Here is a 56,137-nt window from a genome sequence, read left to right on the forward strand (position 1 = left end):
GGCGACCGCCTGGTGGAACGGGATCTCTGCGACAAACTGGGGGTCAGCCGAACCTCGGTGCGTGAAGCTCTGCGCCACCTTGAGGCCGAGGGTCTGGTCGAAAGCGAAAGCAGCCGCGGGCCCCGAGTTGCCGTCATTACCCTGGAAGACGCACGCGATATCTACGAATTGCGTTGCGTACTGGAAAGCATGGTGGTCCAGCTCTTCACCCAGAAAGCCTCCCGGCAACAGATGGCAGAGTTCGATCACGCCTGGGAGATCCTCAAGGCAGCCCTGCGCAGCGGCGACACGGTCGCCATTGTCAATGCCGTGAGTGACTTCTACGGCGTTTTGTACGAAGGTGCGGGCAACCGCATCGCCGGACAGTTTCTGAGCCAACTGCAGGCCCGCGTCAACTACCTGCGCGCCACGTCGGTGTCGCAGAAGGAGCGCTACGTCGACAGCTTCAAGGAAATGACGAAAATCGTCGACGCCATTCAGGCACGGAATCCCGAAGCCGCCCATGAAGCCTGCGTTGAGCACATCAAGGCGGCCTCCAAGGTTGCCCTGGCAGCGCTCGCGGAAAAGCAGGGCAAAGCAGTCGATCCGATCACACCACCCCTTAACACGGCCCAAAGCCTGCGGTGAGGCATGCTATGCCCAGGTACTGCACACAATGCGGCAGCGGCCCCCTTTCCCGGGGAGTTCCTGCCGGAGACACCCACGAGCGGGACTATTGCTCCGCCTGTGGCGGCATTGTCTACGATAATCCCCGGGTTATAGCCGGCGCCATCATTGAACAGGACGGTCGCCTGCTCCTTTGCCAGCGGGGTATCCCGCCTCGCGTCGGTACCTGGACGCTACCAGCAGGCTTCATGGAGCGCGGGGAATGCGTTGAGGAAGCGGCGCGGCGCGAAGTCTGGGAAGAAACCGGCATTGACGCCGAAGTGACCACCCCCTACTCCATCTTCAGTGTGCCGCCCACCAATGAGCTGTACATCATCTACCGGGCCAACGTGCTCGCCTGGGATGATCCCCCCGGTCACGAGACCCAGGCCGTTGACTGGTTTGCCCCCGAACAGATTCCCTGGGAGCTGATCTTCTATCCAGCCATTCGCCAGATCCTGGAACGCTATATCGCCGAGCGTGCCGGCGGCACCTACGGCATCTACACCGGCAGCATGGAAACCGGCAACATTCACTTCATGCGCTGACCGGCCCGGCAGGCCTCCTGCCTGCCAGGCCACTTCACCATTACGGTTCGACGATCTCAACCACTTCCAGATCGAACCCGGACAGCCCCTTGTAGTTCAGCGGCGCACCCATTAATCGCAGTTTGCGAATACCCAGATCGGACAGAATCTGGGAGCCCGTGCCCACACTCGAATAGCGGATCGACGACGCATCCGGTGGTGGCGTGTTCTGCCGTGTCGCGCGCGACAGCAGGCTCTGGGAGGATTCATGGCTGGCCAGAATCACCACCGCGCCGTGCCCTGCCCGCGCCACGTTTTCCAATGCCGACCACAGGGACCAGGCCCTCGGCCCCTGGTAATCCGCCCCCACCAGGTCACGCAGCGGGTCCACCGAGTGCACCCGGACCAGTGTAGGCTCCGGCCCGTTGACATCGCCCATGGTCAAGGCCAGGTGCGCATCGCCGGTGATCAGATCCTCATAAGTGTGCAGGACGAAATCCCCGTGCGCGGTGGACAACGGTTGCTGACCGGTATGTTCGACGGTTTTCTCTCTCGCCAGCCGATACTGGATCAGGTCCGCAATGGTGCCGATCCTGATGCCGTGGCGTTGGGCAAAGGCCTCCAGATCCGGACGTCGCGCCATACTGCCGTCGTCGTTCATAACCTCGACAATCACCGCCGCCGGTTCCAGACCCGCCAGACGCGTAAGATCGCAGCCCGCCTCGGTGTGGCCGGCGCGGCTCAGCACGCCGCCGTCGCGGGCCCGCAGCGGGAAAATGTGGCCCGGCTGGACCAGATCCCGGGGGTGAGCATCCGGGGCTACGGCGGCCTTCACCGTCGTCGCCCGGTCCGCTGCCGAGATGCCAGTTGTCACCCCTTCACGGGCTTCTATGGACACGGTAAACGCCGTCGCGAAGCTGGCCCCGTTATTGGCCACCATCGGCCACAGGTCCAGTTGTTCACAGCGTTCCCCGCTCAGCGTCAGACAGATCAGCCCCCGGGCATGGGTGGCCATAAAATTAATGGCATCCGGCGTGACGAACTCCGCGGCCATCACCAGGTCGCCTTCGTTCTCACGGTCTTCATCGTCCAGCAGGACCACCATGCGTCCGTTGCGGATGTCTTCAATCAGGCTCTCGGTCGGGTCGAAATTCATCATGTTCATCACTCTATGGAATCGATTGACACCGTCTTTGGTTCCCTGCAATCTTGGCATACCATAATACCAAATACCATGGAAAATAAGGAAACCGAGGATGGCAAAAGCCTATTGGATCGCGAACGTCACCGTGACCGACCCCGACAACTACGCCGCCTACCAGTCACTGGCCCCGGAAGCCTTTCGGGTGTACGGGGCCCGATTCATCGCCCGGGGCGGCCGTAACGACGCCCTTGAAGGTCGAAAAACGCCGCAGCGCACGGTGGTTATCGAGTTCCCCAGCTACCAGCATGCCTACGACTGCTACCATTCGGAAGCCTACAGCCAGGCAAGAAATGCGCGCCGGGAGGCGGCGGAAGTGGACATCGTTATCGTTGAAGGGCTGTAACTCGTGCCATATCTGTCTGGACTCCGCCTGAATGAAGGCGCTATTGTCCACATGGGGATGGTGCCCGCCATGGGGTGCAGGGCCGATGACACTCCTGATAGGAAATTGAGGCACAATGGAATTCACCTTTCTCGGCACATCCGCCGGAACACCGACGCGGGCACGCAATGTGACCGGACTGGCCCTGTGCCACTCCGGCCCCAAACCCTGGTACCTGGTGGACTGCGGTGAGGGCACCCAGCATCAGCTGCTGCGCACCCGCTATTCGGTCATGCAGTTGCGGGCCATATTCATCACCCACATCCACGGCGACCATACCTTCGGCCTTCCGGGACTACTCACCAGCGCCTCCATGCTTGGTCGTACCGAATCGCTGGATATCATCGCTCCCGTCCAGGTACAACGTTTCATCAACGCGGTGATCGAAAACAGCGACTCCAGCCTCAGTTATCCCCTGAACTTCATCGATTCCGAAGCACCGGACTTTCACTGGCAGGATGAACACTTCGGGGTTACCAACGTGGAGCTGTCCCATCGGGTGCCCTGCCGCGCCTATGTGTTCACTGAGCGAAACCTGGAGCGACAGCTGCTGCAGGACAAGCTCCGGGCGGATGGCGTGGAACCCGGGCCCGGCTGGGGCGAATTGCAGAAAGGACATGACATAACACTGGAGGACGGCCGCCTGCTCAGGAGTGAAGAGTACACCCACATTCCCCGCACGGCCCGCCGCCTGATCGTCGCCGGCGACAACGACACCCCGGAGCTGCTGAACGATGCCTGCAACGGCAGCCATGTGCTGATCCACGAGGCCACCTACACCCAGGACGTGGCCGACCGGGTCGGCCCCTGGCCACAACACAGTTCCGCCGAACAGGTGGCCCGGTTTGCGCAACAGGCCCACCTGCCCAACCTGGTGTTGACCCACTTCAGCTCCCGTTACCAGTCCGGACCGGGCGGCGCGCCCCATATCAACCAACTGGCGGCCGAAGCCATGCAGCACTATCAGGGCCAACTGTTTCTGGCTCGGGACTTCGACAGCTATCGGTTGGAAAAGGATTTGTCGCTGAGCTGCCTGACCACCAACACCACTAACCCATAACCAGTTGATCCGTTGCTATTTCGCCATATGCCCCACATAGGCGGCGATCAAGCGAGATGACCCGGTCACAGCTTTTCTCGATGAGCTCCGGATGATGGCTCACAAGCATTACCGCACACTGGGTTTCCCGGGCTATATTGACCAGCCAATGGGTGACATCCCGTGCCGTCATGGGGTCCAGCCTGGAGGTCGGCTCATCAGCGAACAGGAACACCGGATCCAGAATCATCGCGCGGAGTATACAGAAGCGTTGCAACTCGCCTCCGGACACGCCGTCAGCCTTTCGATCCAGCAGTTCGTCCGTAAGCGCAAGCCGCGTCATCCAGCTTTTAACGACGCCTGAACTCACGCGATATTTTGCGACCACATCCTGCAACAGCACCCGCAACGTGACGGCCTGTGAGACCGCCGCCGTCGGATCCTGATAAAGCTTCTGCCAACGGTGGGCGGGAGTCTGCTTCAGCCGCGTCACCTGTCCTGCCAACGGCGCGCGCAACCCCAGCAAGGTGTCGCCCAGGGTGCTCTTGCCGCAGCCACTATCGCCCACCACGCCAATTACCTCTCCGGCGTGCACGGTCAGTGACAGATCCTGCAGCAGGGCCCGTTTTCCGTGCCCTACTGAGAGACCTCTGGCTTCAATCACCGGTGACTGGTCGATCTGTTGTGCGGGCCGATCCGGCCACTGGCTCGGGTCGGCTGCCATCAATTCACGGGTGAAAGTATGCTGAGGCGAAGACAGGACCGTCTCGCACCGCCCCTGTTCCACAATCTGCCCCTCTTTCACGACCATCAGTTGGCCGCCAATCTGTTTCGCCACTTCCACATCATGAGTGATGGTCAGCAACGCCCCCTTCGCCGATTGCACAAGCAGCTGCCGCACCACCTGATCACGACGGGAGACATCCAGGCCTTTGGTAGGCTCATCCGCCAGCAACAGCGGGGCACCGCCGGCCATGGCACAGGCAATCGCCACCCGCTGGGCCATACCTCCCGAGAGCTGATCCACCCGCTTTTCTGCACTGGCTTCAAGGCCGATCTCCGCCAGCGTTTGCTGAGCCTGTTGCCGGGCTTCGGGTGCTCCCCGCCCGCACACAAATCGATAGGTTTCCGCCAGTTGGTTCACGCTCGTCATCAGGGGGTTCAGGGCATTCCAGGGCTCTTGGGGGAGCATGCTGAGCTGTCGCCCCCACCACTGCCGACGGGACCTGGCCGGCGTTTCCGAACCGAACAACCAGGCATGCCCCCGGCTTGCGAGGGAATCTGGAAGATTCCCCATGATGGCCTGGGCCAGCAGACTCTTACCAGAGCCCGTCTGCCCCAGAATCGTAAGCCGCTCGCCCTCCCCCAGTGCAAAGCTCACCGGAGCAACCAGAGTGCGGGAGCCGACATGAACCGACAGGTTCTCAACACGAATGATGGTCATGATTGGCCCCTCCCTCCGATCAGGTGAAAACTGAGAATCAACAGCGCCAGGGCGACCAACGGCTGAACCAACAGCCAAGGGGCATCACTGTAGTAGGGAAAATGCTCCACAATCATCAAGCCAAGCTCGGCAGTGGGCGGCTGGATACCTACGTAGACAAACCCGAGCGCAGCCATCATGAGAATGGCGTTGGCAGCGCCGAACGCGGCGAGTGTCATTAACTGTGGTGCGATGGCCGGCCAGAAATGACGCTTGAAACGATACCATTGGCCAAAGCCAAGCAACCTGGACGCCTCAACCTCCGGCGAGTGGGCCAATCGTTGAGTGATCACCCGGGTTACCCGGAAATACTCGATCCACTGAATCAGTGAGATGGCCAGGTAGAGCATCCAGAAAGACCCTGGCGAAATCGCCGCGAACAACAGCACTAACACCAGTCCGGGCAGGGCCAGGATCAGCGTTGTCAGCCCATCAAGCAGCCGGTCCAGCCACTTCGGACCGATGGCGGCCGCAACCCCGAGGCTCACGCCCAGAAACGCGGCTGTCGCGACGCACAGCAGGGCCATAGTCATTGAGCGCTGCAGGGCATCGGCCAACCGGACCCACATATCCCGACCAAAGTGATCCGTACCAAGCCAGTGCTCGGCCATCGGTGCCGCCAGGATATGGGACAGGTTTTGCGCACTGGCGTCCACGCCACTCAGGGTCGGGGCCATGACGGCATAGAGCACCAGTGATGACAGCAGGCCAATACCCAGGGCCTGGCTTACGGACGGCTTTAACTCACGAAGCATCAACTGATTGCCCTCCCGCGCGGATCAAGGAAATGGCAGGCAATGTCCACCAGCGTATTGATGATCACAAACAGAGCACCCATGGCCAGAGCCGCCCCCTGAATCACCGGAATATCGCGGCCAAAGACTGCATGGGCAAGGCCGTGACCAATCCCCGGCCAGGAAAAGAGCGATTCAATCATCACCATGCTTTCCACCACCGTGATCATCTGCACCCCGAAAAATGCCACAACCGGAGCCGACAGGTTACGCACGCCATGGCGAAGAAAGGTACGACGGGCTGATAGCCCCTTGGTCTGGGCGAACTCATAGTAGGGAGCGTTGATCACTCTGATGGTTTCATTGCGGATTACACGACTGGAGATAGCAGCGAGGCTCACCGCCAGCGTCATCGCGGGAAGAATCAGGTGCTTCGATTCACCAAAGCCTGCGACCGGCAGCCAGTTCAGATTCAACGCAAAAATCATCACGGCAATCAGACCAATCACAAATACCGGTACTGCCCGAATACCGGTTGAGAGCGCCAGGGTCAGCTGATCCAGCCAGCCCCTCCGGAAGGCACTGGCCGTACCGAAGGGAATCGCAATCAGCGCAGACAAGACGACACCGGCCACCGCCAGCACCAGTGAGTGGCCAAGCATGTGCCAGATTTCCCCGGCCACGGGCAGGCCACTGACCAATGACGTGCCCAGATCCAGAGAGGCCAGGTCCACCAGCCACTGCCAATAGGCATCCCAGGCACTGGTATCCAGGCCCAGCTCCTCCCGAACCAGTTCAGCGGCTCGGGTATCCACCGCATCCATGCCATACCGGCTGGCAGCAATCCGATACGCCACATCGCCGGGCAGGGCCCGCATCATTACAAACGTCAGTGTTCCAACACCCCAGCATACCGCCAGTAACTGCAGGAATCGTTTCACGAGTAATCGGCGCATGGTCACTTCCAGGCCAATTCGTTAAGGAAGAAGCTGCGCTCATAGGGATCAAACCGGAAGCCTGTCAGACGCCGGCTTACCGATGTCTGCTGCACATAACTGGCAACAGGAATCAGTGGTTTCTCGTCGTAGATAGACTGCGCCACAGCCTGAGCCTGCTGACGGTAAATCGCATCGTCGGATTCCCGAATCATGGAGTTCAGCGTGGCCTGGATGGTAGGGTTCGACCAGTTCATACTGCCCCAATCACCGCCCTTCTCAGACCCGAAATCCCGGATCATGATCGCCAGGGGGTCGGCGATGGTGCCATAGTTGCGGGCGATAAGGGCCACTTCCAGAGAACCGTCCTGGTGGCCGGCGGGGATGCTGCTGGAGTTGGTTATATTGACGTTCAGCTTGACTCCCAGCCGTCGCCATTGATCCTGAACAGCGGTTGCCACGGTCGTCAGTTCCGGGCGATCGGCGTAAGTGATCAGGTCCAATTCGAACCGGTCGCCATTCTTTTCCAGCCACCCCTCTGCATTTTTCTCCCAACCCAGGCCGGCCATCAGCGCTTCGGCCCGGGCCAGGTTGAAGCCGGCTTCGTCGGTGTCCAGGTGCCAGGCCCCCATATACGCAGGAAACAGTTGAGTCGTGCCGGCTCCCGGCGTGCGGAGTATCGCCGTTGCTATGCCGCTGCGGTTAATGGCGAGGCTCAATGCCTGACGCGCGTCCCCATCCGACAAGTAAGGGTGCGCCAGGTTCAGTTTCAGAGCCAGGGTGCGCGGCAACTCGGAGCGGACAACCTGAAGATTCGGCAGGCGCTCCAGCATGGGCACGGCGGCCGGATCGAGCCCGAACACCAAATCACCCTGACCACTGCGGGCCTGCAATACCCGGGCCTCCGCGCGATGCCCCGTCAGATAGCGGGCGTATTCAACCTCTGCGACCTTATCCCAGTAGTCCTGGAAACGCTGAACAACCAGGCGATGTGGTACCGCCACCTCGTGCACCTTGAACGGCCCGGTGCCGATCAAGGCTTTCACGCTGCCCTCATCATCGTAGGCTCCGGGCGCAAGAATAGCGGTGGAATAGTTTGCGAGCACCCCACCCAATGGACGATAAGGTTCAGTCAGCGTAATCCGGAGATCTCGCTCCCCCACCGCCTCAATCCGCTCTACCGGCACGCCTTGCAACGCACCCGGCCTGGTTCGGGCCAGATTGAGGTTTTCCGCAACCACCCCGGCCGTCATAGGGGTGCCGTCGTGGAAGATAACGCCCTCCTGCAACTGGATATCCCAGATCCGATTGCTCTCGCGCTGCGACCACTCCGCTGCCAGCCCCGGTATCAGCCTGCCAGTTTCATCAACATTGAACAGGGTTTCCAGAACCTGCATCCGGGTAAAGATATAGCCGCTGCGCGTGGGGTCCAGGCTGGAGAACTCAAAAGCGGCCTGAATATTCACAGTGTTTGCGGGGGTTGACTGGGCTTGGGCTACAGAACCGGACAGAATCCAGAAAAAGCCCGGAATAAGCAGAATGCGGCAGAACCAGGACATGTTGACGAGCGCCTCTTGAAACGGGAACGAGGCGACGAATGATATGTTATAACATTATCAATTTAAACCACCGAAAGTCGAATGCCATAGCAGCCTTCGACATCTACGTATAACGAGGCCGCTCCGCCGACTCCAACGCGCTATGTCGCCATGTGCCCCACATAGGCGGCGATAAAGGCGGTTTCCTGAAAGACCTTCAAGCCGGTCTCGGCAAAAGGAATCGGCAGCGGGTTTGCTGCCAATGTGGACTTGATCAGCGCTGGCGGGAGCAACCTTACCTCCAGCTCGCTACCGTCAATCAGTTGAATGGCCGCTTCCAGCTTGAAGCTGATGGCGCCACCGGCAAACTTGCCTTTCGGCATCCGCTCCTTGATCACGACGCGGGTCACCCCGTGCTCTGCCATCAAGTCAGCAAACGCCGCCTGGAACTGTTTCAGGTCTTCCCTGGTGTGGTTTTTGTTCAGCGACAGCTTTCGCACCTTGCACTCCGGCAAGCTGAACTGCCCCCGATCCAGGTTCAGCAAACACACCACCGCATCGCTGCCGGTGAGTTCGACTCCGCAAATAATCATGGTTTCATCTCAATTAACGGGAATTGACGGGGTTGGAATAACCATCGCCTTTTACGCCCAGGCGGTCGAGGTGGATATGCAGCTCGGCTTCGCTCATGTCAACGTATTCAAGCACCCGGCCATAGAGCATGGCGGTGGGTACGTTTCGTCCGTTCAGCTCACGCTGGGTCTCATTCAGTACATAGAGTACCACTCGTTCCGTACGGGTCAGGCCGTCACGAACGTCGGGGATAGTCTCAAGAATGGTCTGCCATTGCTCCGGTGTCATGACTGGCACCCTGGCGAAAAGTCGTTCATCGGTTCGATACGCCTGTTCCGATATTCTTCGAACATACTACAAAAGAGACACCAGGAAAAATCGGTACAAGGCCATCGTTGCGGTTTCCGGATTTATCAGGCAAACCGCGAATTGAGTAAGGGGGTGACCAGTTTAAGGATGTGTTCTTTTTTATTTTGTTTTGTAACGCCACCCAGAAAAGATTCTCCCTGCCAGCTAGGCTAACCACTGCTAGCTGGATGAGCGGCCTTAAGGGCGCCCAGCATCCCAACTGACTTTCAACTGCCATTTGAGCAAGGAGGCACCCGTTATGCACGGAACTTATAATTACGGCCTGGTATTCGTTTCCTACATTGTCTCGGTTCTCGGGGCTCTTACGGCGCTGCAGCTGGCAGGGGCTGTCGCATCGGCACGCACCCAGGCGCAATCTTTCATCCGCATCCTGTCCGCCGCTATCGCTATGGGGGGCGGAGCCATCTGGTCAATGCATTTTATCGCCATGGTGGCCCACCAGACTCCCGTGTTCGTGACCTACGACACCGGCATCACGTTGTTTTCCGCAGTTGTCGCCATTGGAGCCAGCGCCGCCGGCCTGGCTATTGCTGGCCTGGGGCACTTCAACATGGCTCGCCTGGTTGGCGGCGGTCTCGTCATGGGCATTGGCGTTGCCAGCATGCACTACGTCGGCATGGAAGCAATGCTGATGTCCGCGACGATCCAGTACAACATGCCGATTGTCGCCCTATCAGTTGTCATTGCCGTTGTCGCGGCAACAGCCGCCCTCTGGCTGGCCTTCAATCTTAAAGGCCTATTGCAGATGCTGGCCAGCGCTCCGATCATGGGAGTGGCTGTGTGCGGCATGCACTACACCGGGATGGCCGCTACAAACTACATCCCCGCCGAGGTTATACCGGAAGCCGGGCTGCTGGGCGCAATGAGCGGCCACTACCTGGGGATCAGCATCTTCCTGGTTGTCGGCATACTGCTTGGAGTGGCCTTGCCGTTCTGCTACCTCTGGAACCGTGAGCAGCAGATGCAGGGTAACCACTAGCACAGGCTGCAGAACGGCAGCGCCTTGTAGACAGGAGCACGGTGCTACATTGCCTGCAGGCGGAACAAGGCAATCTTATTGATTTCGCTCAGTGCGCGCTGGAATTCCTGCTCGGGAGAGTTGTCCATGCGTTCTTCGAACGAGGCCAGTATCTGGTGTCTGTTACTACCTTTTACTGCCATGATAAAAATGAAGCCAAACTTGTTTTTATAGGCCTCATTAAGCCTGACGAACCGCGTAAACTCTTCCGGCGTGCACTCCTGAATACCTGCACCCGCCTGCTCGGAAGTACTCGAGGCCGTAAGCTCTCCACGCATAGCGGCTTTGCCTGCCAGATCCGGGTGAGCATTGATTAAGGCCAACTGGGCGTCCCGATCCGCGTTGAGAAGGATGTTTGACATCCGCTCGTGCATGACTTCGATTTCGTCAACTTTTTCATCCATGCCCATGTCATAGGCCCGCTCTGCTATCCACGGCGAATGCTCATAGATGTCAGCAAAAGCTGCAACGAAGGCCTCTCGCCCGAGGCTGGATGGAGTCAGGGTTCGAAAACGGCTCATTCTTTGCTCCTGATATCTGAATGAATAACGCCCGGCCGCCCTGCATCGAAAGCTGGCACCCGCACATCGTATACAATATTTATAGACTATATGATGTTTTAACCGCCGGCAATTCTTTTGTGGGTCCGGAGAAATCCTGGCCTCAACACAGGCTATGCCACTTAACCCAAGTCTAGCCCTCACCTAAGGTCACGAAAACCAAGCCGACAAACTGAATACAAAACAAACACCAACTGTATCCATAAAGCAGTGACATGTGCTATGCTTTCATCAGGTCTTCGCGGCCAGGAGGGCAGGTTTCTCACTACCAGTCATGCCAGGCCCTCTGTTTCACACGCCTGACTTACACACTCGATTTGCCTCAGTGTGTTTTTACCCGCCTTCAGGCGGGTTTTTTTTAGGTGATTACCTGGCTCGATCAGGCTCGGCTAAATGGCGTCGTTTCTCGTATACTATTCAGAATCAGATTCTGTACTTCCACTACCTCATTCGCGAGACATTATGAACAAACAAGCGCAACCCACCAAAAGCCCGAACCGAACCGGAAAAAAACGGACCGGGACAACAAGCGAGACGATATACGCCCACATGTTCGACGCTATTCTTGAGCATCGCCTGGCACCCGGCACCAAATTGAGCGAGGAGGCGTTAGGGGAAATTTTTGGCGTCAGCCGCACGATTATCCGGCGAGAGTTGTCGCAGTTGGCACATGAAGGTGTCGTTTCCATTCGCCCTAACCGGGGCGCGATGATAGCCAGCCCGAGCGTGGAAGAGGCCCGTCAGATTCTGTACGCACGGCGCCTGGTCGAACGTGCTATTACAGAGTTAGCGGTCCAGAACGCGACTGAAAAGCAGCTCGATGAGCTGCGGGACATGGTGGTGGAAGAGCAAAATTGCTTTGCTCGCGGGGATCGAGGTGCGGGTATCCGCCTGTCAGGCGAATTCCATCTGAAATTAGCGGAGGCGGCGAACAATACGCCCTTTATCGGTTTCCAGCGCAGCCTGGTTTCTCAGACCTCGCTGATCATCGCCCAATACGAAAAGGGAACCCGTTCCCATTGTTCCTATGATGAGCACAATCAGTTGCTTGATGCCATATCCGCACGTGATACCGACAAAGCCGTGTCATTGATGATGCATCATATGGATCATATCGATGCAAAACTGAACTTTGATGACGATAGTGCAACCCATGACTTGCATGCGGTGTTCTCGCACATAGGCCTTGCCAAGGGAAAGGCCCGTTCCAAGCAATAGGCGCGGATAGCCAGTGCCTTGCTCATACGGACCTTGGGAGCACCAGTATGGCGCGGAAATCATTGACATTGGTACGAGTGGGACCAGTGACGATCAAGCCATCGAGGGCCTCAAAAAAACTGTAGGCGTCATTACCGGCGAGATAAGTCGCAGGGTCCAGCTTCAGGGCTTGAACCCGTGACCAGTCGTTAGGTCCGAAAATAGCGCCGGCGTTATCCTCGGAGCCGTCGATACCATCCGTGTCGATGGCCAGAGCGTAAATATTCGGCGCCCCCTGAAGGACCGTGATCGCTCCCAGGAGGTATTCAACGTTGCGGCCTCCGCGCCCTTCGCCGAGCACGGTGACGCTGGTCTCGCCACCTGACAGTATCAGGAGCGGTTCTTTGACTTCTTTTTGCAGCTTCAAAGCTAATGCCGCATGATCACGCCCCAGCTCTCTCGCCTCGCCTTCAAGATCGTCACCCAACACACGAACGTCTACACCGGCTAACTCTGCAGCGGCCCCAGCTGCGCGAAGCGCATCACACGCCCTGGCCTGAACCACGGCGCGGTCCCGCTCAAATTCAGGCGAGTTCGGCTTGGGCGCGGTATCGTCGCTGACCAGATGACGACGCACAGCATCTGGAATTTCGATCGAATACCGTTCCAGTATTTCCAACGCATCGAGTGGCGTTGTCTCGTCTGGCAGAGTCGGTCCTGAGGCGATCAGCGTAGGATCGTCGCCGGGCACATCGGAGATCAGATAAGTAACCACCTCCGCCGGATGAGCTGCGGCAGCCAATCGCCCGCCCTTGATGCGCGAGAGATGGCGCCGCACCGTGTTGATCTCACGAATTGGCGCCCCGCAACGCAACAGCACTTTGTTGATCGCTTGCTTCTGGTGCAGCGTCAGTCCTGGAGCGGCCAGCGTCATGAGCGCGGAACCACCCCCGGAAATCAAGGCAATGACAAGATCGTTCGCGGTAAGCCCGGTCACTGCATCGAGCATACGCTGGGCCGCCTTCTCGCCCAACTCGTCAGGCATTGGGTGGGATGCTTCCAATACCTCAATGTGCCGACAATCAGCGCCATGGCCGTAACGAGTGACGACGAGGCCGGAGATTTCGGCATCGGGATAGGTATCAGCCCACGTGCGCTCAAAGGCTGCCGCCATGGCAGCGGCAGCTTTGCCGGCCCCAATCACTACAGTGCGTCCAGATGGGCGCGACGGCAGCTGATCAGGCGAAAACAGGGTGTCAGGATGTACGGCGGATACGGCAGTTGCGGCCAGCTGTTTGAGCCAGGCATTCACTTCTGTCGGATCGTCAAAGGACAGCGAATTGGACGGGGCGTTCATTAGCGGCTCCTCGCAACGGATAGAAAATAAAGAAACAGGCCGGCCCGGCAGCGCGCAGCCATGGCAGACGCCGATACGACGTCTGCCATGGCCATCAGGATGCGCCGGCTGCTGCCGGGATGACTGATTAGCTGCCGATTTCGTGGTCAGCCAGTTTTTCCAGAGCCCTGACAATGCCTGCGTGATCCCAATCCGCACCATTGTTGGCTGCGCAAGCCTGGAACAGCTGCTGGGCATTGGCCGTGCCAGGCAGAGACAGGTCAAGGGTGCGTGCGCTTTCCAGGGCCAGGTTGAGATCCTTCTGGTGCAAGCGAATCCGAAAGCCGGGCTCAAAGGTGCGCTTGATCATGCGCTCGCCGTGCACGTCAAGTATCTTCGACTGGGCCAGGCCACCCAGCAGGGCCTCACGGACTTTCGTCACGTCTGCCCCGGCTTTTGAAGCAAAAAGCAGGCCTTCAGCGACCGCCTGGATCGTCAAAGCTACAACAATCTGATTGGCAACTTTGCAGATCTGACCGGCGCCGTGCTCGCCAATATGGGTGATCGTCTTGCCCATTACCTCAAGAACTGGCAGGGCCCGGTTATAGCCTTCGGTGGAGCCGCCGACCATGATGGTCAGCGTCGCGTTAACAGCACCACCCTCGCCGCCAGACACTGGCGCATCGACGTATTCACCGCCGGCCTCGGTGATGCGCTTCGCGAACGCCTGGGTGGGGATCGGCGCTACAGAGCTCATATCAATGACCAGCGTGCCTGGCTTGATACCTTCCACGATCCCCGCTTCGCCAAGCAGCACTTCCTCGACATCGGGGGTGTCCGGAACCATGGTGATGATGATCTCCGCTTGTTCGGCTACCGCCTTGGGGCTATCAACCTCTTTCATGCCCTTGGCGGCCAAACCTTCGTCCAGAGTGCCGTACTTAACGTAGGTCACCAGTTCGTGGCCTGCATCCAACAGGTGTCCGGCCATGGGCCGTCCCATAATCCCGAGACCAATAAATCCAATCTTGCTCATAATCCTCTCCTTACTCACTTTTGTTGTGGTTTGGCTCTATTGTGCGCTGTCCAGCCAGCCGAGCCCCTCGAGCGTCGTCGCTGCGGGCTTGTATTCGCAGCCGATCCACCCCTGGTAGCCCAGGCGGTCAAGATGGGCGAACAGGAACGGGTAATTGATCTCTCCCGTGCCGGGCTCGTGGCGACCCGGATTGTCGGCCAACTGCACATGGCCGATTCTTGCAAGGTGCGTCTCCATGGTCCGGGCCAGGTCGCCCTCCATGATCTGCATGTGATAGATGTCGTATTGCAGCTGTAAATTGTCGCTGCCCACTTCGTCGAACAACGCCAGCGCCTGCTCAGTCCGGTTGAGGAAGAAGCCGGGTATGTCGAGGGTATTGATTGGCTCGGCGAGCAACAGGATGCCTGCCGCTTTCAGCTTTTCGGCGGCATATCGCAGATTGCCGACCAGGGTCTGACGGGCCTGTTCTTCGCTAACCCCTTGCGGCTTGATACCCGAGAGGCAATTCAGCTGCTTGCAACCGAGAACGGTGGCGTAATCAATCGCTTTCTCTACGCCTTCCCGAAACTCTTCAACTCGATCCGGATGACAGGCAATACCTCGCTCGCCGGCGGCCCAGTCCCCTGCCGGAAGATTGTGCAGCACCTGCGTGAGGCCGTGAGCGTCCAGCCGCTTTTTGATGTCTACGGCAGCGTAATCGTAGGGGAAGAGGTACTCTACGCCGCTAAAGCCTGCCGCCGCGGCGGCCTGGAAGCGATCGAGAAAATCCTCCTCGGTGAACAGCATGCTTAAATTAGCTGCAAACTTAGGCATTTTGGGTCTCCTACTCGTCCATTTTAATTCTTCGCCCCCTGACCCTGATGCTTTCCCACAGGCCGGGGGCGGGTGATTGCGATGCTTAGGTCAGACTGGCAATTGAGGTCGGCGCATCGGTTACGTTCTCGACCAGGGCTTCGAACTCGTTAACACCGTCAAGATCGGTGCCCATAGCGATGTTCGTGACCCGCTCAAGAATGATCTCGACCACCACCGGCACGCGGTGTTCGCGCATCAATTCGCGCGCCTGTTCGAACGCGGGGCCAATGTCATCGGGCTTGGTGACCCGCAACGCCTTACAGCCAAGGCCTTCGACAACCGAGACGTGGTCGACGCCATAGCCGTTTATCTCGGGGCAGTTGACGTTCTCGAATGCCAACTGCACGCAGTAGTCCATGTCGAAGCCGCGCTGCGCCTGACGGATCAGCCCCAGATAGGAATTGTTCACCAGAACATGAATGTAGGGCAGGTTGAACTGTGCCCCGGCAGCCAGCTCCTCGACCATGAATTGAAAGTCATAGTCCCCGGAGAGCGCGACGACCTCGGCCTCGGGATCGGCCCGGCATACGCCGAGGGCGGCGGGAATGGTCCAGCCCAGTGGCCCGGCCTGGCCACAGTTGATCCAGTGCCGCGGCTTGTACACGTGCAGGAACTGCGCCCCGGCAATCTGGGACAGGCCTATGGCGGTGACATACCGGACGTTCTTACCGAACACCTTGTTCATCTCTTCATAGACGCGCTGCGGCTTCACTGGCACGTTGTCGAAGTGAGTCTTGCGCAGCAGTGTCCGCTTGCGGCCCTGGCACTCCTCGGCCCAGGCGCTGCGGTCCTTCAGCTTGCCGGCAGCGATCCACTCCCTGGCGACGGTAATGAAGAGTTCCAATGCCGCCTTGGCATCAGAGACAATCCCGTAGTCTGGCCCGAAGATACGGCCAATCTGGGTCGGTTCGATGTCGACATGGACGAACTTCCGGTCCTTGGTATAGGCGTCGACGTTACCCGTGTGGCGGTTCGCCCAGCGGTTACCGATACCCATCACGAAGTCAGAAGCCAGCATCGTTGCGTTGCCATAACGATGGGAGGTCTGGAGACCCACCATGCCAGCCATTAACGGATGGTCGTCGGGAATCGTACCCCACCCCATCAAGGTCGGAACGACGGGGACGCCGGTAAGCTCGGCAAACTCAACCAGAAGGTCGCTGGCATCCGCATTAATGACGCCTCCGCCGGCAACAAGCAGGGGCCTGTCAGCCTCGTTCAGCAGGGTCAGTGCTTTCTCGATCTGCGCTCGCGAAGCGGCCGGCTTGTAGGCTGGCAATGGTTCATAGGTCTCTGGATCGAATTCAATCTCACTCATCTGCACGTCAATAGGCAGGTCAATCAGGACCGGTCCAGGACGGGAGCTGCGCATCAATTGGAATGCATGCTGGAAAGCGCGAGGCACCTGAGCCGGCTCAAGAACGGTAATGGCCCATTTGGTCACCGGTCCCGCAATGGCCTGGATATTCACGGCCTGGAAGTCTTCCTTATGCAGCTTGCTTCGCGGCGCCTGCCCAGTGATGCAAAGAATGGGAATGGAGTCGCCGGTGGCCGAGTACAATCCGGTAATCATATCCGTGCCAGCAGGTCCGGAAGTACCGATACAGACGCCAATGTTGCCGGCTTTTGTGCGGGTGTAGCCCTCAGCCATGTGGGAAGCCCCTTCAACGTGGCGGGCCAGGACGTGGTCAACCCCTCCTACCTTGCGCATGGCGGCATAGAACGGGTTGATAGCCGCTCCAGGGACGCCAAACGCAATATCTATCCCCTCTTTCTTCAAAACGTGAACGGCAGCTTCCGCTGCGGTCATGATAGTCATGATGTTTCCTCCGAAATAATGTTGTTCTTGTAGTTGAGACAGTCCTCGTCCCCAGCCGCTGGATCAGTTCGTTTGGCTGAGGAGTACTCGCACCTCCAACGGATACTCGTCGCAGTTGTTCCCCGAACCGCCGCGATCGACAACCAAAAACTCTCCCTCCCGATCCAACACCGACTGAACTGCGTGCCAGGTGCCGGCTCGGTAATTCACCCCCTGGAAACCGTCTGTAACAAAGGCGCGAACCTCATCAGGGCTTATCGTTTCGCCTGGCGGCGCCACAACAATCAGAAAGCGTTCCCCGTGTAAGGGCATAAATGCCTGACTGCCTTGCGGGTGGCGTTCAAGGAAAGAGATTTCCAGGGGTAACGTCACCGGTTGGCTGACGAAGATACTCACCAGAACCCTTGCCTCGTCGCCGAAGACCTCGACTTTCGCCAAGTCATGGTGGCGCTGGGTACGCCCTCCATTGATGGGAAAAGAGCTGGCCGTGCGCCTGTCAATCACATCGCCGAAATCGGCAAAGGCTTCGGGGCTCAGCGGTTGTGCCTGGAGTTCCAACATAAAAAGTGTCCTCGTCTCAGCTCAGCGGGAACCGAATCCACCAAGCTTCATGTGCCGATTGACGTCCTTGTAAAGCAAGTAGCGGAAAGGGCCCGGACCGCCGGCGTAGCACGCTTGCGGGCAGAAGGCGCGAAGCCACATATAGTCACCCGCTTCAACTTCGACCCAATCCTGGTTGAGGTGGTATACAGCCTTTCCTTCCAGAACGTAGAGGCCATGTTCCATCACATGAGTCTCGGCAAAGGGAATGACCCCACCGGGTTGGAAGTTGACAATATTGACGTGCATGTCGTGGCGGATGTCCTGGGGATCGACAAAGCGTGTCGTGGTCCAGCGACCCTCGGTTCCCGGCATCTCAGTGGGCGTTACGTCATTTTCATTGGTTACAAAGGCCTCCGGCACCTCGATGCCATCCACCTCTTCATAGGCTTTTCGCACCCAGTGAAAACGCAGCGGAGTATCCTTTTCGTTGTATACCTGCCAGGAGGTCCCCGGCGGGATGAAGGCGTAGCCGCCCTCTTGCATCCGGTGCTGATGGCCGGCAATCGTCAAGGCCATCTCACCCTCAACCACAAACAAAACCCCTTCCGCGCCAGGGTCCAGTTCTGGCCGCGCGCTGCCGCCCCCGGGGGAGACTTCCATGATGTACTGGGAAAAGGTCTCGGCAAATCCGGACAGCGGCCGTGAAAGCACCCATAGCCGGGTTTTATCCCAATGTGGCAATGCGCTGGCGACGATATCCCGCATCACGCCCCTGGGAATGATCGCGTAGGCATCGGTAAAAACGGCGCGGTCAGACAGCAACTGAGTCTGAGGTGGATGCCCGCCAGCGGGAGCGTAATAGGTATGTTTGTTCACAGATCGATTGCTCATTACTGCTCCTTGGATGAAAACGGGGAGTGGTGTTCGGCCCAGTGGCGTGCAATATCCACACGTCTCGTAACCCAGACACGATCATGGGCTTCGATGTGATCGAGGAATCGTTGCAGGCCACGGAAGCGCCCTGGCCTGCCTATTAGCCGGCAGTGGAGGCCGATGGACAGCATCTTCGGCGTATCCTCTCCCTCGGCATAGAGCACGTCGAAGGCGTCTCTCAAATAGCTGTAAAAGTCCTCACCCGTGCTGAAGCCGTGGGCAGAAGCGAAGCGCATGTCGTTAGTATCCAGGGCATAGGGCACAACCAGGTGAGTGCGCATTTCGCCCTGGCTATCGCGCTGGGAGGTCCAGAATGGCAGGTCGTCTCCGTAATAGTCGCTGTCGTAGAGAAAGCTCCCTTCGTCCAGCACCAGGCGCCGAGTGTTCTGGCTGTCGCGACCGGTATACCATCCAGCCGGCTTCTCACCGTACAGAGCCTGGAAAATTTCGATCGCTCGACGCATGTGCGCGCGCTCTACACTTTCCGGCACGTTCTGGTAGTGAATCCAGCGCCAGCCATGGCAGGCGATTTCGTGGCCCAGCTCTTTAAAGGCATGGGCAAGTTCGGGGTGACGCTCAAGCGCCATTGCCACCCCGAATACCGTCAGCGGCATCCCACGGCGCTGAAACTCGTTCAGCACCCGCCATACCCCGACCCGAGAGCCGTATTCATACATGGACTCCATGCTCATATGCCGACTGGAATAGGCTTCGGCCCCGGCGATTTCAGACAGAAACTGCTCCGAATGTGTATCGCCATGCAAAACACAGTTTTCTGCGCCTTCTTCATAATTGAGAACGAACTGCACAGCGATACGGGCCCGGCCTGGCCAATTAGCGTGAGCCGGCGAGGAACCGTATCCAATCAGGTCCCGGGGGTAGTCATCAGGGTTAGCCGGATTCATCAAGCAACTTCCTTCTTGCGCTCTGGTTGGCAGGCTGCTCATGTCAGCATGCCTGCCATTAAATGTTGTATACGATTATTATAGTACATTGTATCCATAACTGGCGCAACACTCACTCAGCCCAGTTTTTGATGACTTCGCGCTCCTCTTTGGTCATGTTCGTCGTGTTGCCCAAGGGCATGTAACCATTGGCCACGACTTCCTTGATCTTGGCTTGATGGCTGAGAATCTGGCTAACCGCATCAAACGCAAATCCTGCCGGCGGCGCTGAAAAACCGGGATGCTCAGGCTGCTTGGAGTGACAGCCCAGGCAGTGCTGTTCGATAGCCGCGCCCACGTCTTCTGCCAACAATGGTTCGCTCACTTCAGGCTCCACCTCAGGCTCCGTACTGGCGCCAGTGTTTGCCTGCGATTCAGCTACCTGTGACTCCTCTTTCTGCGCCCCGACCGTAGGCGCCGCTGCCCAGACGGTCAGCAGGACCAGCACCCCGCCTGTAACCAGGTAACCGGGCTCGGTTCTGCCTGTGTGCTTCAGTACAAAAAACTGGCGGATGACAGCTCCGGCAAAGATGAGCAGCGACATAACCAGCCATGCCTGAGCCGATGTATACGCAAAGGCATAGTGGTTGCTGATCATTAACAGGACGACCGGAAGCGTGAAGTAGGTATTGTGAACGGAACGTTGTTTGCCGCGCTTGCCATCAAGCGGGTTGGGCTCCTCCCCCGCCTTCATGGCATTGACCATTCGGCGCTGGCCCGGAATGATCCAGAAAAAGACATTCGCGGACATGGCTGTCGCCATCACGGCCCCGGTCAAAAGGAAAGCGGCACGACCGGAAAAAAGCTGGGTACTCAGATACGCGACAACCACGACCATTACCCCGACCGCAATACTCAGCATGCCGTCCCGCTCCATGTTGGGACTGATGCGCTTGCACAACTCATTGTATACAACCCAGCCAAAGACCAGGAAAAGCAGTGCAACGACGTTGGCCTGCCATCCGCTTAACTCGGCAGCCCATTTCCAACTACTGTCCGGATTAACCAGATAGAATTCCGGATTGACCATGTAGAGGATGACGAATAGCGCGAAGCCCGACAGCCAGGTGGTGTACGATTTCCAGAAAGACCAGTGCAGGTCCGCCGGCAAGGTACCCGGGCTAGTGGCGTACTTTTGGTTGTGATAAAAGCCGCCCCCGTGCACGGCCCACATCTCGCCAAAGACCCCCTTCCTCTTGCAGTTTTCGTCCTGGGGCGGCTTGAGGCTGTTATCCAGCATCACGAAGTAGATTGACTCACCAATCCACGCAATGGCCGCAATCACATGAAGCCACCTCAGCATTAAATTCCCGAAGTCCAGAATAAAAGCTTCCATAAGCCTGTTCTCTTACTGTGCTGTTGTATTGATTGAATATGAAAATACTCAGCTACCGCGGTAGGTGGAGTAGCTGTAGGGTGAAAGCAAAAGGGGCACATGGTAGTGCTGGGAAGCGTCAGCCACGCCGAAACGCAATGGGATTACATCAAGGAAACGCGGCTCGGCGGCTTCAACGCCCTGGTGCCTGAAATAGTCACCGACGTGAAAGACCAGCTCAAACTGGCCTGCTGCAAAGGACTCTCCCTCAAGAATGGGAGCGTCGCAGCGGCCATCATCATTGGTGGTCACTTCTTTCAGCAAGGTGCGTGATTGGCCCTCCAGTCGGTAGACCTCAATACGAATACCTTGCCCGGGGCGACCAAGTGATGTGTCCAGAACGTGTGTGGTAAGGCGTCCCATAAAGCTCTCCTGTAATAGTGTCAGAAGTGGAATTTGACCAGTGCGCTGATAGCGTTCTCTGTATCTATATTCGGGCTACCGAATTTATTGCGCCAATAGGAGTACTCTATCCCGGCATACAACACACCGGCGTCTCCCGTGAAATGGCCAAGATCCAGTTTGAACTGAGGATTAATGTGTAAGTCAGCACTCTGACCGCCGCTTACGCCAGACGAATAGTCGACGAAGCCATCGAAGAGAAACGCAGCGCTGCCCAATGTGAACGGCGCGCCCCATGTCACGGTTAATTGCCAATCATCTGGCGTATCGAAATCCGTGTTGTTTTCGACGTAGTAAGCGTTCGTGTTGAAGTACTGGAAGCCAGGGATATCCCAGCTCAGCCCTACCCCGTACATGTAATTATTTGCCCCTACCCCACCATCAAACTCATATTGGGTTGCAACGAAAACGTCTGTTACCGGCCCGAAGCCCAGGTCCTGGCCGCTAAGCCAGCTCAAGCTCAAGCGTGGCGCAAACTCCCCATAAGTGTTGTCACCGTTACTTGAATCCCCTTGAACCTGATAGCGATCAATGAAGAAGAACGTATCCCCCCAGTTATGGGCCGTTACGTTTTCGAAGGTAAAGACGGTCGCAGACTCTTTCTGGGAGCCAAAAATTTCATAGTCGTCACTGTAAAGGAGCGAGACACTGGAGCTGCCGAAAAACTTTTCAGCATGGACAGCCGGGGTGAAAGCGACGAAAACACAAGTCATCAGTAAGACTTTTTGCAACAACTTCATTTTGCTACCTCTCATTGTTGTTTTTTAGGTGGTATGGATATCGTATACAACTGAACAAGCATCACTCTGCGGTTGCACCAGGCCGCTGATTCGGGTCATCAGTGCACCTTTCGCTCACAGGAAGGCAAACTTGGCGATAAACACCACGCACAACACATAGAGGCTAACGGAGACTTTTTCCCGCTGTCCGGTGAGTAGCTTCAACGTGGCATAGGTGAGAAAGCCCAGTGCAATACCATTGGCGATCGAGAAGGTCAGAGGCATCATCACCACGGTAATGATTGCCGGGATAGTGTCGGTTATGTCTTTCCAGTCAATGTGAGCCATACCGCTCATCATCAACATGGCGACGTATATCAGCGCGCCCGCAGTGGCATAGGCCGGGATCATTCCTGCCAGGGGTGCAAAGAATGTCGCGAGAAGAAACAGCACGCCGACGGTCACAGCCGTCAGGCCAGTACGGCCGCCAGCGGCCACGCCTGAAGCGCTTTCAACATAGCTGGTCACGGGCGGGCAACCAATAAAGGCTCCAGCGACACTTGATGTGCTGTCCGCTTTAAGCGCTTTGGAAAGGTTCTCTATCTTGCCGTTCTCACCGACCAGATGCGCTCGGTGCGCTACGCCCATCAGCGTTCCCGCTGTGTCGAACATGTTCACGAAGAGAAACGCGAGGACAACGCTGATCATGCCCACGTTGAGCGCGCCAGCAACGTCCATCGCCAGCCATGTTGGCGCGAGGCTCGGCGGGGCGGACATAAGACCGTTGTACTCCACCAGCCCCATGCTCCATCCGATCGCCGTTACGCTCAGCATGCTCAGCAGGATTGCGCCGAAGACGTTGCGATGGCTGAGCACGGCAATCAATAGAAAGCAAATTGCGGCAAGCAGTGCCGGAGGTTCACCAAAAGACCCCATCGTAACCAGAGTTGCGGGACTGTCGACCACGATCCCGGCTGTCTTCAGGCCAATGAGCCCGAGAAACATTCCGACCCCTGCCCCCATGGCAAAACGCAGGCTCATCGGAATACTGTTGAGCAACCATTCACGAATACGCGACAGACTCATAATCATAAAGAGAATGCCGGAAAGGAATACGGCGCCCAGGGCAACCTCCCAGCTATGGCCCATCTCGCCGACCACGGTATAGGTGAAGAACGCGTTGAGCCCCATGCCGGGAGCCAGGCCCACCGGCCAGTTGGCATAAAACCCCATGAGCAGACAGCCAAGAGCCGCCCCGAGACAGGTGGCAACAAACGCAGCACCATGATCAAGGCCGGCCGCTGCCATAACGTTAGGGTTGACGAAAATGACGTAGGCCATGGTCACGAACGTGGTCAGGCCTGCCATCAGCTCGATCTTGACTGAGCTGCCATGCTGGCTGAGCTTGAAGATGCGTTCGAGCCAGTCCGTTCTCGCTGACGCTCTGAGCGAGCGTTTCTGCTGATCGATGTTTTCCACAAGGTATTCCTCATCATTGTTGTTTTCTATCACCCAGAGCAGAACTCTTGAGGCAGGTGATGGCTGATCTATCCCCATCTGGTTTTCCTGTCCCGCAGGTCAGGAAATGACATCTTCGATTATGCGTTTGTATACAATAATTGCAACAACATTCTTATAACGATTGTACACAAGAGAAAAGAATAAGCGACAGATGTACGGCAGGCATGCAAACTCAACGGGAACAGTTCCGCATTCAGTCGTTGATCCGACTTGGTGCCGGACTTCTATTGCACCGGGCCCCTATCGCCGATGAACAGATACACCGGCGCTAAAGGTCTCCTTCACCACACGGTCATCTCCAAGGATCATAAGGGCGAAGAGCTTTTCCTCCAGGCTCCTGGCGCGGCTCAGGCGGCGGCTGATCAGGGGCGTGGCATCGTAATCCAGCACGACAAAGTCCGCCTCTTTCCCGGGGCGCAAGTTGCCAATCCTGTCGTCGAGGTAGAGGGACCGGGCTCCGCCCAGGGTAGCGAGGTACAGGGCTTTAAAGGGATCCAGTTTCTGCCCCTGCAGTTGCAGCACCTTGTACGCTTCGTTAAGGCTTTGAAGCTGGGAAAAACTGGTACCCGCTCCCACGTCGGTGCCCAGGCCAACGCGCACGCCATGTTCCTCCAGGCGTGCCAGGTCGAGTAAGCCGCTACCAAGAAAAAGATTGGACGTCGGGCAAAAAGCGACCGCCGAACCAGTGTCACCCAGACGCTTACACTCTTCATCGTGCAGGTGGACACCGTGGGCAAACATCGATCGCTCGCCGATCAGGCCATGGTGGTCGTATACATCAAGATAGCCATCCCGCTCTGGAAACAGCTCCTTAACCCACTCAATCTCCTTCCGGTTTTCAGAAATGTGGGTATGCATATACAAGCCCGGGAATTCTTTAAAAAGCTTGCCAGCGAGCTCAAGCTGCTCATTGGTGCTCGTCGGGGCGAAGCGGGGCGTCACCGCATAGGATAAACGTCCTTTTCCGTGCCAACGCTCGATCAGATCCTTGCTATCCGCATAGCCTGATTCCGCCGTATCGACCAGATAGTCCGGGGCGCAGCGGTCCATTAACACCTTGCCCGCAATCATCCGCAGGTTCAGTTTGGAGGCCTGTTCGAAAAAGGCATCCACCGATTGCTTGTGGACGGTTCCGAAAACCAGGGCAGTCGTGGTTCCGTTCCGCAGCAGTTCGCTGAGGAACAGGTCGGCCTGGGCACGGGCATGCTGGGGATCATCGAACTGCCCTTCGCAAGGGAAGGTGTAAGTCTCCAGCCAGTCCAGCAACTGGGCGCCGTAGGAACCTATTATTTCCACCTGCGGATAATGTATATGAGTGTCGATAAAGCCCGGGGTTATCAGAGCATCGGCATAGTGAACGACGTCGACGTCAGGAGACAGTGAAGGTAACAGGCTTTCCGCCCTGCCAATGTCGACAACAATACCGTCCTCGACCACTAGCAGGCCGTCTTCGAAATACTCGTAGGACTCTTCCGCGCCCACCAGGCGCGGGTCGGCAATGCTGTGGAGGACAGAGGCACGGTAGGCTTTGCGATGGGACATGGTCACTCTCGTCAGTTTTGTTGTTGCATTGTTTATTGCTGTCGCATTGTTTTTGTTGTCGGCGACTGGATTGAGTGTACTGAAGAGAATTTAAACAGGATGGGCGTTTCGGTCAACAAAAACTGACCAATAAGTCAGGAATTTTCAGTGCGTCAAGATTGGGAAGGCATGCAACAGCAGCAGGCCGAGCCTGATAGAAATACGTTCGGGACCGAGCGAGTGCGCTATTCAGAACCTGTCGGTTCGGCAGGTTGTCCTTGTGGGACCTCCAGGCCGCAACCGCGCAGAATGACCGACGTCAAAAAATCCGCCGCATGCTTATAGTCACTCTCTGTGTATTCGCACTTGTCCTCAATAGCGAGGATTTGGACTTCAAAGTCGGCGTAGTGTTGTGTTGACGACCAGACCAAGAGGATGAGTTGTACCGGATCCACCGGCGCCATTCGACCAGCGTCTATCCACTGTTGAATGACGTCTGCTCGCGCCCTCACCCATTCCCGCATGGTCGTGGACAGGTGATCTTTAAGGACCGGCGCCCCCTGAATGATTTCCAGAGCGAACAAGCGCGACGCCAGTGGATGAGTCCTGGATAGCTCGACTTTGGCGTGAATGAAGCTGGCCAGGGTCGTGGCAGGATCGTCTTCTGGTTTTATCTTCGAGAACATCTCATTCCAACGCCCCATGATGTCATCCATCAACGCATAGTAGATGCGCTTTTTATTGCTGAAATAGTAAAGCACGTTGGATTTCGGCAGACCTGCCCTGTCGGCAATGTTCTGAACAGTCGTGGCGCCGAAACCGTTCAGGGCAAACTCGTTTTCAGCTGCAGCCAAAATACGCTCACGGTTGCGCTCGCGGATACGGCCAGGGCGCACTTTCTTGCTTCTGCCACCTGAGGAAGGCGCACGCTTTGTTTGGGGAGCTTCTAATTCAGTTTGATTGGTCATGGTGTCGCGTAGGTTCGGATTAGGGCATCGAGGTCCCGACGATAGCTGATCTCTGCATGGCAATCAAAGAAAGAGCAGCCAAACAAAAAACTGGACTATTTGGTCAGGAAAATGTAAAAAGAATAACGGTCCCAAGTGACGCTTGGCATCCGTTAGGCGGAACTGCCTGCGCAATTATTAAAACAAATCAAGGGCTTGTGTCGATCTCTCGTAGGCTTGCTCTCAGCAAGAGAAAAGCAGAGCGAGACCGGCGCAAGTGCAGAAGAGCGGGAAAATTTGTGATCAAATTCTACTTGAACGGCCAACTACAAAAACTTAACCAAGTCGACCCGAATCTAAGCATCCTCGACTGGCTGCGCACCAACATGCGCCTGACAGGCACCAAAGAAGGCTGCGCCTCCGGTGACTGCGGGGCTTGCACCGTTGCGATCGGCTCGCCCGACCCGGTGCAGTCCGGGCAGCTCCGCTACGACAGCGTGAACAGTTGTATCGCGCTCGTCGGAAGCCTCCATGGCAAGCATCTGGTAACCGTCGACGCGCTTACGCAGGAGCCGGCCCATCCGGTACAGAAGGAGATGGTGGAGTGTCACGGCGCCCAGTGCGGCTTCTGCACGCCAGGCATTATCATGTCGCTGTTTGCCTTGCATACAGAAAGTGCGGCAAGCGGCTCCGCGCCCGGCGACGAAGCCTTATTGGAGGCGCTGTCCGGTAATCTTTGCCGCTGCACGGGGTACCGACCAATCATCGAGGCCGGGCGCCGGGCCTGTGTTCAAACATGGGAACCCGGCACGGGCAACGCCGTCCTGAACCGCGGCAGTGCGCTCAGTGGTCCCGTTAACGCGGACTCGGGCGTTCCCGGACCCGGTCCTGGTGGCCCAACCTGGCTGCAGAATCCTGAAATAATCGCCGACCTGTCAAGCCTACAGGGAAGTGCCGGCGAACTCGCTGACGAACAGGGCTATCGATACGACGCGCCGGCATCCCTGGACGCCCTGCGCGGGTTGCGTCAGCAATTTCCCGAGGCAAGGATGATTGCGGGCGGCACCGATCTGGCTCTCGAAATCACCCAACAGCTGAAAGACCTCAAGCACCTGATCGGTCTGGGTGGCATAGAAGAACTCCAGGAAATCCATGAGGACGAGGACGGGATTTATCTGGGAGCCGGAGCCACCTACCGCGCCATGTTCCATAAACTCGAAGGGCGCTGGCCCCATTTCGGGCCGATGCTGGAGCGCCTGGGATCACGGCAGATCCGCAACCGCGGGACTGTCGGGGGCAATATCGGGAACGCTTCACCTATCGGCGATATGCCTCCCGCACTGATTGCACTGGGGGCGGAGCTGGATCTGGACAGCGTCGATGGCACCCGGCGACTTCTCCTGGAGGACTTCTTTCACGGTTATAAGCAGACCGATCTCCAACCTCACGAATTCATTCGCGGCGTCTGGATTCCGAACCCGGCGCCCGACGAGAAGTTATTCATCTACAAAGTCTCCAAACGCATCGACGACGACATTTCCGCGGTACTTGGAGCGTTTTGGCTCAAGCGTGACGGGGAGCTGATCAAAGACTGTCGGCTGGCCTTCGGCGGAATGGCGGCGACACCCAAACGGGCTAACGGCGCTGAAGCGACGCTTCGCGGACAGCCCTGGAACGACGCCACGGTTGCGGCCGCGATTGCGGCGCTGGAACTCGAATTCGAGCCCATGACCGACGTGCGGGGGTCCGCTGCCTACCGCCTGCAGGTGGCAGGCAATCTACTGCGCCGCGCGTTTCTGGAAAGCACTCAAGACAATACCCATACACACCAGCCGCTCATGGTGACTGATTATGCGTAAACTACCCCATACTTCGAAGCCCACCACAACGGCGGAAGGGCTGACCGGCACCCAGGCTTTTCACGACAGCGCCTGGAAACATGTTCGAGGCCAGGCACGCTATATAGACGACCTCCCGGAGCCCGCGGGGCTTCTGCATGCGGCCGTTGGTCAAAGTGCGCAAGCCCATGCCCGTATCACGGCAATGGATCTCAGCGAGGTTTGGGCCTACCCCGGCGTTGTCTCAGTCATGACCGTCAAGGACGTGCCCGGCCATACCGATATCGGGCCAGTCTTTCCCGGCGATCCTGTCCTGGCTGGCGATTTGGTCGAACACGTGGGCCAACCGTTGTTTGCCGTTGCGGCAACGAGTCACCGTGCGGCCCGGCAGGCGGCTCGACTTGCGAAAGTCAGTTATGAGCCCCTTCCCGCAGTGTTGACGGCTGAGGCCGCGCTTGAGGAGCAGTTGTTCGTCCGCCCAGGGCATACCCAGCAGTGTGGTGACCCGGACAAAGCGCTTACCGAAGCGCCGAATCGCTTGCAGGCTCAGATGCACGTCGGCGGGCAGGAACATTTCTACCTCGAAGGACAGGCGTGTTTGGTAGAGCCGACCGAAGACGCGGGCGTGTTTGTCCATACCTCCAGCCAGCACCCTTCCGAGGTGCAAAAGCTGGTGGCCGAGGTCCTTGATCTCCCGATTCATGAAATCCAGGTGGAAGTAAGGCGCATGGGTGGCGGCTTCGGCGGCAAGGAAACCCAGGCCGCGCCTTTAGCCTGTATCGCAGCCCTGCTTGCCCGACGCACGGGGCGGCCAGTCAAATACCGGATGGCGCGCTTCGACGACATGGTACAAACGGGCAAGCGACACGATTTCTTCAATACCTATGACATCGGCTTCGATGACGAGGGCGTGTTGCAGGGTGCGGACATCATGGTCGCCGGCCGCTGCGGCTTCTCACCCGACCTGTCCGATGCCATCGTCGACCGTGCCATGTTTCATGCTGACAACGCCTATAGCCTGGGGCAGGCGCGGGTCGTTGGTCACCGCTGTAAAACCCATACCGTTTCCAATACCGCCTTTCGAGGCTTCGGTGGCCCCCAGGGCATGATGATCATTGAACGGGCGATGGACGACATCGCCCGTCATCTCGGCATGGATCCGCTGGACGTCCGCAAGCGCAACCTGTACGGCCCTGGCCGTGACGTGACCCACTACGGCCAGACCATCGAACAGCACGTTCTACCCGAGCTGATTGACACACTCGAGACCAGCTCGGACTACCGTCAGCGTCGTACTGAAATTTCCAGGTTCAACAAGGAGAATTCGGTACTAAAACGTGGTTTGGCGCTGACGCCGGTGAAATTTGGCATTTCCTTCACGGCAAAGCACCTCAACCAGGCCGGCGCATTGGTGCACGTCTATACCGACGGTAGCATTCATCTCAATCACGGCGGCACCGAAATGGGTCAGGGGCTTTACATCAAGGTGGCTCAAGTCGTGGCCGCGGCATTCCAGGTAGACCTGGACCGGGTGAAAGTGTCCGCTACCCGTACTGACAAAGTACCCAACACGTCACCGACGGCCGCATCCTCAGGCACCGACCTGAACGGTATGGCCGCCCTGGATGCCTGCGAGAAGATAAAACAGCGCCTGGTCGACTATGCCGCCGAAACCTACGGTGTCAGCGCTGATTCCGTATGGTTCGAAAATAACCAGGTCCATGTCGGCGAGCAGCAATTTGGCTGGGCGGAATTCGTGCAGCAGGCTTACATGGCACGGGTATCGCTGTCATCCAACGGATTCTATAGCACGCCCAAGATTCATTATGATCGTGCAACCGGTCAAGGTCGGCCCTTTCTTTATTTCGCCAATGGCGCAGCCTGCGCGGAGGTGGTCGTTGATACCCTCACCGGAGAGTACAAGGTCATGCGGGTGGATATCCTCCACGATGTGGGCCAGTCGCTCAATCCGGCCGTGGACATCGGCCAGATTGAAGGGGGCTTTGTGCAGGGCATGGGCTGGTTGACCACCGAGGAGCTGGTTTATAGCGACGAAGGTCGGCTCTTGTCCAACGGCCCGGCGACCTACAAAATCCCGGCCGTCTCTGACGCCCCACCGGATTTTCGGGTAGCACTGCTGCCCCACAGTCCAAACCGGGAAGCCACCGTCTTCCGCTCAAAGGCCGTGGGCGAACCGCCACTCATGCTGGGCATGGCGGTGTGGTCTGCCCTGCGCGACGCCGTCTCGAGCCTGGGGGACTACCGCTACAGCCCGCCCCTGGATACGCCTGCGACGCCAGAGCGGGTTCTCCAGGCTATCACTGCAACTGAGCGTTGGGCAGCCACACAACCCACGCCAGCTCAAAGACAAGCGGCGCAAGGGGAATCGACATGCAAGAACGCCTGACCTGGATCCAAGCCGTTGCTGACTGCGAGCGTCGTGGCCAGCCCTATGTATTGGTTACGGTGCTGGGGGTAACCGGCTCTGTTCCGCGGGAGCCGGCCAGTAAAATGGTCGTCACCCGGGAACACAGCTACGACACCATCGGCGGCGGTCACCTGGAATACCGGGTGATCGCCCGTGCCCGCGAGCGCCTGGCAAACCACGAATACAGCTACGAGCTGGCGCATTTCCCCCTGGGCGCCAGTCTCGGGCAGTGCTGTGGCGGCAGTGTGGCAGTGCTGCTGGAAGCCCAGACGGGAGGCGATGCCCGCCTTGTGGTCTTTGGCGCGGGTCATGTCAGCCACGCCCTGATGAACATCGTGGGTGAGTTGCCCTGGCAGATAACCTGGGTAGACTCCCGGCAAGAGTGTTTTCCGGCTGAGGTTCCCGAAAACACCACCGTCCATTGTACCGACGATCCGGTTGGGGATGTCCCGGACCTGTGCAGCAACGCCCATGTGTTGATTCTTACCCACAACCACGCGCTGGACTACGACCTCTGCCGGGCGCTGCTAGAACAGGATGATGTGCTTACCATCGGCCTGATCGGTTCGCAGACCAAAGCAGAGCGTTTCCGCCAGCGCCTTGGTCATCGTGGGTATGCTCAAACGGATATCGACCGTATTCGGTGCCCCGTCGGGCGTAGTGACATCCCGGGTAAGCGGCCAATGGAAGTTGCAGTGTCCATTTCCGCCGAACTCCTTAGCCTGGTCGCCTCCGATTCCGCGGCGAAGCCATCGCGACGGGGGCTTTCCTGGGGCGCGCTCAAAGCTCTGACGAAGGAAGCTAACCCCGGCGAGGCTGAGGTAACGGGGCACCAACCGTGACTCATGGGGTAACCTGAGACTGCTGTCACCTCTATCTTGATCACAATTTTTCTTGACAATTAATACAAAACTGTACGACATTGTCATGAAATAATGTATACAAAAATAGAGATGACAGCATGACCGAGATAGTCCACAGATTATGGATTCGCAATCCGCTTGCCTGCAATGACCCAAGCGCTGCCGGGGGCATTGTCGTCGCAGGGGCAAGAATTGTGGAAAAGGTGGCCAGGGGGCAACAACCTCGCCAGCCCGTAGATGAGACCTTTGACGCATCAGAGCATGTCCTGTTACCCGGCTTGGTAAATACCCACCATCACTTCTACCAGACACTGACCCGTGCCTATTCCCCGGCGCTTAATAAAGAGTTATTTCCCTGGCTGACCACGCTTTATGACGTCTGGGCCAATCTCGATGATAGTCAGATGGCCCTGGCCAGCGAATTAGCCATGGTCGAGTTGCTGATGTCGGGATGCACCACCGTAGCCGACCATCACTATGTCTTTTCCGGAGCGCTGGTAAACGCTATCGACTGCCAGGTCGAAACCGCGCAGCGTCTCGGCGTACGTGCGGCCCTGACTCGCGGGTCAATGAGCGTAGGACGCGACGATGGCGGCCTGCCGCCGCAGACAGTGGTGCAGGACGAGCAAACCATTGTCGATGACAGCCAGCGCCTTATCGACCGTTACCACCAGCGTGTTGACGGGGCAATGACCACCATTGCCCTTGCCCCTTGCTCACCGTTTTCAGTAAGCCGGGATTTGATGCGTGAGAGTGCGCAACTCGCAGAGGGAAACGACGTTCGCCTACACACGCACCTTGCCGAGACTGAAGACGAGACCGCTTACTGCCAGGAGCTGTTCGGCATGCGCCCCCTGGATTACCTCGAGGATTGCGGCTGGCTAACCAATCGCACGTGGCTGGCTCATGGCATTCATTTCAACGACGGGGAGATCCAGCGCCTCGGTCGTGCAGGCACTGGTATAGCCCACTGCCCCTCCTCAAACATGGTTCTGGGCTCGGGGCTGTGCCGCACCCTGGAGCTCGAAGCCGCAGGCGCACCGGTTGGATTGGCGGTCGATGGTTCAGCCTCGAACGACCACTCAAACCTTGCTTCGGAAATGCGTCAGGCACTGCTTCTGGGGCGCCTGCGTTACTCCCCGAGTGACGTGACCCACGAGGCCGTAATCCGCTGGGCAACCGAAGGCTCGGCCCGATGCCTGGGACGAACGGACATCGGCGGACTGGAGCCAGGCCAGCAGGCTGACCTGGCACTGTTCAAACTTGATGAGCTGCGCTTCTCAGGCGCAGAGAATCCTTTGGCTGCGTTGCTGCTGTGTGGCGCTGACCGCGCTGACCGGGTCATGGTCGCCGGACGCTGGAGAGTTACCGGCGGCCAGCCCTGCGATATCGATCTTGACGCGCTGATGGCACGCCATGACGAGGCTGCCCGCCAGCTTAGGAGGGCTATGTAGAACCATTGGTAGCCGACCGTCAGGAATTCCTACAAAAACAACATCAGGAGAGACCCATGACCATAAGCACATCCGAAGAGTTAGACACCCGGCCGAGCGAGAATTACAGCGCCAGCACCAGCGCCCGCGACGTCAACTCCATGCCACCATTGAGCCGCGCGATCCCCTTGGGTATCCAGCACGTTTTGGCGATGTTTGTTGGCAACGTGACAGTGCCCATCATAATCGCCAGGGCAGCGGACCTGCCTCCCGATCAGACCGCTTTTATGGTTCAGGCAGCAATGTTTGTTGCAGGCGTCGCCACTTTATTGCAATCGTTGGGCGTCGGGCGAATCGGTGCTCGCCTTCCTATCGTCATGGGGACCAGCTTCGGATTCGTACCGGTCCTCATTCCCATCGCGGTTGGCATGGGGCTGCCTGCCGCCCTGGGGGCGGCGTTGTGCGGAGGCGTTGCGATGGCGCTGGTGGGCTTGTTTCTTCCCTGGTTTCGATTTCTGTTCCCGCCAGTGGTGACCGGAACCTTTGTCGTTATGCTGGGCATTTTGTTGATGCCCGTTGGCCTTGCCTACGCTGGCGGTGGTTTCGGCGCGTCGGATTTCGGCGCTCCCCACCATCTGGGGCTGGCATTTCTTGTTCTCGTCGTAACAGTCGGTCTTCACCAGTTCGGCCGAGGTATCTGGAGTGAAATTGCCCCACTGGCCGGCTTGCTGGCTGGCTTCGCCGTTGCCACGGCTTTTGGCTATGTGGATTTCTCCAAAGTGGGCAATGCAGACTGGGTGACGCTCCCCTCCCCGCTTAGCATTGGGCTCGAGTTCCATATGGCGGCCATCATCCCCGTGGTGCTGCTGTCACTGGTGACCGTTGCCGAATCCATTGGCGACATAGTGGGCACCACTGCGGGTGGACTGAATCGTGAGCCCACCAAAAAGGAGCTCTCCGGGGGCGTAATGGCCGACGGCATCGCCAGCGTGTTTGCCGCCATTTTTAATGCTTTTCCCCAGGTCAGCTTCAGCCAAAACGTCGGCATGGTCGCGCTGACAGGCGTCGTTAGCCGCTATGTCGTCGCGATCGGCGGCGGATTCCTGATGTTGGCCGGCCTCCTGCCCAAACTCGGCGGCCTCGTTTCCAGTATTCCGAACGCCGTACTTGGCGGCGCGGTGCTCATCATGTTCGGCATGATCGCCAGTGCAGGCATCAAAATGCTCAGCGGCGTCCCGTTCGACAAGCGCAACATGCTGATCATCGGCACCTCTCTCACAATCGCGGTGGGTTTGCCGGCGCAAGAAGGGCTCTATGCCAACCTGTCTGAGAACCTGCAAGCCATGATCGAATCCGGTTTGATCCCTGGGGCCATTACCGCCATCGCGCTGAACCTGATCCTTCCGAAATGCCCTGAATCAAGGAGAACACAATGAAGACAAAACCGGTACTGGACCTGACAGACGTAAATCTGATTCTTGATGCGGCTCAAAAAGAAGCCGAAGCCAACAGCTGGCCGGTGACCATAGCGGTGGCCGACGACGGCGGCTATTTGCTGGGCCTGCGCCGGCTGAATGCAACTGCACCATTCACCGCGCTTGTCGCTACGGAAAAAGCCCGTAGCGCCGCCATCGGCCGGAAAGAAACCCAGGTCTTCGAAGACATGATCAACAACGGGCGAAATGCGTTTCTTTCCGCACCGCTTCAGGGTCTTCTCGCCGGCGGCGTGCCGGTGATCCTGGACGGTCAGGTAGCCGGGAGTGTGGGCGTCTCCGGCGTCAAGCCCGACCAGGATGTGCAGATAGCCAAGGCCGGCATTGGCGCGATCACCTGATCCTCGAAGCGCCCTGAAGAACCGGCTTTCATGCTGGGTATCGACGCAACCGCCCTGGAGTATCAATGAGCATTCGTCTAAAACTAATAACAGGAATGGGGGCAGCACTGTTTGCCAGCACTTTAGTGTTGGTTGCCCTCAATATCTTCCAGATGCGGGAGCTTCTGGATCGGTACCTTCTCAATTCAGCACTTCCGGCCAGCCTGGAGGCCATAGCAAGCTCTGTTGAGCGAGACCTCCAGGCTCCTATTACGGCCTCGCGCTTGGTTGCTGAGAATAGCTACCTCAAAGAGTGGATCAGCGACCGCGAGCCAGAGCACGATCTCGCTCCTGCAACCCGTTACCTGGAAGGCGTACGGCACAGTCAGGAAGCCGCCTCCGCCCATTTCGTGTCAGTGGAAACGGGTAAGTACTACACCCACAAAGGCATCGACAGGGTAGTGACCCGCCAGGCGGACCCCTGGTTCTACGATTTTCTGAAAAGCGGCGAGAAGATGGAGCTTTCGCTGGACGTGGACAAAGCGACGGGCAGGCCCACCCTGTTTATCAATGCGCGCATGGAGGATCGCGGCGAAGCGGTAGGGGTAACCGGGATCGGGATCGGACTTGATCAGATGGCTGAACGGATCAGGGCGTTCCGCTTTGCCGAAACCGGCATCGTGTACCTGGTGTCAGCAAAGGGCCAGGTCAACATTCATCCAGACCTGCAGCAAACGGACCAGTCCCTATCGAAGGTTATTTCTCCGACTTCCGCCGAAGAGCTGCTGGAAGGCTCGACATTCCAACTGACCGAGTTTGATCGTGATGGCAGTCGCTACATCGCCGCCAGCTTGCCTCTGTCGATAACGGACTGGCGCATCGTAGTAGAGGTTCCGTCTGCCGAGATCTATGGCGAGGCTAACCGTGCCAACCAGATCTCGTTACTCGTTGGCGTCCTCGTCGCCCTCTTTTTCCTGGGCATCATAGCCCTGGTCGCCACCCGTATGACGCAACCACTCACAAAAATTACTCGAGCACTGACCGAAATTGCCAAAGGTGGCGGTGATCTCACTCAGGAACTGACGGTCGAAAGCAAAGACGAGCTGGGCCAACTGGCGAACGGGTTTAACCGCTTTGTCGGGGCCCAACGAGAGATGGTTCGGGGTCTTTTAGAGACGGCGGTCCGGCTTAAGTCATTTGTCGAGCAAACCTCCACCGTCATGACCGCCAACACCAGTCGAGCCAAGGAGCAAAGTAGTCTGACCGACTCCGTTGCCACGGCGGTATGCGAAATGGAAGCCACGGTTCAGGAAATTGCCAAAAGCGCTACGGATACTGCAAACCAGTTGGAGCAGGTCGGCAAGAGCGCAAATGACATTCGTGAAGGCATGTCTCGTTCTATTGTTCAGGTCGGGGGAATGGCGGACAATATTCGTGAGTCGGCCTCGGCGATCCAGCAGTTGGCGGTGGAAGCGCAGGATATCGGGCAGGTGATTGAGGTGATCAATGCCATATCCGAACAGACCAACTTGCTGGCCTTGAATGCCGCAATAGAAGCGGCCCGGGCCGGCGAGCATGGCCGTGGGTTCTCCGTGGTCGCTGACGAGGTTCGCAGCCTGGCACAGAAGACGCAATCATCGACCCAGGAAATTCGAACCATCATCGAGCGTTTGCAGGAGGGTTCCGAGCAAGCCGTCAAGGCGATGACCGCAAGCGAGAAAGCGACCGAGGAGACCGTCAGCACCTCTGCAAGCATGGGCGAAGCTCTGGACAGCATAGGCGAGAACGTAGACCGGATTGTCGAGATGAGTCATCAGGTGGCTGCGGCAACCGAGGAACAAAGCTCAGTCACCGAGGAGATTAGCTCCAACGTTCAGAACATCTCTCATCTCAGCGCAGGTTCGAGCGAGGACATGGTTGCAGCCAGCCGTGAGATTGAAGAGTTACGTGCAATGGCAGAAAAGCTTGAAGCGCAAATGAAAGCTTTCCGGCTCGACCGCCAGGGCTAGTGAGGTCGGAATGCAGCTCATCCAACAATTATAAGGAGCAATCATGAAACACATACTCGCCTGCTTACTGTTTGTCTTATCGGCCCATGTGGCCGCGCAGACGTACGTAGTTGGGGTGGAGAAGGGAAACTTCATGCCCCATTACGGGGTTAACGACCAAGGCCAATATAACGGCTTCGCCCGTGAGTTACTGGACTTGTTCGCCCAATACGCCGGAGTGACATTCACCTATAAACCATTACCTGTCGATCAGTTAGTGCCAGCCCTGGCCGAAGGTAAGGTGGATTTCAAATATCCGGATCATCCCGACTGGGCCCATTCTGCTCAAACCGCTGATCGGATGAGCTATAGCCAACCCATTGTAGAGTATGTTGACGGCGCTCTGGTGACCCCGCGGCGCGTTGGCCAGGATCTGGATCATCTGAAACGGCTTGGCCTCGTCGAAGGCTGGACGGCCAGGGGGTACCAGGAAAAGATTGAAGCCTCACAGATACTCGTGGTGCCCAGCGACAACCTACCCGATATGATTCGCCAGGCGCTGCTGAAGAATAGCGATGGTGTTTACTATAACGTGGTGGTAGCCCTGCATTATATCAATAATATTCGGGCCAGACCGGGCGTCCTCGTATTCGATCCAACCCTCCCGCATACCCGAAGCGCCTATCGGCTTTCAACGATAAGGCATGCCGAGTTGCTGCAGCGTTTCGACAGTTTTCTCACGGAGCGCCAAGAGGAAATAGCCGCTCTTAAGGACAAGTATCAGGTAGAAGCCAATATTGGATCCGAATACTTCGGCATGGAGCAATGGAAAGTGGACTTTCTCAAGCGGCAAAAAGCGAAAGACGCTAGTACATCTTCAAAGTGATTTGGGGGGCAACAGGAAAAAAAGCGGATTCAACGCTAAGAAATCAACTCAGCAGGCACTCTTTGGCTTCATTGATCCGAGCAGCCAGATAGTTACTTCCGCCATGGTCCGGGTGCATTTTCTGCATCATCCGGCGGTGAGCCTGGATGATCTCTTCCCGGCTGGCACCGGGCTCCAGCCCAAGGATGTCCAGGGCTTCGCTTTCGGTCAGAGGACCGCCGGCGTTGCCACTATCGCCGGATTCCCCGCCGTCAGCGCTGGCCTCGTCGTCAGCACGCCAGGAGTCCCCGAACCGGCGGTCGAGGTAGGTTTCCAGCAGCCTGGCAGAGTCCTCGTCATGCGCCCGACAGTATCGTAACAGCTCGATAAATTCACCCTCGCCCAGATCCGCCAGCTCTCGCCCGGCCATGGGGCCTTTCAGGATCTTGCCGTTCATGGTTCCGGAGTCATGGTCCAGGCTCATATCAAGGATGTCGCTGGAAACATGGGTTTGGTTGCCCGGCTTGGCTTTTGCGTCGCCCCTTCCTGCCCCCGCCATGCGCCCCATCAATAGCGATGGCAACACCCGGCGTAGCAGCGGGAAAAGAAACGCCAACAACACAAACAGAAAGTGCAACCGGCCGGTCAGAGCCAGCACAACCACCATCCCGATACCGGCAATCAACGCGAGCTTGATAATGGCCGGTTTGCGTTGGCTGGGCGGCTGGTTGCGCAGCCAGACCCACGCGACAACCGACAATAAGATAACCAGCAGTGTTACTAGTGGCACTCAGATACCCCGGGCTCACCGGCCCATCGATGGATTGAAGATGAATTGAAACAAGCGCTATCGGATCTGCCGGGTCAGGCGCTTCACTTCCGGGGAGCTGCGGCTGGAAAAGTCCTGCAAAGCCTTGGCTCCCCCGGAAGCATAGACCGCAACAGCGGCCATAAGATCCTTGAGAACCTGCGGGCTGTTACGATCAAAGGGGGCATAGGCGCCTCCGGACAGCTTGCTCACCTGCTGGAACACCGCCCGGGCATGGGCATCGGCGCCCTCATGGAACATGAACACCGGGGTTCGCAGCATGCCCAGTTCTCCGGCGGTATGGCAGAGCTCGTCCACCGGCTCCTCGCAACAATCCCCGATAAACACCACCGCTTTGACGGCCTCTGCGCGGGTTTCTTTCACGGCGTGTGCCAATACCCGGCTGATCTGGGTGTGGCCACCCAGGCAGGAAACGCCGTTCATCAGGTTCAGCAGCTGACCGGTCTCGGTAACAAATCCCGTGGCCTTGAATTCGCCAAAACCACGGTAGTAGCAAAGCTGAATGGCCAGGCCGCCCAAATCCCGGGTCGCCATGAACAGCTCACTCTGCAATTGGCAAGCCTGATCCCAGGTTGCCTCCCGGCTCGCGGTGGCGTCCAGGGCGAAAATCAATCGGCCCTGCCCGCCCCCCTGCTTGGGCAGCGTGCGGACCTGGTGGATAAACTGGTCGATAGACTGTTTATCGGATTTGGTGCGTAGCTCTTTGTCGGACATAAGCTTCTCAAAACCACCTGGGCTGGCTCAACCATCCGCAGCCTTAAGCCAACTATAAACCCACATCGGAGGGATGTTCCGTAGTTCCAGCGTACAGGAGGCGGGCGACCCCATGATCGGGTCGGTAATCCAGGCCACATCCCGGCGGAACTGATAGGCAATGAACCGCCCATCCTCGGCCAAATTGTCCTTCACCGCCTGCGCCACCCGGGTACCAACGGCTTCCGGCATTTTCGAGAAGGGAATACCGGAGATGACCACATCCGGTTGCCCCATATCGTGCAACGCCAGAATCTCTGCCATATCCTCAGCCCTGCCCAAATGATTGGTAAAGCGCGGGTCTGCAATCTCACCAAGCAGCTCATGAAAGTAAGGACTTAATTCGATTGAGAGCAAACGCGCATCCTGAGCAAGGTGCCGCAGAAACGTTCGCGTGGTGCCGCCGGTGCCGGGCCCCAGCTCCACGACCCGCCTGGCGGCAGACAGGTTCGACGCCTCGACGATTCGCTGCTCCAGGAATCGCGAACTGGGGATCACCGATCCCACCTGACGCGGTTCCCGCAAGAATCCACGGAAGAAGGCCGCCGGGCTTGTTCTCCGGTTTGAACCGTACTTAGGGCCCCTACTTTCCTCTACCATAGCGTTCTCTCAACCTTGCCGCCTGGATTGTTAATCGATTATAGCAGTATGACCTGAACACAATACGGTCAAAAGCGGAAGTCTGGAAGAATGGGAAGCTATACTGGAAGCGATCCCCGACGCACGGGACACTGGGCAATGAGTCCGCCGAAACGGTATTGTTGGTAAACAAGCCTGAATACCTCTGATGACTGGGAGCAGCATGGTGTTCAAGGGGCGTTGTGCTCAAACCATAGGTCGTGCGACATCGTGTTTTTCCCCTCCGGTGGTTCTTCTGGTAGCCGCCCTGGCCCTGCCGTGCGCCGCTCAGGCCTCAAGTGACTTCTACCTGCTGTATCGCCAGTGGCAGCCCTACGACTGGCCGGAAGATGTGCCGTCGGCCACCGAGATGAGCCGTTCCCAGCGTGGACTGGGCTGGCGTCGCCAGGGCGCTGCGGGCGCGTTCGGCGTTGATTACGATTATCAGCCTCTGCGCATACGCACCGGTGAACCGGCGCACAACGGCCATTTGCACCGGCTGACCTTCGGGGGCCACTGGCAGCATCAGCTTTACCGCGTGGAAGCGCGGGCTGGCCTTGCCGGTACCTCCAATATGTTCAAGCATCAGACATTTCATAGTGATGTGGTGAATGGCCGTGTGGCGATGTTCCGGGCAGTAAGTGAGGGCTCGCCCCTGAGCCTGGGGGTCGGCGGCGATCATCGCTTCGGATCTTTCCGCTGGCTTCCCCGGGTGCGTTGGGAGCACGCGGGTGATAACGGCCACTGGCTGATGGATCTGCCTGTCATGCTGCGATGGCAAAGCCCCGGTGAACGCTGGGAGCTTCGACTGGAGCGCGAGGGGGATCGCTGGGCCACGCTTGATCCGGCTCGGGAGGTCGAAAGCGCGCTTTATCTGCGCGAGTGGAGAACGGAGCTGACGTACCGGATCCGCTCAGGTGAAAGGTTATGGCCAGCGGTGGTTCTGGGAATCGGCGCGAGTGTGGATACCCGCGTCCGGTATCGGGATCAGGACGCAGGTACCCTGGATCTACGTCTGGGCGATGCCCTTTTTGGGAGTGTAAGGCTCGGCTGGTAGACCTTACAGCTTTGCCAGTGCCTCCGACACCGGCGTGTCGCCGGACACCACATCAAAGACTCGATTAGTGGTCGTATCCGAATTCAGCACCGCCAGCAGTACGCGGGCAACATCCTGCCGTGGAATCTTGCCGAAATCCTCCAGCCTCGCACTCACCGCAACCGTGCCCGTACCGTCATCATCGGTCAGCTGACCCGGACGAACAATGGTGTAATTCAGGCCGCTATTCTTCAGGTGCTCATCGGCGTTGCGTTTGGCACGAAGGTAATGACGGAGTTTTTCCGGCCCCTTTTCCGGCTCCTCAGCCCGCATACTGCTCACCATGACAAAGCGCTTTATACCCATGGCCTTGGCGGTATCCACCAGCCGGATAGCACCGTCCTGATCCACATCGATGGTTTTATCCGGCCCGGTATGAGGACCTGAGCCAGCGGTAAAAATGACCGCGTCGCAGCCTCTCATGGCCTCGCTGCAGTCCTGTTCCAGATCGCCCAGCACGGTTTCCGTAGCGCCCAGCTGCTGCAATTCCGGCCCCTGACCCGGGTGCCGGACCAAGGCCCGTGCCTCATGATCGCTGTCTGCCATTTCCCGCAACAGGTGTTGGCCGATTTGCCCGTTGGCTCCTGCAATAAACACATGCATGGCGGATCTCCTGGTTAGCTGTTTGGCGTGAATATCCTTAATAGTTGAGTGCACTGCGCGCACAATTCAAGGCAGCGAATACCGGGACATCCATTAACCCGCCAGCGCGGCCCGCACCTTCTTGCTCAGATGGCCCATGTCGACCCGACCAAGCACCTGGGGACGCAGGTCGTTCATCACACGCCCCATGTCCTGCATGCCCTGAGCGCCAGTTGAACGGATTGCCATACGAATCAGGCCGTCCAGGTCATCCTCGGTAAGGGCGGCGGGCATAAATTCCTCGATAATCACCATTTCCGCCCGTTCCTTGTCGGCCAGCTCCTCGCGACCGGCATCGTCGTATTGACTGGCAGCATCGCGGCGTTGCTTGAGCATTTTATCCAACACCTTCAGAACGTCCTCGTCAGACAGTTCCCGGCGCTCATCAATCTCAATCTGTTTGACCGCGGCCTGGGCCATACGCAGGGTGACAAGTCGCGTCTTGTCCTTCTCCCGCATTGCGTTTTTCACTGCGGTGTTCAGTTGGTCCTTGAGTGTTCCTTCCGCCATTGCCGGCCTCCTGTTCTGTGGGTTAAGGAAACTTTCCCAAATAGTGACTCAAAGCACGATCGTAGTGAACCAAAAAGCCATTTGCAGCCTACACTACTAACCTGCTCATTCTTTTGATGCGAACGGAGTTTCTGCATGATTACAGTTCACCACCTCAACAATTCCCGCTCACAACGCGTTCTCTGGATGCTGGAAGAGTTGGGAGTGCCCTACGAGATCCAGCGTTACGAGCGTGATCCCAAAACCATGTTGGCGCCGGCAAGCCTCAAAAAAATACACCCGCTGGGTAAATCACCGGTGATCACCGACGGCGATCTGGTGGTGGCGGAGTCCGGCGCCATTATCGAATACCTGGCCCACACCTATGGCAAAGACAGCATGCTGCCAGAGGCCGGCGGCCAGGCGTGGCTGGATTACACCTACTGGTTGCATTACGCCGAAGGCTCTTTGATGCCGCCGCTGGTTATGCGCCTGGTATTTCAAAAGGTAAAAACCAGCCCGATGCCGTTTTTTATCAAGCCCGTGGCAAAAGGCATTGTGGACAAAACCAATGAAACGTTCATCGGTCCGATGATCAAAACGCACCTGGACTTTGTCGAATCCCACCTGGCGAAAAACACCTGGTTTCTCGGGGATAACCTCAGCGCGGCGGATATTCAGATGAGCTTTCCGTTGGAAGCCTCCGTGGCGCGGGGCATCGTCGGCAAGAACCGGCCCCATATCAACGCCTGGGTGGAACGAGTGCACGCCAGACCGGCTTACCAGAAGGCGCTTGAAAAGGGCGGAAAATATGATTTTGCCTGAGTAGACTGTCAGCGAACAACAAAGGACAGAGCTCTGTGACACCTAACCGCTGGGCGCCATCCCTGCGCCCCCAAAAGCTACCTTTCCGGCGTCGCCTGACCCGCGCCTCCGTCGCTTTAATCTATCGGCGGACAAAAGATGGCGGAGTTGAGCTGCTGTTTATTCAGCGGGCCCGTCGGGAAGGCGATCCCTGGTCCGGGGACATGGCCTTTCCCGGGGGGCGAATGCAACCGAATGACGCCACACCCCGAGCAGCCGCCGAACGGGAAACCCTAGAAGAAACCGGTGTCGACCTGATGCGTCACGGCCGTTTCCAAGCCCGGCTGTCTGACCTGATTACCCGCCATCACAGCCGCTGGCGACCGATGGTCGTCACGCCCTATGTTTACGAGTGGCAGGGAACGCAGCCCGTCACGCTGAACCATGAAGTCGAGCGAGTGGTGTGGGTTCCCCTCGATTACCTCTCAGCCAAGGAAAACCAGAGCAGACTGCCCTGGCGCACGCCTCTCGGCACCTTGAAATTCCCCTGTTGCCGATATCAGGATTACTGCATATGGGGGCTGAGTTATAGCATGTTGCAGGAGCTGTTGGCGTTGGACCTTGATCGCGGCTTGATTGCCATCACCAGATAAGCTGAATAGCTCTGGGGAACCTGTCAAATAATTTCGGTTCGAGCTATGGTCATTAAATAGCCAAAAAAGCTATCAGCTTCCAGGAAGGAGATGACCATGAACCTAAGACCTGATCCAACGTTCCACCCGACCGCAAAATTGGCCATGGAAGCCCCGGCAGAAACGCTTGCCTTCACACTGTTGTTGAGTCCGGATGGCTCTCAGCCGGATGGTTTGGCGGTAATCGACGTCGACCCCACTTCAAAAACCTACACTCACATTGTCCATAGCCTTTTCATGCCCAACAAAGGCGACGAGTTTCACCACTTTGGCTGGAACGCTTGCTCTTCGGCGCTGTCACCGCTCAGCGGTCATGCGTTCCTTGAACGGCGCTACCTGATTATTCCCAGCATCCGTTCCAGTCGCATTTACGTAATCGACGTGAAAGAGCCGCGGAAGCCCAAAATTCACAAAATCATCGAGCCCGAAGAGCTGTTCGCCAAAACGGGCTATTCGCGCCCCCACACGGTTCATTGCGGCCCTGAAGGGATCTATATTTCGGCGTTAGGCGGCGGTGGCGTGGACGGGACTGATGGCCCTCCGGGCATTTTCATCATGGATTGTGAGACCTTCGATATCCTTGGCCGTTATGAAATGGACAGGGGCATTCAGGACAAGCACTATGATTTCTGGTGGAACCTGCCGCGTGACTACATGGTTAGTTCCGAGTGGGGGCTACCGCCGCAGTTCGAGAACGGCCTGGTAGCAGAAGACCTGCTTAGCAACAAATACGGACACAGTATCCATTTCTGGGATCTGCGCGCCCGCCAAAATATCCAGACCATCGACCTAGGTGCCAACCACCAGATGGCGCTGGAAATCCGGCCTGCACACGATCCCGCCAAGCAACATGGCTTTTGCGGCGTCGTGGTCGATACAACCAACCTGCAAGGCGCAGTATTTACCTGGAGGCGAACTGCGGATGGAACATTCGAGGCCAAGAAAACCATTGTAATCGATCCCGTTCCCGCTGATCCCGCCGATCTTCCAGAGATGCTAAAGGGCTTTTCGGCAGTACCTCCTCTGATTACCGATATCGACTTGAGCCTGGACGACAGGTTCCTTTACGTCTCCTGCTGGGGCCTGGGGGAAATGCATCAATATGATGTATCCGACCCGATGAATCCGACACTTGTTGGCAAAGTCGAAATCGGAGGCATTGTTGCCAAACATAAGCACCCCAACGGCCGAGACTTTGGCTATGGCCCGCAGATGGTCGAAATCAGCCGCGATGGCAAACGCGTCTATTGGACCAACTCGCTTTATTCCACCTGGGACGATCAATTCTATCCTGGTGATCGAGGGGCGGCGATGGTTTGCGCTGACGTTGGAGAAAATGGCGGGTTGACCCTGAACAAAAATTTCTGGGTTGACTTCCCCAAAGGCTATCGAAGTCATCAGATCCGGCTGGAAGGGGGCGATTGCTCGACCGATAGCTTCTGCTATCCGAACGTTTGAGCTTTGAGTGAGCCAACAACGATGACGGCCCTTTGGTGGGCAGTCATCGCTTCAGGACTCTATCATGGGGTGAACCCAGGCATGGGATGGCCCCTGGTGGTATCTGCCGCACTAATGGAACGCCGATCTTCTGCAATGCCTGCGGCACTGGTTGCTTTGGCCAGCGGACATTTTCTGGCAATGCTGGCGATCCTTTTGCCGTTCTCGGTGATGACAGCCCTCGTGATGTGGGAACGGGAATTGCGCATTGGTGCGGGGCTGTTGGTTTTATCGGTGGGCCTGATCATACTGATCTACCGCCGCCACCCCCGCTTTCTCGCACGGGTGCCGCCAAGCAGACTTGCACTGTGGTCTTTCCTGGCAGCCATGGCGCATGGGGCGGGACTTATGCTGGTGCCAATCTATCTGGGGATGGGTAGTGATCCAACCATGAATAACGCTGGCCACGGGGCGGCGGGCGCGTTAATCGCCAACAATCTTAGATTTGCGTTGCTGGTCGCAATCGTACATACCGCTGCTATGAGCCTTGCGGGCAGCGTGCTTGCTGTCGTGACGTATGTTTGGCTCGGGCTGAGATTTCTATCGCGCAGCTGGTTTAATTTGGACGTGCTCTGGGCATTAAGCCTTATCCTTGTCGGATGCATTGGTGCTGGCACTGCATTGATTCAAACCTGATAAAACACAGAACCACACGGCCGACGAGGGGGAAGTCACCCTCGCCTTATTTTCATTATGCTTCGTAGACGTCGCGCAATGTCAGCATACTGAAATCCGGAACCACACCCAGCCCGGGGCGATCACTCGGCGTCATTCGGCCGCCGGACACTTCGGGGGCACCGGTGGCAAGCTGAGTGGTGTTGTAGTTGTGAAGATCCGTTGTATTCAGCAAAGCCCTGGCCGGTGTACTCGCCGCCAGATGGGCATAGGCTGCCGTGGCTATGCCGCTGCCCCACGCATCTTCGATGGTCATGGGTATTCCGGCATCCACGCACACATCCCTTATGATTCGGGAAGGTGTCAGGCCACCGAACTTGCTGACCTTCAGGGCCATCGCATCCATGGCATCGTCGCGGAGCGCCCGTTGTACATCTGCCAGGGAGTTGAGGCTCTCATCCAGCTTGACTGGATGCCTTATCCGACGCCGGACCGACAGGCATTCCTCATAGCCCCGGCAGGGCTGCTCCAGATAAAGGTCCACCCCGCCGATCGCCTGTGAAAAGCGTACGGCCTGATCCCGCCGCCAGGCTCCGTTTATGTCTCCAACCCAGAGCTCATCGGGCTGTTTGAGCTTGCTCAGAACCCGGATGCGGTCGATGTCCTCCTCAACCCGATGTCCCAGTTTGATCTGAATGTGCCGGAACCCTTCAGAACGATAGCGTTGCAAAGACGCTTCCATCTCTTCCAGCTCCCCCAGAGGAATAATCCTGTGCAAAGGCATGGAAGGCACCTGGAGTCCGCCCAGTAAAGTGTAGACGGGCAGCCCGGCCGTTTTTCCCAATATGTCCCAGCAGGCAATATCAATGGCAGCCTTGGCCACAGCGTGTCCGGTCAGCGCCTGATCCATACGCTCATGGATGAAAGAGGTCTGGCGTGGATCTTCTCCGATGACAACGGGCGCCAGCAATGACAAACACGAGGGGAGCCCCTCGGCGAAAGCGGCCATGTAGTTGGGACCGCAGGGACAAACCTCGCCATAGCCAGCAACGCCCATATCCGTGGTCAGCACGACCACGGTACTGGTAAACCTTTTATGTGAACGCCCGCCCGCGAAGGCATACGCCTTGCCGGCGTATTCCAGGTCTGCGGTATACACCTCCACACTCGTGATACGCATGATAAGCCTCCCGGTCCAGGCCGACGTGGCCTCTTATCATCATAGCCGGGGCCTGGATCTTGGCGCGGTGTATTCGCCATTACCAGATAAGAGGCTGCAAAGACTTCGACAAATCAAAGTCCAACTGTTGCTGCCAGTTCACGACCTCTGGCGTAACAAGCAGCCAAGCCTCGACCTACCCAGTTTCCAGTCAGCAAATCCGCTTGCCCGTCTTGATGACCTTCTTGGCTAACGATTTGCTCTCACCAGACCGGCAGGCCACGAAAAAGTGGCCATCAACATCGAGTTGCTTCGCCACCCGGGCCTGCAACTTCTCATAGGACGAGAAGAAGCCCTTGGCCTTGAAAGCCACAACGTAAACGGGGTCGTCAGGAAAGTGGTTAACCTGCTTTTGCGCCAGCCAAACCTTACCAACGTTGGACTGGCGCTTGAGGTTAGCCACTAACTGCTCCAGTAACTCCGTCGCAATCTCGGGTTGAACCAGCGTATCGTCGCGCCCAATAGCCTGGCGCTCCTGATCCGCTGCGATAAAAATCGCCTGCTGGTCCAGTGCGGCCTGCCACCAGGCATCGGCGTCAGCCTGTCTGCCCTGATCTATCAGGAACTGGTAGCCGAGGTGTGCGCAGTCACCCAGCAGGTTAGGACTGGTACGGGCCCGCGCCAAGGGGGCAAGGCCCGCCTCATCGCCCTGGTCCAACAGAATGCAGCCGAGATAATAGGCAGCCCCCAGCGCATCGGGCTTACGTTCCAGGTAGGCGCGGAACAATGGTAACGCCTTCCCGTCCGAAACAAACTCCCGCGACCAACAGGCGTAATCCCACAAATCGTCGTCAGACATCTCGGAGGGGCTTTTGCTCTCAAACTTTTCCAGCTGTTCCCGGGCGTTGGTGACGTATTCAAAGCGCTCCCGCCAGGCATCACTATTGTGCGCCAGCCATTGCTGATCAAAGTCCGCCATAACCTTGCGACCAGCTTCTCCCAGCCAGGCATCGGCGGCATTAACTTCGGGAGTCGTCACGCCCGGCGGCACTCCTCCCAGATTCCGGAGACGGTCCTGCAGGCTCGGGTGGGTATTGGCGTAATGAGTCTCCTCCTTTAGTTCCGCCGCAATGCGCTCTTTCATTTCCTCCCGGCTCAACGGGCTCTGGTCGAGAAAACTTGCCAGCCCGGCGAACGGAGCAAAGGGAGGCTCCGCAACTTCATCTGCGTGCTTGAAGTAGCTTTGCCAATAATGGTCTTCAATGTAGGGTGCCGTTGCATAGACATTCACAAGCGCACGCGCGGCAGTTTCAGGCGATGTGAGCTCAGCAGATATGCCGTCAGCCTCGTATTCGTTGCTGCGGGCAAGGGCAAAGGAATAGGCCTCGAACTTCGGCGAATACCAGTCGAAGAACTTACGCAACAGCGATGCCCCCCAGGATTCAGCCCCTTCATAGGCCGACATCACCTGCATCCAGGTCAGCCTTACCCTGTAAATCCAGCCGTGGAATCGACTGTGATTTCCGGAAAGGTGCCCGAATTCATGGGCAAGAACCGACCGCATTTCTTCGGGAGACAGCGTCAGCATCAGGGGATAACCAATAACGAGGTAGTTCCGGTGCCAGCCAAATATCCCCAGCCGCGGATGCTGAACCACGGCCGCATTCAGTCGCCTATCAAGAATAACGCGATGAATCTTCAGTGACTTGAGCCTTGTGCTCAGCTGGTCAATTTCATCAAATAGCCGTGGAAATTCTTTCCTTTTAAGCTCATACCCATCCGGGGGCTCAAATCGCACCCACAGCGCCCGCAACAGAACCCAGATGGCCAATAGCAGGACAAAAATGAGTTTCTTCTTGAGCAAAAATAAGATCAGGGCCGTACTGAAAAACGCCGCCGCCAATAGTCCCCCCACAAGGCCGAGAAGCGTGAGCAACGCTCCGAAGATCACGACGTACCCCAACACCGCAAACAACGCCAGTTTGACCAGATAACGGCGGGGGTTGGTAGCGGTATCCTGCTCAGCCTTGCGTACTAACTGAATGAACTCTTCCTCTGAGATACTGCTCATACCACTTCCTTGGCGTCGTTCCATGCAGTGAGTAATCCTTTCTGATTCAATGCACTTCTCCCTTCAGAACCTTATACCAAAACTTTTCCCACAACGCCGAGCAGAAAACCCGCCAGCGCACCCAGTGACGGCGCCCAATGCCTCTTGAGCTTTGCCTGCGGCGCAATATCCTGAAAGATGATGTACAGAACGCCCCCCGCCGCAAACAGCATAATACCGGACACAACCTGTGGGGCATCCGACAGCAGAAAGTACCCGACAGCACCCGCAGCCGGCCCTAACAGCGCCATAAGGGCAAATCCTCCAACGATTTGCCGGTTGCGGTAATGGGTCGCTCTCTTCAACTCGCGATAGGAATTGAACCCCTCCGGAACGTTCTGAAGGGCAATGATGCCTGCCAGCAGAACCCCACCCTCACTGGAGACCGAAAACGTTGCGCCCAACGCCAGGGCCTCGGGCACAAAATCGGAAAGCATCGCCACCAGTTGGCTTGCCGGGGTATCGTTTGCCGATAACCACATATCCAAACCCATGAACGTGATTCCGCCAGCGGCAAAGCACGCAACAATCGCGGGCAAAGGCAGATTGCTGGTGCCCTCAGGCACTAGAACCAACGCGACGGCTGCCAGCAACGCGCCTCCGCCGAAAGCGATCACACTGTGACGAACCTCCGTTTCCAGCCAGCGCGGGTGAATCCTCTCAACAGAGGCAATCGCCGCCCCCAGGGGCATTGCCAGCCCCGCCATGAGCGTCAGCAGAACAATCTGCAGCAGGCCGTTCGTTTCCAGCATCGGAACCATGCACAATACCTACCTTATTCTCTATTTCCGTCAGTTAAACAACGCTTCCATACTCAAACCCCGCCGGGCAAACTGAGACCCTGGCAACACCAGCAACCGATTGAGTTTTGGAATAATGCGGTTAAATGCATCAGAAGAGCAACTCCATGCCCTATCAGTTTGAAGACCTCAAAAAAAACTGCCCAACCGAATGGCGTGACTACATCGAGCACAGCTTTGTTCGGCAGCTGGGCGATGCCTCACTGACCCCGGAGGCGTTCCAGCATTACCTGAAACAGGACTACCTGTTCCTGATCCAGTTTGCCCGCGCCTTTGCACTGGCCGCCTACAAAAGCCCGACCCTGTCGGACCTTCGGCAAGCCAAAGACGGGTTGCAGGCCATCCTGGATACCGAGCTGGACCTGCACATCCGTTACTGCAACGAGTGGGGGATTTCAGAGAACGAACTGGCCAACCTGCCAGAAGCCCGCGCCACCCTCGCCTACACACGCTATGTGCTCGATACCGGCAACCGCGGCGACCTGCTGGACCTGCATGTCGCCCTGTCCCCCTGCATGGTGGGCTATGGCGAGATTGCCAACTGGCTGAACCAACGAGCGGACACCATTCGGGGCGAAGCCAACCCCTACGATGCCTGGATCGCCATGTATGAAAGCGACGAGTTCCAGGACGCCATGCAGGCGGAGATTCACTGGCTGGATGAACGACTGGCCGACGTGTCCCCCGCCCGGTTCGAACAACTGACCCGAATCTTCCGGGACGCAACCCGTCTGGAAATCGATTTCTGGGACATGGGGTTGAACCTGAGCGACTAATGCGCCTGACGGGGGATTAACCCTTCCAGTTGCCCCACATCGCGCCCGTGCCCGTGCCCGTGCCCGTGCCCGTGCCCGACACGAGGATGCCGAGGGCGTTCTCTGGATCAAATGATGAGCCGAATATGGCAATTATTCGGCTCAGGGATCGTTTTATTTCTTACTTCAACCGTTGTCGGGAATCTCCGGTTCAACGAGCCTGGCAAGCTGCTCAAGTGACTCCTGCCACCCCAGGTAGCACATTTCCACAGGAATAAGCGCGGGAATCCCTTCCTGAACAATACGAATATCCGTTCCACAGGACACCGACTCGAGATCAATGGAAACCATCATTTCACCGGCCAGATTTTCGTCATCGAAACGGTCCGTGTGCCGGATACGCTGGTTCGGCACCAGCTCAACGTATTCGACCATGAAGGAATGATGGTTGCCGGTACCGAAGTTTGTGAACGACATCCGGTAGCCACCGCCAACGCGGGCATCCACCGCATCGTGGACCTTACCCGTAAATCCGTAGGGAGGAAGCCAGCGCTCCAGAGCGCTTTGATCCGTAAACGCCTTATAAACCCGCTCGGCCGGGGCTCTCAGTACCCGGTGTAAGCGAACCGTGCCTGTTTCGTTGGACATGCCAATCTCCTTGTCATCCTGTTAGTCAGTCAACTGACAGTAGCAAATGAACCCGGCTTCCGCCGGGAAGCTCCGGAACACGTTTGTTCCTATCCGGGTAGTCGGATGAGGCTTCCCGAAATCGACACTGAAAAATCTATCGCAACTCACCGTTGTTGACACTATCCGGGCAGTCTCGCAATGACTTTGATTTCGAAATCAAAGCCCGCCAACCATGTTACGCCGACCGCCGTCCAGTTCGGGTAGGGTTTCTCCGGAAACGCCCGCGCCTTGGCTTCCATCACAGTAGGGAACTGGGCTTCGGGGTCGGTATGGAAGCTCGTCATGTCAATGATATCGTCGAAGCTTGCACCCGCCGCTTCCAGGACACTCCGCAGGTTATCGAAGGCGAGCTGCACCTGAGCGGCGAAGTCCGGCTCGGGTGAGCCGTCTTCACGGCTGCCGACCTGGCCCGACACAAACAGAAAGTCGCCCGAGCGGACGGCGGCGGAATAGGCATTCTGTTCATAAAGATCCTGGCGGCCCGGGGGGAAAACTACGTCACGCTTAGCCATGTGTACCTCCATCAGCAGGTCGAAGTTGACCTTTTGTTTACGATGGAGTCACTTTAGATCCGCATTGATGGCAGATAAACCGTGAATCCTGATCAACACTGTTCGTATAATCCAAACAATCATTTGATAGTTGGACCACAAATGGACCGTTTCAACGCGATGCAGGCATTTGCTCGGGTGGTGGAAACCGGCAGCTTCACCAAGGCAGCCGAGACGCTTCACATGAGCAAGACCAGCGTGACGCAACTCGTGCAGCAATTAGAGGCGCGGCTGCGTGTCAAGTTGCTCAACCGAACCACACGCAAGGTTAACGTAACGGCTGACGGTGCAGCCTACTACGAGCGCGTCATAAAGCTTCTGGCCGATATGGATGATGCCGAAACCAGCTTGTCCAGCGTCTCGGTGTTGCCCCGTGGCCGCCTGAGAGTGGATGTGCCCAGCCCTTTGGCTCGAATGATCCTGATACCAGCATTGCCCGCGTTTCATGCCCAGTATCCCGATATTCAACTCGACATGGGCGTGAGTGATCGCATGGTGGATCTGATTGATGAAAGCGTGGACTGTGTGGTGCGCGGCGGGGAGATTACCGATTTATCGTTGGTGGCACGTCGCGTAGGCGACCTGAGCCTTGGCGTTTACGCAGCCCCGAGCTATCTGGAAAGTGCAGGTTTACCTTCACATCCGCAAGAACTATCAGCTCCCCCTCACTACATTGTAGGCTTCAGATGGGCACGTGCCGGCCTGGGCTCTTCCTACGCCATGCACCGTAACGGAGAGACGGTCAAAGTACAGGGGCGCTATAAGATCGCGGTCGACGACGGTAATGCCTGTCTTGCGGCGGGCCTGGCTGGTCTCGGAGTACTTTGGATTCCTGATTACATGGCCAGGGAGCACGTATCTCGCGGCGAACTGGTTCGCTTGTTTGATGATTGGCACCTAGACCCGATGCCGATGTACGTAGCCTTTCCACCGAATCGGCACGTAAGCGCCAAGCTGCGCGTGTTCATTGATTGGATCGCCGATTTGATGGCGCTGAATGCGCCTATGGTTGTCAGCCGGAGAAAGTAATGTTTCGCTCGTTCGACATGAGAGGATCTCAGCAGTCTGGACAGCCTGGTGCTGATCACAACGGATGTGCCCCGCAAGATGACTTATGAGGAGTAGGCACCTATGACACGGCCAAAACGCATCTACCTTGCCGGCCCCGAAGTCTTCTTTCCGACCGGGGAACACCAGGCCATCGTCGCCGAGAAAAAACGCCTGCTGCGGGAGGTCGGGTTTGAAGGCGTAGACCCGTTGGACACCGAGCTGGCGTTTTCAGAGGACGAAGCAAAACCCGATCGCGGCCACCGCATCTACCAGGCCAACCGCGAACTGATGGACAGCTGCGATGCCATCATCGCCAACCTGACACCGTTCCGCGGCATCAGCGCGGACCCGGGCACCGTGTTCGAAGTCGGCTACATGATCGGCCAGGGCAAGCCCGCCTTCGGATTCACCCTGGACAGCCGGCGCTATCGGGAACGGGCAGGCTCCACCGATCTGGATGAACTGGGCCACACGATTGAGGACTTTGAGCTGAGTGACAACCTGATGATTGAGGGTGGAATCCGCGATTCCGGTGGTCAGCTATTCGTGGCAGAGCTGCCAGGCGAACACCGGTTTTTCTCGGCGGAGCTGTTCCGCCGCTGTGTGCAGGCGCTCGCCCATGACTGAACCAACCCCACTGCAAACTTTGCTCGACACCCTCCCCCAATGCGGCCGGGTGGAATGGATTGGCATCCGCCCTGCCCGTGGCGAGGCCATGAAAGCGCTCGATAGCGTGACGGTCACCCCCGGCAAGGGCCTGGAAGGTGATCGATTCGAGGGCCGCGAAACTAGTAAACGGCAGGTGACCCTGATCCAGAAAGAGCACCTGCATGCCATTGCCTCCTGCCTGGGGTGGGAAGCCATTGGACCCGAGGTATTCCGGCGCAACATTGTGGTCTCGGGCCTGAACCTGCTGGCCCTGAAAGGCAAACGGTTCCGGATCGGCAGTGTGGTGCTGGAATACACGGGCCTGTGCCACCCCTGCAGTAAAATGGAGACCGCACTCGGGCCGGGCGGTTACAACGCCATGCGCGGGCATGGGGGGATTACTACGCGAGTGGTTGAAGGAGGTGAGGTGGCCCTTGGTGACAACGTACAGGCCTGTCTATAGGGCAGAAAGTTTGACTACCCAGCAAGTCAACGACGAAGCGGCTCAACAAGTTCCGAAGCGGCTATACTGCACTATTTTTCTGACGCGAGCGACGTAAATGGACGTTTACTTCCTGATTTTGCCCAACATTCATCTGATGGATTTATCAGGCCCGGCCCAAGCACTGGCAGACTGCAACGAGCTACAGGGAGAACAATTTCGCTGCCACTACATCAGCCACCAACAAACGGTCTCTAGCTGGCAAGGTTTGGCCCTTTCCACAATGTCGGCACTTCCGGAGGTAGTCCAACCGGGAAGTCTAATTTTTATTCCGGGCATGAAACTTAGCGCTGGAAAAATAGATCCAGGGCTGAATCAAGAAGTTCTTGATTGGCTGCAAGAAATGGATAGGCAGAACGCACGGCTGATTGGCGTTTGTACCGGATCTTTCATGCTCGGTGCAGCCGGGCTATTAGATGGCCGAAAATGCACAACGCATCATCGGCAGCTAAGGCGGCTGGCCGAAGAATTCCCGAATGCTGAGGTCCTTCAGGAGCGTATGTTTGTCGAGGATCAGGGTTTATATACCTCGGCAGGTGTCAGTGCCGGCATCGATCTAACCCTGCACCTCATCACCGAAATCGTCGGCCCTGATGCTGGCGTTGCTGTTGCCAGAGAAATGGTCGTGTGTAGCCGACGAATGGGGGATGATCCTCAGATTGCACCGCAATTTCTTTATCGCGATCACGTCCACCCGACGATTCACGAGGCGCAGGATATTATTGCCAGCAAACATAATCGGCCGTTAACTGCGAAGTCAGTCGCGCGCCAACTCAATATTTCAGCCCGCCACTTCCAGCGGTTGTTTCGTCAAGCAACGGGCGTGACATTCAAGCAGTACGTGAACGAGCAGCGAATTCAGAAGGCCGATCAGTTACTAAAATCCACGAATCACTCGATCGAATGGGTGGCAGAGCTCGCTGGTTTTCAAAGCACCAAGACTTTTAGAGACGCATGGGGCAGAAAGTTTGACTACCCACCCAGTCAACGACGCACGTCCAGTCGTCATGACAATCAAGACGAGGTGGCCCCGTGACCTCACAAGACGCTTCATGCTGAATCCCTCTCTTGCAGGTAGGTTTTCGAAAATGCACTGTCCAGGTCAGCGATAATGTCGTCTGGAAACTCCAGGCCGATCGATAGGCGTATTAAGCCTGGCGTAATACCTGCCTCTAGCTTCTCAGCATGGCTATACCGGCAATGAGTTGTAGACCACGGATGCGTAATCATTGTTTTCGCATCGCCAATATTAGTACAGCGTGAAACCTTCGAAAGGTGATTGATAAATTGCCATGCAGCTCTTTGCCCTCCTTTTACTTCTGCGCTGAGCAACCCCCCATGACCGGTCTGTTGCCGATTCACGAGCGCCTTATCGACGCGATCGGGCAAACCTGTGTAATGGACTTGATTGACTTCAGGATGTTCCTGCAAATATCGCGCTACATGCAATGCGTTGGTTTCATGCATCAGCATTCGAGCATGTAACGTCTCAAGACTTTTTGAAAGTAGCCATCCATCAAACGCACCCAAACTCATACCGCCACTGCGAAGCGCAGTTTTTATCGGCGCAATTAATTTGCTGCTTCCAGCGACTGCACCACCAACGCAACGGCCTTGACCATCAATGAATTTCCCTGCCGACTGAATAACGAGATCAGCGCCCAGCGTTAAAGGCTTTTGATAAATCGGCGAGAGTATCGTGTTGTCGATAACCAATAATATGCCGGCACTCGTCGCAATCTCGGACAGCGCCATGATGTCCGCGACTTCCATGGTCGGATTGCCCGGAGTCTCTAATATCATCATCCGTGTGGAAGGACGGATAGCCTCGCGCCATGCGGCGGTTGCCGTTAATGGGAGCGGTTGGCAGGTGATGCCGAACTGCGAGAAGTAGTGCCTAAACAAGTGGGCGGTTGAACCAAAAATCCCATTTCCCATTAAGACGTGGTCACCTTGTTTCAGGTAAGCCATTGCAAGCGCAAGGTACGCCCCCATGCCCGAACTGGTTGCTACGGCTTCCTCTGCTTTTTCCATTATGGCCAGCCGACGTTCGAAATTCGTCACCGATGGGTTGGTAAACCGTGAATATACGTTGCCCGGAGCGCGATTGTTAAAGCGATCACTCGCCTCCTCTGCAGACTCGAAGTCGTACGCAGATGTTATATAGAGTGGTTCAGAGTGAGCATCTTGCCCGTAGGCGAGCGACCGGTGTAAAGCTTCTGTGGTCTCATGGGAATGGGTCATAGTAAATCCTGTCCATTTTTCGGATGAAATATCATCACTGATTTTCAGTTACGGCCCGTTCAGCAATGCGGTTAGGTTCCGGCTCTACAGCAAGATTGCTCTGGCTTGTCTTGATACCCTTGAGAGACAGTGCTGCAAACACTGACAGGAGGCACACAGTCGTTACAGCTAGCGTCGTCAGCGTGTAATCACCCGTTACATCTCGAGCAA

Annotated in this window: 57 protein-coding genes (2 of these 57 running past the window's edge); 24 read left to right on the forward strand and 33 right to left on the reverse strand. The window is 57.4% G+C overall.

Annotation, left to right across the window (positions count from 1 at the left end):
• A protein-coding gene (locus ACJO5Y_RS10805; RefSeq protein WP_406987126.1) for a GntR family transcriptional regulator crosses the window boundary here: on the forward strand, positions 1-627 show its 3' portion. 114 nt of this gene lie to the left of the window's left edge; the window shows 627 of its 741 coding nt (coding positions 115-741); its start codon lies beyond the left edge, outside the window; the stop codon is at positions 625-627.
• Between the two features lie 8 nt (positions 628-635).
• Entirely contained in the window at positions 636-1,193 is a 558-nt protein-coding gene (locus ACJO5Y_RS10810; RefSeq protein WP_406987128.1) for an NUDIX hydrolase, read from the forward strand.
• A gap of 40 nt (positions 1,194-1,233) precedes the next feature.
• Here the strand turns inward: ACJO5Y_RS10810 and ribBA are convergent, their stop codons facing one another.
• Positions 1,234-2,328 (reverse strand): bifunctional 3,4-dihydroxy-2-butanone-4-phosphate synthase/GTP cyclohydrolase II, encoded by a 1,095-nt coding sequence (gene ribBA / locus ACJO5Y_RS10815; protein ID WP_406987315.1) that lies wholly within the window; start codon positions 2,326-2,328, stop codon positions 1,234-1,236.
• Positions 2,329-2,428: 100 nt separating this feature from the next.
• Here ribBA and ACJO5Y_RS10820 point away from each other — a divergent pair, with 100 nt between their 5' ends.
• Positions 2,429-2,719, forward strand: a complete 291-nt coding sequence (locus ACJO5Y_RS10820; RefSeq protein ID WP_406987130.1) for a DUF1330 domain-containing protein — start codon at positions 2,429-2,431, stop codon at positions 2,717-2,719.
• Between the two features lie 115 nt (positions 2,720-2,834).
• Positions 2,835-3,818: a ribonuclease Z gene (locus tag ACJO5Y_RS10825; protein WP_406987132.1), complete on the forward strand. Its 984-nt coding sequence runs from the start codon at positions 2,835-2,837 to the stop codon at positions 3,816-3,818.
• Here the strand turns inward: ACJO5Y_RS10825 and ACJO5Y_RS10830 are convergent.
• The 6 genes from ACJO5Y_RS10830 to ACJO5Y_RS10855 form a co-directional block, all read right to left on the reverse strand.
• A complete protein-coding gene (locus tag ACJO5Y_RS10830; protein WP_406987133.1) occupies positions 3,808-5,241 on the reverse strand; it encodes an ABC transporter ATP-binding protein in 1,434 nt (477 codons plus the stop codon). The two genes, ACJO5Y_RS10825 and ACJO5Y_RS10830, sit on opposite strands and share 11 nt — an antisense overlap.
• Positions 5,238-6,035: an ABC transporter permease gene (locus ACJO5Y_RS10835; RefSeq protein WP_406987134.1), complete on the reverse strand. Its 798-nt coding sequence runs from the start codon at positions 6,033-6,035 to the stop codon at positions 5,238-5,240. Before ACJO5Y_RS10835 ends, ACJO5Y_RS10830 begins: the two co-directional genes overlap by 4 nt.
• Complete coding sequence (locus tag ACJO5Y_RS10840; protein WP_406987136.1) at positions 6,035-6,970, reverse strand: ABC transporter permease; 936 nt, start codon at positions 6,968-6,970, stop codon at positions 6,035-6,037. Before ACJO5Y_RS10840 ends, ACJO5Y_RS10835 begins: the two co-directional genes overlap by 1 nt.
• A 2-nt stretch (positions 6,971-6,972) precedes the next feature.
• Positions 6,973-8,508 carry an ABC transporter substrate-binding protein gene (locus ACJO5Y_RS10845; protein ID WP_406987137.1) on the reverse strand — a complete coding sequence of 512 codons (1,536 nt, stop codon included), beginning with the start codon at positions 8,506-8,508 and terminating at the stop codon, positions 6,973-6,975.
• 140 nt (positions 8,509-8,648) lie between these two features.
• Complete coding sequence (locus tag ACJO5Y_RS10850; RefSeq protein ID WP_406987139.1) at positions 8,649-9,080, reverse strand: DUF3010 family protein; 432 nt, start codon at positions 9,078-9,080, stop codon at positions 8,649-8,651.
• Between the two features lie 13 nt (positions 9,081-9,093).
• Positions 9,094-9,348 carry a hypothetical protein gene (locus ACJO5Y_RS10855; RefSeq protein ID WP_406987140.1) on the reverse strand — a complete coding sequence of 85 codons (255 nt, stop codon included), beginning with the start codon at positions 9,346-9,348 and terminating at the stop codon, positions 9,094-9,096.
• Positions 9,349-9,667: 319 nt separating this feature from the next.
• Between ACJO5Y_RS10855 and ACJO5Y_RS10860 the strand changes: the two genes are divergently transcribed.
• On the forward strand, positions 9,668-10,408 hold the full coding sequence (locus ACJO5Y_RS10860; RefSeq protein ID WP_406987141.1) for an MHYT domain-containing protein: 741 nt from the start codon (positions 9,668-9,670) through the stop codon (positions 10,406-10,408).
• Between the two features lie 44 nt (positions 10,409-10,452).
• Here ACJO5Y_RS10860 and uraD read toward each other — a convergent pair whose 3' ends face one another.
• Positions 10,453-10,968: a 2-oxo-4-hydroxy-4-carboxy-5-ureidoimidazoline decarboxylase gene (uraD, locus tag ACJO5Y_RS10865; RefSeq protein WP_406987142.1), complete on the reverse strand. Its 516-nt coding sequence runs from the start codon at positions 10,966-10,968 to the stop codon at positions 10,453-10,455.
• Between the two features lie 501 nt (positions 10,969-11,469).
• Here uraD and ACJO5Y_RS10870 point away from each other — a divergent pair.
• The gene (locus ACJO5Y_RS10870; protein ID WP_406987143.1) at positions 11,470-12,225 is read left to right on the forward strand and encodes a GntR family transcriptional regulator; all 756 of its coding nucleotides are present in this window, start codon (positions 11,470-11,472) and stop codon (positions 12,223-12,225) included.
• Positions 12,226-12,247: 22 nt separating this feature from the next.
• On the opposite strand, the gene ACJO5Y_RS10875 is transcribed toward ACJO5Y_RS10870, so the two are convergent.
• The 13 genes from ACJO5Y_RS10875 to ACJO5Y_RS10935 form a co-directional block, all read right to left on the reverse strand.
• Positions 12,248-13,561 (reverse strand): glycerate kinase type-2 family protein, encoded by a 1,314-nt coding sequence (locus tag ACJO5Y_RS10875; protein ID WP_406987144.1) that lies wholly within the window; start codon positions 13,559-13,561, stop codon positions 12,248-12,250.
• 127 nt (positions 13,562-13,688) lie between these two features.
• Positions 13,689-14,576, reverse strand: coding sequence for a 2-hydroxy-3-oxopropionate reductase (locus ACJO5Y_RS10880; RefSeq protein ID WP_406987145.1), 888 nt, complete (start codon positions 14,574-14,576; stop codon positions 13,689-13,691).
• 36 nt (positions 14,577-14,612) lie between these two features.
• Complete coding sequence (gene hyi / locus ACJO5Y_RS10885) at positions 14,613-15,389, reverse strand: hydroxypyruvate isomerase (protein ID WP_406987146.1); 777 nt, start codon at positions 15,387-15,389, stop codon at positions 14,613-14,615.
• An 85-nt stretch (positions 15,390-15,474) separates the two neighbouring features.
• A complete protein-coding gene (gcl, locus tag ACJO5Y_RS10890) occupies positions 15,475-17,250 on the reverse strand; it encodes a glyoxylate carboligase (protein ID WP_406987148.1) in 1,776 nt (591 codons plus the stop codon).
• Between the two features lie 63 nt (positions 17,251-17,313).
• Positions 17,314-17,811: an ureidoglycolate lyase gene (locus ACJO5Y_RS10895; RefSeq protein WP_406987149.1), complete on the reverse strand. Its 498-nt coding sequence runs from the start codon at positions 17,809-17,811 to the stop codon at positions 17,314-17,316.
• Positions 17,812-17,832: 21 nt separating this feature from the next.
• Entirely contained in the window at positions 17,833-18,669 is an 837-nt protein-coding gene (locus tag ACJO5Y_RS10900; protein ID WP_406987317.1) for a bifunctional allantoicase/(S)-ureidoglycine aminohydrolase, read from the reverse strand.
• 14 nt (positions 18,670-18,683) lie between these two features.
• Positions 18,684-19,631 (reverse strand): allantoinase PuuE, encoded by a 948-nt coding sequence (gene puuE, locus ACJO5Y_RS10905; protein WP_406987151.1) that lies wholly within the window; start codon positions 19,629-19,631, stop codon positions 18,684-18,686.
• 112 nt (positions 19,632-19,743) lie between these two features.
• Positions 19,744-21,006, reverse strand: coding sequence for a urate hydroxylase PuuD (locus ACJO5Y_RS10910; protein WP_406987152.1), 1,263 nt, complete (start codon positions 21,004-21,006; stop codon positions 19,744-19,746).
• Positions 21,007-21,054: 48 nt separating this feature from the next.
• Complete coding sequence (uraH, locus tag ACJO5Y_RS10915; RefSeq protein ID WP_406987153.1) at positions 21,055-21,408, reverse strand: hydroxyisourate hydrolase; 354 nt, start codon at positions 21,406-21,408, stop codon at positions 21,055-21,057.
• A 20-nt stretch (positions 21,409-21,428) separates the two neighbouring features.
• Positions 21,429-22,187: an outer membrane protein OmpK gene (locus tag ACJO5Y_RS10920; protein WP_406987155.1), complete on the reverse strand. Its 759-nt coding sequence runs from the start codon at positions 22,185-22,187 to the stop codon at positions 21,429-21,431.
• Between the two features lie 114 nt (positions 22,188-22,301).
• Positions 22,302-23,534, reverse strand: coding sequence for an NCS2 family permease (locus ACJO5Y_RS10925; RefSeq protein ID WP_406987319.1), 1,233 nt, complete (start codon positions 23,532-23,534; stop codon positions 22,302-22,304).
• Positions 23,535-23,927: 393 nt separating this feature from the next.
• Complete coding sequence (gene guaD / locus ACJO5Y_RS10930) at positions 23,928-25,229, reverse strand: guanine deaminase (RefSeq protein ID WP_406987157.1); 1,302 nt, start codon at positions 25,227-25,229, stop codon at positions 23,928-23,930.
• A gap of 224 nt (positions 25,230-25,453) precedes the next feature.
• Positions 25,454-26,176, reverse strand: a complete 723-nt coding sequence (locus ACJO5Y_RS10935) for a TetR/AcrR family transcriptional regulator (protein ID WP_406987159.1) — start codon at positions 26,174-26,176, stop codon at positions 25,454-25,456.
• Positions 26,177-26,454: 278 nt separating this feature from the next.
• Between ACJO5Y_RS10935 and xdhA the strand changes: the two genes are divergently transcribed.
• The 8 genes from xdhA to ACJO5Y_RS10975 all read left to right on the forward strand — a co-directional run bounded on the left by xdhA (position 26,455) and on the right by ACJO5Y_RS10975 (position 37,404).
• Positions 26,455-28,014 (forward strand): xanthine dehydrogenase small subunit, encoded by a 1,560-nt coding sequence (xdhA, locus tag ACJO5Y_RS10940; RefSeq protein ID WP_406987161.1) that lies wholly within the window; start codon positions 26,455-26,457, stop codon positions 28,012-28,014.
• Complete coding sequence (gene xdhB, locus ACJO5Y_RS10945; RefSeq protein ID WP_406987163.1) at positions 28,007-30,400, forward strand: xanthine dehydrogenase molybdopterin binding subunit; 2,394 nt, start codon at positions 28,007-28,009, stop codon at positions 30,398-30,400. The genes xdhA and xdhB overlap by 8 nt, the downstream gene beginning before the upstream one ends.
• Positions 30,385-31,263, forward strand: a complete 879-nt coding sequence (gene xdhC / locus ACJO5Y_RS10950) for a xanthine dehydrogenase accessory protein XdhC (protein WP_406987164.1) — start codon at positions 30,385-30,387, stop codon at positions 31,261-31,263. Before xdhB ends, xdhC begins: the two co-directional genes overlap by 16 nt.
• Positions 31,264-31,382: 119 nt before the next feature.
• On the forward strand, positions 31,383-32,738 hold the full coding sequence (locus ACJO5Y_RS10955) for an 8-oxoguanine deaminase (RefSeq protein ID WP_406987166.1): 1,356 nt from the start codon (positions 31,383-31,385) through the stop codon (positions 32,736-32,738).
• Positions 32,739-32,794: 56 nt separating this feature from the next.
• Complete coding sequence (locus tag ACJO5Y_RS10960; RefSeq protein WP_406987168.1) at positions 32,795-34,153, forward strand: uracil-xanthine permease family protein; 1,359 nt, start codon at positions 32,795-32,797, stop codon at positions 34,151-34,153.
• Positions 34,150-34,551, forward strand: coding sequence for a heme-binding protein (locus ACJO5Y_RS10965; protein WP_406987169.1), 402 nt, complete (start codon positions 34,150-34,152; stop codon positions 34,549-34,551). Before ACJO5Y_RS10960 ends, ACJO5Y_RS10965 begins: the two co-directional genes overlap by 4 nt.
• A 65-nt stretch (positions 34,552-34,616) precedes the next feature.
• Positions 34,617-36,539 carry a methyl-accepting chemotaxis protein gene (locus tag ACJO5Y_RS10970; protein ID WP_406987170.1) on the forward strand — a complete coding sequence of 641 codons (1,923 nt, stop codon included), beginning with the start codon at positions 34,617-34,619 and terminating at the stop codon, positions 36,537-36,539.
• Between the two features lie 43 nt (positions 36,540-36,582).
• Positions 36,583-37,404: a transporter substrate-binding domain-containing protein gene (locus ACJO5Y_RS10975; protein ID WP_406987172.1), complete on the forward strand. Its 822-nt coding sequence runs from the start codon at positions 36,583-36,585 to the stop codon at positions 37,402-37,404.
• Positions 37,405-37,447: 43 nt separating this feature from the next.
• Here the strand turns inward: ACJO5Y_RS10975 and ACJO5Y_RS10980 are convergent, their stop codons facing one another.
• The 3 genes from ACJO5Y_RS10980 to ACJO5Y_RS10990 are packed head-to-tail and all read right to left on the reverse strand — an operon-like array spanning position 37,448 to position 39,463.
• Positions 37,448-38,173 carry a DnaJ domain-containing protein gene (locus ACJO5Y_RS10980; protein ID WP_406987173.1) on the reverse strand — a complete coding sequence of 242 codons (726 nt, stop codon included), beginning with the start codon at positions 38,171-38,173 and terminating at the stop codon, positions 37,448-37,450.
• A 57-nt stretch (positions 38,174-38,230) separates the two neighbouring features.
• Complete coding sequence (locus ACJO5Y_RS10985) at positions 38,231-38,926, reverse strand: VWA domain-containing protein (RefSeq protein WP_406987175.1); 696 nt, start codon at positions 38,924-38,926, stop codon at positions 38,231-38,233.
• 27 nt (positions 38,927-38,953) lie between these two features.
• A complete protein-coding gene (locus ACJO5Y_RS10990) occupies positions 38,954-39,463 on the reverse strand; it encodes a class I SAM-dependent methyltransferase (RefSeq protein WP_406987176.1) in 510 nt (169 codons plus the stop codon).
• Between the two features lie 289 nt (positions 39,464-39,752).
• Here ACJO5Y_RS10990 and ACJO5Y_RS10995 point away from each other — a divergent pair, with 289 nt between their 5' ends.
• The gene (locus ACJO5Y_RS10995; protein ID WP_406987178.1) at positions 39,753-40,640 is read left to right on the forward strand and encodes a hypothetical protein; all 888 of its coding nucleotides are present in this window, start codon (positions 39,753-39,755) and stop codon (positions 40,638-40,640) included.
• 3 nt (positions 40,641-40,643) lie between these two features.
• Here the strand turns inward: ACJO5Y_RS10995 and ACJO5Y_RS11000 are convergent, their stop codons facing one another.
• Both ACJO5Y_RS11000 and ACJO5Y_RS11005 read right to left on the reverse strand, forming a co-directional pair.
• On the reverse strand, positions 40,644-41,282 hold the full coding sequence (locus tag ACJO5Y_RS11000; protein WP_406987179.1) for an SDR family oxidoreductase: 639 nt from the start codon (positions 41,280-41,282) through the stop codon (positions 40,644-40,646).
• A 93-nt stretch (positions 41,283-41,375) separates the two neighbouring features.
• A complete protein-coding gene (locus ACJO5Y_RS11005) occupies positions 41,376-41,831 on the reverse strand; it encodes a GatB/YqeY domain-containing protein (RefSeq protein WP_406987180.1) in 456 nt (151 codons plus the stop codon).
• A gap of 135 nt (positions 41,832-41,966) precedes the next feature.
• On the opposite strand from ACJO5Y_RS11005, the gene ACJO5Y_RS11010 reads away from it, so the two are divergent.
• From ACJO5Y_RS11010 to ACJO5Y_RS11025, 4 genes are all read left to right on the forward strand, one after another.
• Positions 41,967-42,635 carry a glutathione S-transferase family protein gene (locus tag ACJO5Y_RS11010; protein ID WP_406987181.1) on the forward strand — a complete coding sequence of 223 codons (669 nt, stop codon included), beginning with the start codon at positions 41,967-41,969 and terminating at the stop codon, positions 42,633-42,635.
• A gap of 35 nt (positions 42,636-42,670) precedes the next feature.
• On the forward strand, positions 42,671-43,267 hold the full coding sequence (locus tag ACJO5Y_RS11015; RefSeq protein ID WP_406987182.1) for an NUDIX hydrolase: 597 nt from the start codon (positions 42,671-42,673) through the stop codon (positions 43,265-43,267).
• 96 nt (positions 43,268-43,363) lie between these two features.
• On the forward strand, positions 43,364-44,764 hold the full coding sequence (locus tag ACJO5Y_RS11020; RefSeq protein ID WP_406987183.1) for a selenium-binding protein SBP56-related protein: 1,401 nt from the start codon (positions 43,364-43,366) through the stop codon (positions 44,762-44,764).
• 81 nt (positions 44,765-44,845) lie between these two features.
• A complete protein-coding gene (locus ACJO5Y_RS11025) occupies positions 44,846-45,439 on the forward strand; it encodes a hypothetical protein (protein WP_406987184.1) in 594 nt (197 codons plus the stop codon).
• Positions 45,440-45,494: 55 nt separating this feature from the next.
• Here ACJO5Y_RS11025 and ACJO5Y_RS11030 read toward each other — a convergent pair whose 3' ends face one another.
• The 3 genes from ACJO5Y_RS11030 to ACJO5Y_RS11040 form a co-directional block, all read right to left on the reverse strand.
• A complete protein-coding gene (locus ACJO5Y_RS11030; protein ID WP_406987185.1) occupies positions 45,495-46,598 on the reverse strand; it encodes a mandelate racemase/muconate lactonizing enzyme family protein in 1,104 nt (367 codons plus the stop codon).
• Between the two features lie 190 nt (positions 46,599-46,788).
• A complete protein-coding gene (locus ACJO5Y_RS11035; RefSeq protein ID WP_406987186.1) occupies positions 46,789-48,648 on the reverse strand; it encodes a M48 family metallopeptidase in 1,860 nt (619 codons plus the stop codon).
• Between the two features lie 71 nt (positions 48,649-48,719).
• Positions 48,720-49,448 (reverse strand): ZIP family metal transporter, encoded by a 729-nt coding sequence (locus tag ACJO5Y_RS11040; RefSeq protein ID WP_406987187.1) that lies wholly within the window; start codon positions 49,446-49,448, stop codon positions 48,720-48,722.
• A 146-nt stretch (positions 49,449-49,594) separates the two neighbouring features.
• Here ACJO5Y_RS11040 and tenA point away from each other — a divergent pair, with 146 nt between their 5' ends.
• Positions 49,595-50,263: a thiaminase II gene (gene tenA / locus ACJO5Y_RS11045; RefSeq protein ID WP_406987321.1), complete on the forward strand. Its 669-nt coding sequence runs from the start codon at positions 49,595-49,597 to the stop codon at positions 50,261-50,263.
• 165 nt (positions 50,264-50,428) lie between these two features.
• Here the strand turns inward: tenA and ACJO5Y_RS11050 are convergent, their stop codons facing one another.
• A complete protein-coding gene (locus ACJO5Y_RS11050; RefSeq protein WP_406987188.1) occupies positions 50,429-50,890 on the reverse strand; it encodes an SRPBCC family protein in 462 nt (153 codons plus the stop codon).
• A gap of 161 nt (positions 50,891-51,051) precedes the next feature.
• Positions 51,052-51,444 carry a RidA family protein gene (locus tag ACJO5Y_RS11055; RefSeq protein ID WP_406987189.1) on the reverse strand — a complete coding sequence of 131 codons (393 nt, stop codon included), beginning with the start codon at positions 51,442-51,444 and terminating at the stop codon, positions 51,052-51,054.
• A gap of 141 nt (positions 51,445-51,585) precedes the next feature.
• On the opposite strand from ACJO5Y_RS11055, the gene ACJO5Y_RS11060 reads away from it, so the two are divergent.
• The 4 genes from ACJO5Y_RS11060 to ACJO5Y_RS11075 all read left to right on the forward strand — a co-directional run bounded on the left by ACJO5Y_RS11060 (position 51,586) and on the right by ACJO5Y_RS11075 (position 54,719).
• Positions 51,586-52,512, forward strand: coding sequence for a LysR family transcriptional regulator (locus tag ACJO5Y_RS11060; protein WP_406987191.1), 927 nt, complete (start codon positions 51,586-51,588; stop codon positions 52,510-52,512).
• Positions 52,513-52,614: 102 nt separating this feature from the next.
• Complete coding sequence (locus ACJO5Y_RS11065) at positions 52,615-53,160, forward strand: nucleoside 2-deoxyribosyltransferase (RefSeq protein WP_406987192.1); 546 nt, start codon at positions 52,615-52,617, stop codon at positions 53,158-53,160.
• The gene (locus ACJO5Y_RS11070) at positions 53,153-53,644 is read left to right on the forward strand and encodes an MOSC domain-containing protein (protein WP_406987193.1); all 492 of its coding nucleotides are present in this window, start codon (positions 53,153-53,155) and stop codon (positions 53,642-53,644) included. The genes ACJO5Y_RS11065 and ACJO5Y_RS11070 overlap by 8 nt, the downstream gene beginning before the upstream one ends.
• A 97-nt stretch (positions 53,645-53,741) precedes the next feature.
• Positions 53,742-54,719 carry a GlxA family transcriptional regulator gene (locus ACJO5Y_RS11075; protein WP_406987194.1) on the forward strand — a complete coding sequence of 326 codons (978 nt, stop codon included), beginning with the start codon at positions 53,742-53,744 and terminating at the stop codon, positions 54,717-54,719.
• A gap of 14 nt (positions 54,720-54,733) precedes the next feature.
• On the opposite strand, the gene ACJO5Y_RS11080 is transcribed toward ACJO5Y_RS11075, so the two are convergent.
• Both ACJO5Y_RS11080 and ACJO5Y_RS11085 read right to left on the reverse strand, forming a co-directional pair.
• The gene (locus ACJO5Y_RS11080; protein ID WP_406987196.1) at positions 54,734-55,927 is read right to left on the reverse strand and encodes an aminotransferase class I/II-fold pyridoxal phosphate-dependent enzyme; all 1,194 of its coding nucleotides are present in this window, start codon (positions 55,925-55,927) and stop codon (positions 54,734-54,736) included.
• Positions 55,928-55,961: 34 nt separating this feature from the next.
• Positions 55,962-56,137, reverse strand: partial view of an MFS transporter gene (locus ACJO5Y_RS11085; protein ID WP_406987197.1) — the 3' portion only. The gene runs 1,114 nt beyond the window's last position; the window shows 176 of its 1,290 coding nt (coding positions 1,115-1,290); its start codon lies beyond the right edge, outside the window; it ends in the stop codon at positions 55,962-55,964.

Source organism: Marinobacter alkalisoli (assembly GCF_045449855.1).
In the GTDB taxonomy this organism is placed as follows: Bacteria; Pseudomonadota; Gammaproteobacteria; order Pseudomonadales; family Oleiphilaceae; genus Marinobacter.

Coding starts and splice junctions, on each gene's coding strand:
- ACJO5Y_RS10860 (WP_406987141.1), top strand. CDS start 9,668: ATGCACGGAACTTATAATTACGGCCTGGTATTCGTTTCCTACATTGTC.
- ACJO5Y_RS10830 (WP_406987133.1), bottom strand. CDS start 5,241: ATGACCATCATTCGTGTTGAGAACCTGTCGGTTCATGTCGGCTCCCGC.
- ACJO5Y_RS10960 (WP_406987168.1), top strand. CDS start 32,795: ATGACCATAAGCACATCCGAAGAGTTAGACACCCGGCCGAGCGAGAAT.
- xdhB (WP_406987163.1), top strand. CDS start 28,007: ATGCGTAAACTACCCCATACTTCGAAGCCCACCACAACGGCGGAAGGG.
- ACJO5Y_RS10995 (WP_406987178.1), top strand. CDS start 39,753: ATGACTGGGAGCAGCATGGTGTTCAAGGGGCGTTGTGCTCAAACCATA.
- ACJO5Y_RS11025 (WP_406987184.1), top strand. CDS start 44,846: ATGGGATGGCCCCTGGTGGTATCTGCCGCACTAATGGAACGCCGATCT.
- ACJO5Y_RS11000 (WP_406987179.1), bottom strand. CDS start 41,282: ATGCATGTGTTTATTGCAGGAGCCAACGGGCAAATCGGCCAACACCTG.
- hyi (WP_406987146.1), bottom strand. CDS start 15,389: ATGCCTAAGTTTGCAGCTAATTTAAGCATGCTGTTCACCGAGGAGGAT.
- ACJO5Y_RS10925 (WP_406987319.1), bottom strand. CDS start 23,534: ATGGCAGGCCTGACCACGTTCGTGACCATGGCCTACGTCATTTTCGTC.
- gcl (WP_406987148.1), bottom strand. CDS start 17,250: ATGACTATCATGACCGCAGCGGAAGCTGCCGTTCACGTTTTGAAGAAA.
- ACJO5Y_RS10820 (WP_406987130.1), top strand. CDS start 2,429: ATGGCAAAAGCCTATTGGATCGCGAACGTCACCGTGACCGACCCCGAC.
- xdhC (WP_406987164.1), top strand. CDS start 30,385: ATGCAAGAACGCCTGACCTGGATCCAAGCCGTTGCTGACTGCGAGCGT.
- ACJO5Y_RS11010 (WP_406987181.1), top strand. CDS start 41,967: ATGATTACAGTTCACCACCTCAACAATTCCCGCTCACAACGCGTTCTC.
- ACJO5Y_RS10910 (WP_406987152.1), bottom strand. CDS start 21,006: ATGGAAGCTTTTATTCTGGACTTCGGGAATTTAATGCTGAGGTGGCTT.
- ACJO5Y_RS11060 (WP_406987191.1), top strand. CDS start 51,586: ATGGACCGTTTCAACGCGATGCAGGCATTTGCTCGGGTGGTGGAAACC.
- ACJO5Y_RS10970 (WP_406987170.1), top strand. CDS start 34,617: ATGAGCATTCGTCTAAAACTAATAACAGGAATGGGGGCAGCACTGTTT.
- guaD (WP_406987157.1), bottom strand. CDS start 25,229: ATGTCCCATCGCAAAGCCTACCGTGCCTCTGTCCTCCACAGCATTGCC.
- ACJO5Y_RS11080 (WP_406987196.1), bottom strand. CDS start 55,927: ATGACCCATTCCCATGAGACCACAGAAGCTTTACACCGGTCGCTCGCC.
- ACJO5Y_RS10835 (WP_406987134.1), bottom strand. CDS start 6,035: ATGCTTCGTGAGTTAAAGCCGTCCGTAAGCCAGGCCCTGGGTATTGGC.
- ACJO5Y_RS10850 (WP_406987139.1), bottom strand. CDS start 9,080: ATGATTATTTGCGGAGTCGAACTCACCGGCAGCGATGCGGTGGTGTGT.
- ACJO5Y_RS10825 (WP_406987132.1), top strand. CDS start 2,835: ATGGAATTCACCTTTCTCGGCACATCCGCCGGAACACCGACGCGGGCA.
- ACJO5Y_RS10870 (WP_406987143.1), top strand. CDS start 11,470: ATGAACAAACAAGCGCAACCCACCAAAAGCCCGAACCGAACCGGAAAA.
- ACJO5Y_RS11065 (WP_406987192.1), top strand. CDS start 52,615: ATGACACGGCCAAAACGCATCTACCTTGCCGGCCCCGAAGTCTTCTTT.
- ACJO5Y_RS11050 (WP_406987188.1), bottom strand. CDS start 50,890: ATGTCCAACGAAACAGGCACGGTTCGCTTACACCGGGTACTGAGAGCC.
- ACJO5Y_RS11040 (WP_406987187.1), bottom strand. CDS start 49,448: ATGGTTCCGATGCTGGAAACGAACGGCCTGCTGCAGATTGTTCTGCTG.
- ACJO5Y_RS10840 (WP_406987136.1), bottom strand. CDS start 6,970: ATGCGCCGATTACTCGTGAAACGATTCCTGCAGTTACTGGCGGTATGC.
- ribBA (WP_406987315.1), bottom strand. CDS start 2,328: ATGAATTTCGACCCGACCGAGAGCCTGATTGAAGACATCCGCAACGGA.
- ACJO5Y_RS10975 (WP_406987172.1), top strand. CDS start 36,583: ATGAAACACATACTCGCCTGCTTACTGTTTGTCTTATCGGCCCATGTG.
- ACJO5Y_RS11070 (WP_406987193.1), top strand. CDS start 53,153: ATGACTGAACCAACCCCACTGCAAACTTTGCTCGACACCCTCCCCCAA.
- ACJO5Y_RS10845 (WP_406987137.1), bottom strand. CDS start 8,508: ATGTCCTGGTTCTGCCGCATTCTGCTTATTCCGGGCTTTTTCTGGATT.
- ACJO5Y_RS11030 (WP_406987185.1), bottom strand. CDS start 46,598: ATGCGTATCACGAGTGTGGAGGTGTATACCGCAGACCTGGAATACGCC.
- ACJO5Y_RS10810 (WP_406987128.1), top strand. CDS start 636: ATGCCCAGGTACTGCACACAATGCGGCAGCGGCCCCCTTTCCCGGGGA.
- ACJO5Y_RS10880 (WP_406987145.1), bottom strand. CDS start 14,576: ATGAGCAAGATTGGATTTATTGGTCTCGGGATTATGGGACGGCCCATG.
- ACJO5Y_RS10920 (WP_406987155.1), bottom strand. CDS start 22,187: ATGAAGTTGTTGCAAAAAGTCTTACTGATGACTTGTGTTTTCGTCGCT.
- tenA (WP_406987321.1), top strand. CDS start 49,595: ATGCCCTATCAGTTTGAAGACCTCAAAAAAAACTGCCCAACCGAATGG.
- ACJO5Y_RS11005 (WP_406987180.1), bottom strand. CDS start 41,831: ATGGCGGAAGGAACACTCAAGGACCAACTGAACACCGCAGTGAAAAAC.
- ACJO5Y_RS11075 (WP_406987194.1), top strand. CDS start 53,742: ATGGACGTTTACTTCCTGATTTTGCCCAACATTCATCTGATGGATTTA.
- ACJO5Y_RS10895 (WP_406987149.1), bottom strand. CDS start 17,811: ATGTTGGAACTCCAGGCACAACCGCTGAGCCCCGAAGCCTTTGCCGAT.
- ACJO5Y_RS10965 (WP_406987169.1), top strand. CDS start 34,150: ATGAAGACAAAACCGGTACTGGACCTGACAGACGTAAATCTGATTCTT.
- ACJO5Y_RS10875 (WP_406987144.1), bottom strand. CDS start 13,561: ATGAACGCCCCGTCCAATTCGCTGTCCTTTGACGATCCGACAGAAGTG.
- ACJO5Y_RS10955 (WP_406987166.1), top strand. CDS start 31,383: ATGACCGAGATAGTCCACAGATTATGGATTCGCAATCCGCTTGCCTGC.
- uraD (WP_406987142.1), bottom strand. CDS start 10,968: ATGAGCCGTTTTCGAACCCTGACTCCATCCAGCCTCGGGCGAGAGGCC.
- ACJO5Y_RS11055 (WP_406987189.1), bottom strand. CDS start 51,444: ATGGCTAAGCGTGACGTAGTTTTCCCCCCGGGCCGCCAGGATCTTTAT.
- ACJO5Y_RS10985 (WP_406987175.1), bottom strand. CDS start 38,926: ATGTCCGACAAAGAGCTACGCACCAAATCCGATAAACAGTCTATCGAC.
- ACJO5Y_RS10855 (WP_406987140.1), bottom strand. CDS start 9,348: ATGACACCGGAGCAATGGCAGACCATTCTTGAGACTATCCCCGACGTT.
- ACJO5Y_RS11035 (WP_406987186.1), bottom strand. CDS start 48,648: ATGAGCAGTATCTCAGAGGAAGAGTTCATTCAGTTAGTACGCAAGGCT.
- puuE (WP_406987151.1), bottom strand. CDS start 19,631: ATGAATCCGGCTAACCCTGATGACTACCCCCGGGACCTGATTGGATAC.
- uraH (WP_406987153.1), bottom strand. CDS start 21,408: ATGGGACGCCTTACCACACACGTTCTGGACACATCACTTGGTCGCCCC.
- ACJO5Y_RS10935 (WP_406987159.1), bottom strand. CDS start 26,176: ATGACCAATCAAACTGAATTAGAAGCTCCCCAAACAAAGCGTGCGCCT.
- ACJO5Y_RS11020 (WP_406987183.1), top strand. CDS start 43,364: ATGAACCTAAGACCTGATCCAACGTTCCACCCGACCGCAAAATTGGCC.